Consider the following 56,418-nt stretch of genomic DNA (forward strand, 5'->3'; position numbering starts at 1 on the left):
AACATCGCGATCGGGCCGATCCTGCTCGGCGCGGCCAAGCCCGTGCACGTGCTGACCGAATCGGCGACGGTGCGCCGCATCGTCAACATGGCGGCGCTGCTCGTGGCGGATGTCAGCGCGGCATCGCGCTAAGCGCTAGCCAAAGGCACTCACGCACCGACGCACTAACGTTCGGCACACGGCGGGTGCCCGGCCCCATCATCAGAAGAAAAAACGGCGTGCCCATTGCGGGCACGCCGGGGGCGAAAAGAGAGGCTGCCGCCCCAAGTGCATGAAACGACGATTTCCGACTGCTCGAAGCGGCGGCGAGGAGGCAAAGACTCGCCGCATCGGGCACCGTCGAGACGAATCTTATCTTCTATGCGATAAATTTTATCTTATTGAGGATAAATAAGACGATCGGAAGTTTCGCGAAATGACGCTAAACCTTTCATTTTCCAGACAAAGATTGCGTCGGAGGGCCGTTAGCGATACCCTTACACTTTTCGTGGTTGTTCACTTTCGATCTAGCTCGACCTAGCAGCAGGAAATCTGGCCGATGACACGCGCGGGAACACGCGAACGAGCGGGTAAGTGGCTTCGTCACGGTGCGCTCGCCGCCTTTGTGGCCGCGGCCGGCTGGACGGGCATTGGCACGGCCGGCAGCCCGGTCGTATCCTCCGTGGCCTTGGCGCGGGAAGTGTCGCGTTCGCCCGCGGGCATCTCAGGAGCAATCGCGCCGGCACAGTTGCCGCCCGAGGCCGTGGCTACCTTGAACGCGATCGCAGCCGGCGGACCCTATCGGTACGCAAAGGACGGCGTCGTATTCGGCAATTTCGAGCGGCTGCTGCCGCCGCATCGGCGCGGTTACTACCATGAGTACACGGTCCCCACGCCGCGGGCGAGAAACCGCGGCGCGCGCCGCATCGTGTGTGGCGGTCCCCCGAGGCGGATCGACAACTGTTTTTACTCAGACGACCACTACAACAGTTTTAAACGCATAGTTGAATGATATTGGGATGAACGGCATGAGCGACAACGTCTACGCGCACGACACCGCAGTCGCGACGGATATGTTCGCGGCCGGCGACGGCAATCTTTTTCAGCGTGTCATGCAAATGCGCATGGCCGAGCGCGATCAGAGCCCGGAGGGTGCGGAGGGCGACGCGGCATCATCCCGGCATTCACCGAGCGAGGAGCCTATGAGCCTTTTCGCGACCGTGCGACCGAACATCGTCCAATCGATCCGGGCATTTCGCGTGCAGGACCTCGCCGACGAGGCCCAGCGGCTCGAGCAGCACTTTCTGTTCGCGTATTGCGGCCAGGCCGCGTCGAAGCAGGAAGTGCTGGAGACGATCGCCACGTCGTTCCTGTTTCCGAAGCACTTCGGCAAGAACTACGACGCGCTCTACGATTGCTTGACCGACCTCGTGCACAAGGCGGGCTCGCAGCCCGGCTTCGTAATCGTGCTCGAGGGGCTGCCGATCGCTCAGAAGTTCGACAAGGAAGGGCGCGAAACGCTGCTCGACGTGTTTCGCGAAGCGGCCGAATTCTGGGCCGAGCGCAAGGTCGCGTTCCGCGTCTTTTATTCGTTCGCCTGAGCCGCCTTCACCACCCGCCCCAACGTGCGGCAAGCGCGGCCAGCACCGCGATGCCGGCCGTCTCTGTGCGTAATACGCGCGGGCCCAGCGACAGCGGGGTGAACCCATGCGCGGCGGCGGCATCTTCCTCCTCGGGCGAAAGCCCACCCTCCGGCCCGATCAGCAGCGTGACGTCGCCGCTCGGCGGCGACTCCGGTAGCGATGCGAACCCGGTCACCGCGCGCGGCGAGAGCATGAGCCGCATTGCGCCGGCATCGCTGGCCGCTCCGGCCGCGGGCAGCGTCTCGAGCCATTTCGACAGGTCGAGGGCGGGATCGACGCCGGCCAAGCGGTTGCGCCCGCACTGTTCGCAGGCGGCGCGCACGATGCCTTGCCAGTGAGCCTGGCGGCGGCCGGCGCGCTCGGCAGAGAGTCGCACGACGCCGCGGGCCGTGACGAGCGGCGCGATGCGCGAGACGCCGAGTTCGATCGCCTTTTCGATGAGCCAATCCATTTTGTCGCCGCCCGCGATGCCCTGGGCCAGCGTGATCCGATAGGGCGTCTCGGCCTCGATGGGCGTGAATGCGCCGATCTCGGCGAGCGCGCTGCGGCGCCCGATTTCAACGAGCCGAGCGTCGTGCTGCCCGCCCCGGCCGTTGAACAGCGTCAGCGTGTCGCCGGCCGCGAGGCGCAGCACTTGGACGTGGCGGGCGACTTCTTCCGGCAGTGCGACGACGTCGCCGGGCGCGAAGTCGGAGTCGACGAAAAAGCGAGGCATAAAGCGGTATTCGAGGATCGTTCAGGGGTAAGCGGGACGCAATGACCGGTGTTCGGCGCCGGTGCCTGCCCGTCGCCTGCCGGCAGGCCCGTCAGCGCAGGCCGCCGCGGACGCCGCGCGGCAGCGCGAATAGGCCCGGGTGCAGTGCGGCGTCATAGTAGCGCAACGCGTCGATGCCGCGGGCCGCTAGCCGCTCCTCGATGTCGTGCTTGAACAGCGAAGCCGCGTCGAGTGTGTCGCTCGCGAGCGCCATGAGCCAAAGCGAGCCGTACAGCGGCACGAACGCGGACATCACGTCGACCATCGCGAAGCTCGCGCGCAGGCCGCGCACGAGCGCGGCTGCCCGTTCGAGGTGAAACTGCGCCGAGCCCAAATGCATGGACAGCATCGCGCGCGGCGTCAGTGCCGCCTTCAGGCGCGCATAGAAGGCCGAGGTATAGAGTTCGGCGGCGGGAGAGTCGGGCGGGGTCAGATCGAACACGACGAGATCGAACCGTTCGGTCGTCGTCGCGACGAAACGCGCGGCGTCGCCTATGACGAGTTGCACGCGCGCGTCGTCGAGCGCGCCTTGGTGCACGTCGGTCAAATGCTCCCGCGCCATGCTGACGACGGCCGCGTCGAGCTCGGCCACGACGATCCGCTCGATGCTCGGATGCGCGAGCAGTTGCCGGGCCGCGCCGCCGTCGCCGCCACCGAGCACGAGCGCCTTGAGCGGTGCCGGATGCGCGAGCGCCGCTGGGTGCACCATGCATTCGTGGTAGACGAACTCGTCTCCCACCGAGGTCATCGGGCGTGCGTCGAGCGTGAACAGCAGGCCGAGTTGCGGCGTGTCCCACACCTCGATGCGTTGATGCGGCGAATCGACGTGCGCGACCCGGCGCGCGCCGGGAAAGCCGTAAGCGGCGCCAGGCGTGGGATGAAAGAGCAGCGGTGGGTCGACGCGGGAGAACACTTCAGGGGAGCGATGGTCGCGACTCGGGTCGCCATGCGGCAATTATAGAACCGAGGCGCACGGAACCGCGGCGAGGAGCGGAGCGCCATCTGTTAGAATGGCATGCTTTGCAGCCTGTCCGTTTGCTCCTCCCGCCTCGTACCCCGGCGGTTGCCCCGCCCGCGCGGGCGGCGGTCGAACACGAGCAGCGGTCCGCCGCGCGCCACGCTTTCTCGACTCGTTCTCCGGACTCGACATGACGACCTCGTCTCCCGCTACCACCGCTCTCATGGCGAACGCCATCCGCGCGCTCGCGATGGATGCCGTGCAACAAGCGAACTCAGGCCACCCGGGCATGCCGATGGGCATGGCCGAAATCGCCGTCGCCCTTTGGTCGCGCCACCTGAAGCACAATCCGGCCGATCCGCACTGGGCCGACCGCGACCGCTTCGTGCTCTCGAACGGCCATGGCTCGATGCTGCTCTATTCGGTGCTGCATCTGACCGGCTACGACCTGCCGCTCGCCGAGCTGAAGAACTTCCGTCAGATGCATTCCAAAACGCCGGGGCACCCCGAATACGGCATCACGCCGGGCGTCGAGACGACGACGGGGCCGCTAGGCCAAGGTCTCGCGAATGCAGTCGGCATGGCGCTCGCCGAATCGCTGTTGGCGGCCGAATTCAACAAGGCCGATGCCAAGATCGTCGATCACCACACGTACGTGTTCCTCGGCGACGGCTGCCTGATGGAAGGCATTTCGCACGAGGCCTGCTCGTTCGCCGGCACGCTTAAGCTGAACAAGCTGATCGCGCTGTACGACGACAACGGCATCTCGATCGACGGCCACGTCGAGTACTGGTTCGCCGACGATACGCCGAAGCGTTTCGAGGCATACGGCTGGAACGTGATCCGCAATGTGGACGGCCATGACGTCGAAGCGCTCGACGCAGCGATCGCCGCGGCCAAGCGTGCGGACAAGCCCACGCTCATCTGCTGCAAGACCGTCATCGGCAAGGGTGCTCCCACGAAGGCGGGCGGCCATGACGCGCACGGCGCGCCGCTCGGCGCGCAGGAAATCGCCGCCACGCGCGAGGCGATCGGCTGGAAGTGGGAGCCGTTCGTGATCCCGCAAGAGGTCTATGCGGCGTGGGATGCGAAGGCAGCGGGCGCGCAGCGCGAAGCGCAATGGAACGACAGCTTCGCGCAGTATCGCGCGAAGTATCCGCAGGAAGCGGCCGAGTTCGAGCGCCGCGCGAGCGGCAAGCTGCCGGCCGATTGGGCCGCCAAGGCGCAAGCGATCATCGCCGGCGCGAACGAGCGGGCCGAGACGGTCGCTACGCGCAAAGCGTCGCAGCAGGCGATCGAAGGGCTCGCCGCCGTGCTGCCCGAGCTGCTTGGCGGCTCGGCCGACTTGACCGGCTCGAACCTCACGAACTGGAAGGCCAGCAAGCCGGTGCGCGCCGGCGAGCACGGCATCCAGTGGGGCAACCACATCAATTACGGTGTGCGCGAATTCGGCATGAGCGCTGCCCTCAACGGCCTCGCGCTGCACGGCGGCTACAAGGCGTTCGGCGGCACGTTCCTGACGTTCTCCGATTACAGCCGCAACGCGCTGCGTGTCGCCGCGCTGATGAAGTCGCCGTCGATTTTCGTGTTCACGCACGATTCGATCGGCCTTGGCGAAGACGGCCCGACGCACCAGTCGATCGAGCACGTCGCGAGCCTGCGTTTGATCCCGAACCTTCAAGTCTGGCGTCCGTCGGATACGGTGGAGACGGCTGTGGCGTGGACGCAGGCCGTCGAGCATCAAGGCCCTTCGTGCCTGATCTTCAGCCGCCAGAATCTGCCGTTCTCGACGCGCACCGATGCGCAAATCGCCAATATCGCGAAGGGCGGCTACGTCCTGCGCGATTGGAACGACGAGATCGTCGCGCGCAAGATCATTCTGATCGCGACGGGCTCGGAAATCGAACTCGCGCTGAATGCCGTCGAACCGCTCGCGCAGCAAGGGATCGCGGCGCGCGTCGTCTCGATGCCGGCGACGACCGTGTTCGACCGCCAAGACGCGGAATACCGTGAACGCGTGCTGCCCAAGGGCGTGCGCCGCGTCGCGATCGAAGCGGGCGTGACCGATTTCTGGCGCAAGTACGTCGGCCTGGAAGGCGGCGTGGTCGGCATCGATACGTTCGGCGAGTCGGCTCCGGCCGGCGTGCTGTTCAAGCATTTCGGCTTTACCGTGGAGCATGTCGTCGCAGCGGCCAAGGCGGCGCTCGAGTAACGATAGATCCGCGGGAAGACGCAATAAGGCTTCCCGTTGCATCGCGCGAGCGGCCCCGCCTCGCGATGCGCCGGGAAGCATGAGGTACGACGGTTTTTTTCAGCCCCAATATCAGGAGAACCATCATGACGGTACGCGTTGCAATCAACGGGTATGGCCGGATCGGCCGCAACACGCTGCGTGCGTTCTACGAGAGCGGCAAGAAGCACGATCTGCAGATCGTCGCGATCAACGATCTCGGCAACGCGCAGACGAACGCCCACCTGACGAAGTACGACACGGCGCACGGCCCGTTCCCCGGTGAAGTGTCGGTCGAGGGCGAGAACATGATCGTCAATGGCGACAAGATCCGCGTGCTGGCGAACCGCAACCCTGCCGAACTGCCCTGGGGCGAACTCGGCGTCGACGTCGTGATGGAGTGCACGGGCTTTTTCACGTCGAAGGAAAAGGCGAGCGCGCACTTGGCCGGCGGCGCGAAGAAAGTGCTGATCTCGGCGCCGGGCGGCAAGGACGTCGATGCAACGATCGTCTACGGCGTGAACCACAAGGAGCTGAAGGCCGCGCACACGGTGATCTCGAACGCCTCGTGCACGACGAACTGCCTCGCCCCGCTCGTCAAGCCGCTGAACGAGAAGATCGGCCTCGAAACGGGCCTCATGACGACGATCCACGCGTACACGAACGACCAGGTGCTCACGGACGTCTATCACGAAGACCTGCGCCGCGCGCGCTCGGCCACGCACAGCCAGATCCCGACGAAGACGGGCGCCGCTGCCGCGATCGGCCTCGTGCTGCCCGAGTTGGCCGGCAAGCTCGACGGCTATGCGATCCGCGTTCCGACGATCAACGTGTCGATCGTCGATCTCTCGTTCATCGCCAAGCGCGACACGACGGTCGAGGAAATCAACGCGATCATGAAGGACGCCGCAGAGGGCGAGCTCAAGGGCATCCTCGGCTACAACACGGCGCCGCTCGTCTCGATCGACTTCAACCACAACCCGGCGAGCTCGACGTTCGATGCGACGCTGACGAAGGTGGCCGGCCGTCTCGTGAAGGTGTCGAGCTGGTACGACAACGAGTGGGGCTTCTCGAACCGCATGCTCGATACGGCTGTCGCACTCGCAACGGCGAAGTAAAGCGGGCGTCAGCCCATCCCCGGTCGGTCAGACGGTGGGTGGGCGCCTAACCGCCAAACGAAAGAGCCGCCCCTATCAATGGGCGGCTCTTTTCATATCGAGCCCTCGGATTGTCCGTCGAACCACCGGGCCGTCGAACTATCGGGCGGTCCGGCTATCGGCTCGTCCGCGTCCTCGCGTCAGTGCTTGCGATGCGGACACGCTTCCTTCGTACAGACACCGTATAGTGCGAGCGCGTGTTCCTGCAGCTTGAACCCGCGCTCTTCCGCAATCTTCTGCTGGCGTTTTTCGATTTCCGGGTCGAAGAACTCCTCGACGCGCCCGCAGTCGATGCACACGAGGTGATCGTGATGCGAGCCCTCGTTCAGCTCGAACACGGCTTTGCCCGACTCGAAATTGCTGCGCGAGAGCAGGCCCGCCTGCTCGAACTGAGTCAGGACGCGGTAAACGGTGGCGAGACCGATGTCGAGTTCCTCGGTCAGCAGGTTACGGTAAACGTCTTCTGCGGTCAGATGCCGCACGGCGCTGCGCTGAAAAATTTCGAGAATTTTGAGGCGCGGTAGGGTCGCCTTGAGCCCGATGTTTTTGAGATCGGTCGGATTGGTCATGGCTAGGCATCCCTAGAGTACAATGCACGATTCGAATAGTAATGGGTTTTTACTGTTCCGGTCATCTTCGGTGAAACTCGCGCGGCCTGGCGCAGGGTAAAAAAGGGCCCGCACGGTGGGTGAAATGAGTCCAAATTTTCTTATGAAGCGCGGGGGGAGTCACGTGCGCAAGCTGTTGATCGCTGCCTCGACGGTTGCGCTAGTTACGGGATGTTCGACCTACGACAGCCTTACGCAGCGCGTCGCTCAGAGCATTACGCCGTATCGCATCACCATCGTGCAGGGCAACTTCGTTTCGAAGGAAGCCGCTGCGAAGATGCACGTGGGCATGACGCGCGACGAGGTCAAAACGACACTCGGCACGCCGTTGCTCACCGACATGTTCCATAACGAGCGCTGGGACTATGTCTTTTACTTCAAGCGCGGCTCCACGGCCGTCGTGCAGCAGCGCGACTTCGTCGTCAACTTCCAGGGCGACACCGTCGTGAGCTGGTCGGGCGGCGAGGATCTGCCGTCCAACCTCGAACTGCTCGCCGACATCGACGGCGACAAGCTCGGGAAGAAGGCGGCGAAGGAACGGGCAAAGGCCGCCGCGGCCGCCTCTGCCGCCGCCGCGAGTGCCGCCGCCGCGCAGCCGGCCAGCGGCACGGCGCAAGCGAGCGAGCAAGCGACGGAAGACGCGAACACGGCTGCCGCGCAAGCCGCGAACCGCGCGACGAACCAAGCGCCCGCCACGCCGGAGAAGCCGGCCGTGCGTTCGGGCACGCCGTCGAACGGGCTGCCGAACAACGTGTCGCCGCAAGTGACGCCGCAGTTCCAGTTCCATCGCCAGCCGCAGCCGTCGTCGCCCGATCAAAGCAACCCGGTCGGTCCGGCCGGTACGCAGTCGAGCACCGGCGGCACGAGCGGACAGACGGTCTCGTCGTCCCAGCAGGGCGCGTTGAGTTCGGGCGGCTGATCGTTCGTTCTTTCAAGGGCCGTTGGTGCAGCATCGAGCACGAACGGCCTTTCGGGCGGGCCGTGCGCGCGATGCGCGCCGCCCGCTTTTTGTTTTTCCCAGGCGCGAAGCGCGAGTGCCTGCGCACTGCGTGCGCCGCCGGCAGGTAAAGCCACGGCCGGCTCGTCATTGAAAAGGGGTATGCATGTTGCCGATGAAAATCGCCATCGCCGGCGCGTCGGGCCGGATGGGCCGGATGCTGATCGAAGCGGTTCTGAACGATCCCGACGCGACGCTCGCCGGTGCGCTGGATCGATCGGGCGCGCCGCAGCTCGGCGAGGATGCCGGGGCATTCCTCGGGCAGCGCACGGGCGTCGTGCTCAGCGACGATCTCGACGCCGTGCTCGCGCAATCCGATTGCCTCATCGATTTCACGCGTCCCGAAGGCACGATGGCGCATATCGAGGCGGCGCTGCGTCACGGTACGAAGCTCGTGATCGGCACGACCGGCATGACCGATGCCGAGCGCGACACGGTGCGCGCGGCGGGCGAGCGGATCGGCGTCGTCTTCGCCGCGAACATGAGCGTGGGCGTGAACGTCACGCTCAAGCTGCTCGAGTTCGCCGCCCGCCATTTCGCCACCGGCTACGACATCGAAATTGTCGAGGCGCATCATCGCCATAAGGTCGATGCCCCCTCCGGGACGGCGCTTGCCATGGGCGAGGCCATTGCCGGTGCGCTCGGCCGCGATTTGAAGGATTGCGCCGTCTACGGCCGCCACGGCGTGACCGGCGAGCGCGATCCCTCGACGATCGGCTTTTCCGCGATTCGCGGCGGCGACATCGTCGGCGATCACACGGTGCTGTTCGCCGGTACCGGCGAGCGCGTCGAAATCACGCACAAGTCGGCAAGCCGCGTCTCGTATGCGCAAGGCGCGCTTCGTGCCGCGCGCTTCCTCGCCGAGCGCGGCGCCGGTTTGTACGACATGCAGGACGTCCTCGGACTGCGCTAAGGGTAAGCGACGGCGCGGCCGGCGCGCGGCAGCGCTTTGGGATTCGGGATCGGAGTTCGCACTCGCATGCAAAACACGAGCATCGTTCACTATTTGCAATCGGGAGACGCGCTGACGCACGCCGTCGCCTATGTGCTCTTGGCCATGTCGATCGCAAGCTGGTGCTTTCTGATCGTCAAAGGCTGGATGCTCGGCCGCGCGAAGCGTCAGGGGCCGCGCGCCATTGCGCTGTTCTGGCAATCGGCAACGCTTTCCGATGGCGTGCTCGCGCTGCGCGGCGCGGATCGGGAGCGTGTCTTCACGCCGCTCGCCCAGGCCGCGCTGGCGGCATCCGAAGTTCACACGCCGTCCGCGATGCTCGCGCGCGTCGAGCGCAGCGAGCGCGTCCTGCGCGCGTTGCGCGAGGCGCTGCTCGCGTCTCAGCGCCGCATCGAGTTCGGGCAGGTGCTGCTCGCCTCGGTCGGCAGCACGGCGCCGTTCGTCGGCTTGCTCGGCACCGTGTGGGGCATCTATCACGCGCTCGGCAGTATTGCCGCGAGCGGGCAGGCGATGATCGAGAACGTCGCCGGGCCCGTCGGCGAGGCGCTCATCATGACGGCATTCGGCCTTGTCGTCGCGATTCCCGCCGTGCTCGCCTACAACGTGCTGGGCCGCATGCAGCGGCAGGTGTCCGAAGAGCTGGACGGCTTCGCGCACGATCTGCACGCGTACGTCTGCGCGCCTTCCTGATCATGGCATTCGGCGGATTCGACAAGGACCGCTCGGCCGCGCCGATGGCCGAGATCAACATGACGCCGCTGATCGATGTCATGCTCGTTCTGCTCGTCATCTTCATCATCACGGCACCGCTGTTCACTCACGCCATTCGACTCGACTTGCCGAAGGCGGTTTCCGCTCCGGCGCCGCAAACCCCGCAGACCATCACGCTGTCGATCGACGACGCGAGCCGGCTTTATTGGAACGGAAAAGCGCTCACGCTGGACGACTTGCGCGCGCGTCTCATCCAAGCGGGCAAGGCTGCGCAGCCGCCCGAGCTGCATCTGCGCGCATCGCGCGCCACGCGCTACGACGTCATCGCGCAGGTGATGAGCGCGGCGCAGCAGGCGGGGCTCGATCGAATCGGCTTCGTCACCGAGCCGCCGCGCACGGGCGGGCCGGGTGCGGCTTCCCCGCCGCCCGCGCCTTCCGCCGGTCGATAACGGCCGAAGGGGCCGCAAAAACGGTCGAAAATGGCCACGAACGGCTACAAGCGGCTATAAACGGCGCGCCGCGCATGCGGCTCGCGCGCTCGTGGGCGGTATAATCGCCGTTTTCCCCATTCGCGGGGGAAAGTGCATTTCGACGTATCGCCGCGCCCGCTTCGCAAGGCGCCACGACAGCCAAGCCCGAACCACCGCCATGCAAGAAAAATACTTACCCGCCGACATCGAAGCCGCCGCCCAGGCAGATTGGCGTGCGTCCAACGCTTACCGCACGGCGGAAGTCGCCGGCAAGCCGAAGTTCTATTGCGTCTCGATGCTGCCGTATCCGTCGGGCAAGCTGCACATGGGGCACGTGCGCAACTACACGATCAACGACGTCATGTACCGTTATCTGCGGATGAACGGCTACAACACGTTGATGCCGATGGGCTGGGACGCTTTCGGCATGCCGGCCGAAAACGCGGCGATGGCCAACGGCGTGCCGCCCGCGAAGTGGACTTACGAAAACATCGCCTACATGAAGCGGCAAATGCAGTCGATGGGGCTTGCAATCGATTGGTCGCGCGAGGTCGCCACGTGCGATCCGAAGTACTACAAGTGGAACCAGTGGTTTTTCTTGAAGATGCTCGAGAAGGGCATCGTGTACAAGAAGACGGGCACGGTTAACTGGGATCCGATCGACCAGACGGTGCTCGCGAACGAACAAGTCATCGACGGGCGCGGCTGGCGCTCGGGCGCGCTCGTCGAAAAGCGCGAAATCCCGATGTACTACATGCGCATCACGCAGTACGCCGACGAGCTGCTGAACGACCTCGACGGTCTCGGCTGGCCCGAGCGCGTGAAGGTGATGCAGCAGAACTGGATCGGCAAGAGCTTCGGCGTGAACTTCGGCTTCCCGTACGAGCTCGACGGCGAATCCAAACTGCTGCGCGTGTTCACGACGCGCGCCGACACGATCATGGGCGTCACGTTCTGCGCGATCGCGGCGGAGCATCCGCTGGCCGCGCGCTTGGCGCAGGGCAAGCCCGAACTGCAGGCGTTCATCGACGAGTGCCGGCAAGGCGGCGTGGCCGAGGCCGAGATCGCGACGATGGAAAAGAAGGGCATGCCGACGGGCTTTTACGTCACGCACCCGCTCACGCAGGCGAAGGTCGAGGTGTGGGTCGGCAACTACGTGCTGATGAGCTACGGCGAAGGCGCCGTGATGGGCGTGCCCGCGCACGACGAACGCGATTTCGCGTTCGCGAAGAAATACGGCTTGCCGATCAAGCAGGTCATTGCCAAAGCCGGCTGCGAGTATTCGCTCGATGCGTGGCAAGCGTGGTACGGCGAGAAGGACGGCATCGCCTGCGTCGACAGCGGGCGCTACGACGGCATGGGCTACGAGGAGGCCGTCGATGCGGTCTCGGCCGATTTGAAGGCGCTCGGCGTCGGCGACAAGCAAGTCACCTGGCGGTTGCGCGATTGGGGCATCTCGCGCCAGCGCTACTGGGGCACCCCGATTCCGCTGATTCACTGCGCCGCCTGCGGCGACGTGCCGGTGCCCGAAAAGGATCTGCCGGTCGTGCTGCCCGAGGATCTCGTGCCGGACGGCACGGGCAACCCGCTCGCGAAGTCCGCCGCGTTCGTGAACTGCACGTGTCCGACATGCGGCGCGCCCGCCAAACGCGAGACGGACACGATGGATACGTTCGTCGATTCCTCGTGGTACTTCTCGCGCTACACGTGCCCCGACGCCGAGACGATGGTCGACGCGCGCACCGATTACTGGATGCCGATGGATCAATACATCGGCGGCATCGAGCACGCGATCCTGCACTTGCTCTATTCGCGCTTCTGGACGAAGGTGATGCGCGACATGGGACTCGTGAAATTTGGCGAACCGGCCAAGAACCTGCTCACGCAGGGGATGGTGCTCAACGAAACGTTCTATCGCGAGGACGCTTCGGGCAAGAAGACGTGGTACAACCCGGCCGACGTCTCCGTGGAGCACGACGACAAGGGGCGCCCCGTCGGCGCGACGCTCAATACCGATGGGCAGCCGGTCGTGCTCGGCGGCATCGAGAAGATGTCGAAGTCGAAGAACAACGGCGTCGATCCGCAACTGTTGATCGATCAACACGGCGCCGATACGGCGCGGCTGTTTACGATGTTCGCGGCGCCGCCCGAGCAGCAGCTCGAATGGTCGGGTTCGGGGGTCGAGGGCGCGAGCCGCTTCTTGCGCCGCGTCTGGGCGTTCGGGCATGCCAATCAAGCCGAGCTCGTCGCGCGCGACACGTTCGACCCGGCGCAGCTCGCGCAAATGGACAAGACGCTCCGCCGTGAAATCTACAGCGTGCTGAAGCAGGCCGATTTCGACTACCAGCGCTTGCAGTACAACACGGTCGTCTCGGCCTCGATGAAGATGCTCAATGCGCTGGAAGATGCCAAGCTCGCGCGCCCGAGCGTGCTGCGCGAGTGCTACGGCGTTTTGCTGCGCGTGCTGTATCCGGTGGTGCCGCATGTGACGCACGCGCTGTGGCAAACGCTGGGTTTCGTCGACGAATTCGGGTCGCTGCTCGACGCGCCGTGGCCCAAGGTCGACGAAAAAGCGCTCGAGCAAGCCGAGATCGAATTGGTGCTGCAAGTGAACGGCAAGGTGCGCGGCGCGCTGACGGTCGCCAAGGATGCGCCGCGCGAAGCGATCGAAGCGGCGGCGCTTGCGCACGAGATGTTCGCGCGCTTCAGCGAGGGCAGGAGTCCGAAGAAGATCGTCGTCGTGCCGGGTCGGCTCGTGAACGTCGTCGTTTGAAGGCGCAGCGCGCGCCGCGATTCAACCAAGGAGCCAATGTGATTCGCCGATCGTTTCTAGCGCTCGTGTGCGGCACGGCCATGCTCGCCGCGTGCGGCTTTCAATTGCGTGGACAGGAAAACTACGCGTTCAAGCGGCTCGCGATCGTAGGCGCGCCGCCGGTCGTGGCCGCCCGTCTGACGCGGATGATCGAAGGCGGCAGCGACACGGTCGTGGTCGCCTCGCCCACGAACGCCGATGCCATTCTGACGCTGAACGAAGGGCGTGGGCAGCGCCAGTTGACGCTGAGCCTAGCCGGCGCGATCGAGGAATACGAACTCGACTATTCGCTCGGCTACACGCTCACGGGTACCGACGGCACGCTGCTGATTGCGCCCAGCGCGATCGAGCTGAATCGGGCCTTGTCCTACAACACCCAATACGCTACAGCGAAGGCAACGGAGGCCGATCTGCTCTATGCGGATATGCAGAACGACGCGGTCGACCAGCTGACGCGCCGGCTCGCGACCGTGCACTCGCTGCATCCGGCGCCGGGGCACCAGACGCCGGGTGTCGCGCCGCGTGCGCCGCTGCCGCCGCCGCCGCTCTGATCTGCGGTTTTCGCCCAGCACGATCCGACGCTCATGCAACTGCGACTCGACGCGCTCGACGCGCATCTGACGAAAGGCCTTGCCGGTTTGTACGTCGTCTACGGCGACGAGCATCTGCTCGCGCAGGAGGCCTGCGACCGTATCCGTGCCGCCGCCCGCGCGGCCGGCTTCACCGAGCGCAACGTCTTCACGGTCGAACGCGGCTTCGACTGGAGTTCGCTGCTCGGTGCAACCCAATCGATGTCGCTGTTCGGCGAGCGCCAATTGATCGAATTGCGGATTCCGTCGGGCAAGCCGGGCAAAGAAGGTGCCGATGCGCTCAAGATGCTCGCGGCCGCCGACAACCCCGACGTACTGACGCTGGTCACGCTGCCGCGGCTCGACGCAGCGACGCAGAAATCGGCGTGGTTCACGGCGTTGGCCGAGCGCGGTGTTTCGCTGCGGATCGATCCCGTCGAGCGCGCGCAGTTGCCCAATTGGGTGTCGCAGCGGCTCTCGCTGCAGGGACAGCGTGTCGCGCCGGGCGAGGAAGGCCGGCGCGCGCTGCAGTTCGTGGCGGAGCGCGTCGAAGGCAATCTGCTCGCCGCGCACCAAGAGATACAGAAGCTCGGGCTCCTTTATCCGCAGGGTGTCCTGACGTTCGAGCAGGTGCACGATGCCGTGCTCAACGTCGCCCGCTACGATGTTTTCAAGCTCAACGAGGCGATGCTCGCGGGCGATGTCGGCCGGCTCTCGCGGATGATCGAGGGGCTCAAGGGCGAGGGCGAAGCCGCCGTGCTAGTGCTGTGGGCGTTGACCGAGGAGTTGCGGACGCTGCTGAAGATCAAGCGCGGCGCGGCGGCCGGCAAACCGCTGGCGATGCTGTTGCGCGAGAACCGAGTCTGGGGGCCGCGCGAGCGGCTTGTCGGGCCAGCGCTCTCGCGCGTGACGGAGCCGCTGCTCGAGGAGGGGCTCGCGCTCGCCGCGGCGCTCGATCGGCAGGTGAAGGGGCTCGCCGGCACCGCCCCGGGCAGCCGTCGGCGCACCGCGTTGCCGCCGGACCCCTGGGATGGCTTGTTCGAACTCGCCGCCCTCGTCGCATCGCCTGGCAAGCGCGGTGCCGCACGTCCTGGCGGCGCCTGACCGCTTACAATCGACACGACGGGCTTGCCGCGATCGCCGGCACCCCGCGGTACATACCAGCGCCGAGTGCGCCACGAACGAGAATCATGATGGATATCGACGATTACATGACCGCCATCGGCCGCCGCGCGCGCGTCGCTTCGCGCGCGATGGCGCGTGCCGCCACCTCGGCCAAGAACGAGGCGCTGCATGCCATTGCACGCGCGATCGAGCGCGAGCAGGCCGCGTTGAAGGAGGCGAACGCGCGCGACGTGGCCAAGGCACGCGAGAAGGGCATGGACGCCGCGTTCGTCGATCGCTTGACGCTCTCGGACAAGGCGCTTGCGACGATGATCGAGGGGCTGCGCCAAGTCGCCGCGCTGCCCGATCCGATCGGCGAGATCGACAACCTCAAATATCGGCCGAGCGGGATCCAAGTCGGCCAAATGCGCGTGCCGCTCGGCGTGATCGGCATCATCTACGAATCGCGGCCGAACGTGACGATCGATGCCGCCGCGCTGTGCCTGAAGTCCGGCAATGCGACGATTTTGCGCGGCGGCTCGGAAGCGTTGGCGTCGAACACGGCGCTGGCCGCGCTGATCGGCGAAGGGCTCGCGCAAGCGGGCTTGCCGCGCGAGGCGGTGCAAGTGGTCGAGACCGCCGATCGCGCCGCCGTCGGCAAGCTCATCACGATGACCGAATACGTCGACGTGATCGTGCCGCGCGGCGGCAAGAGCCTCATCGCGCGGCTCATCGAAGAGGCGCGCGTGCCGATGATCAAGCACCTCGACGGGATTTGCCACGTGTACGTCGACGATCGCGCCGATTTGTGCAAGGCGCTGGCCGTCTGCGACAACGCGAAGACGCATCGCTACGGCACCTGCAACACGATGGAGACGCTGCTCGTCGCGCGGGGCGTGGCCGGCGTCGTGCTGCCCCCGCTGGCGCGCGTCTATCGCGACAAAGGCGTGGAGCTGCGAGTCGACGCGCAGGCGCGCGCGGTGCTCGAAGCGGCGCCTTGGGCGAGCGACGCGCCCGCGCTCGGGCTCGTGGATGCGACCGAACAAGATTGGCACACGGAGTATCTCGCGCCGGTGCTCGCGATCAAGGTCGTCGACGGTATCGAAGCTGCGATCGAGCACATCAACACCTATGGCTCGGCGCACACCGATGCGATCATCACGGAAGATCACGACCGTGCGATGCGCTTCTTGCGCGAAGTCGATTCGGCGAGCGTGATGGTGAATGCCTCGACGCGCTTCGCCGATGGCTTCGAATACGGGCTCGGCGCGGAGATCGGCATCTCGAACGACAAGCTGCATGCACGAGGCCCCGTGGGGCTCGAAGGGCTCACGTCGCTCAAGTACGTCGTGCTCGGGCACGGCGAGGTCCGGCAGTAACCCGACGCTCACCCTACCGCCCCAACGATCCAATCGATGCTCTGGCTCAAAACCTTTCACATCGTTTTCGTCGCTTCTTGGTTTGCCGGCTTGTTCTATCTGCCGCGAATTTTCGTCAACCTCGCCATGGAGAAGGAGCCGGCCGCCGTGGCCCGGCTGCTGACGATGGCGCGCAAGCTCTACCGCTTCATGACGGTGATTGCCGGGGTGGCGCTCGCTTGCGGCTTGGGGCTATGGCTCGGCTACGGCATTGGGCAAGGGCAGGGCTGGCTCCACGCGAAGCTGGGCGTCGTCGTGCTGCTCATCGCCTATCACGCCTACTGCGGCCGCCTGCTGGCGGCGTTCGAGCGCGGCGAGAACCGCCGCTCGGATCGCTGGTATCGGTTTTTCAACGAACTGCCCGTGCTCGGCCTGATCGCCGCCGTGGCGCTCGTTGTCGTCAAACCGTTCTAATCCGCTTCTTCGTCTTCTTCCCGTTGATCCCGTTGAGGCGCCGACGATTCGATCCGGCGCCGCGTGATCGCTTTCTTGGCGCGCGCGAGCTTATCGACGAGTTCGGGCCCGCGCGAGAGCGCCACGCCCACGGCTAGGATGTCGCCGATCGCCAGATGCGAGACGCGCGAGGTCATCGGCGAAAAAATGTCGGTTTCCTCGGCGACGTTCGCAAACAAGCTGACCGTCGCGACTTGCGCCAGCGGCGAGCTGCTGTTCGTGATCGCGATCACTTTCGCGCCGCACGCGAGCGCCGAGCGGGCCGCTTCGACGATGTCGCGCGTGCGGCCCGTATTCGAAATCGTCACGACGACGTCCCCCTCGCCGAGCAGCGCCGCCGACATCGTGTACGTATGCGGATCCGCATAGGCAACACTCGGGATGCCGAGCCGGAAGAACTTGTGCTGAATGTCCTGCGCCGCGATGCCGGAGCCGCCCGCGCCGTAAAACTCGATCCGCGACGCGTGCGAGAGCAAGTCGATCGCCTTGGCGACGCTGTGCGCCGACAAGCTGTTGCGCACTTCGATCAGCGCGCCGATGGTCCGGTCGAATACCTTGGCGACGACGCCCGGGGCCGGCTCGTCGGGCCGGACGTCGCGATAGACGGAGGGCACGCCGGGCGCGATGCTTTGGGCGAGCCGGATCTTGAATTCGCGAAATCCACCGCAGCCCAAGGCCTGGCAGAACCGCGCGATCGTCGGCTGGCTCACGCCGACCCGCTGCGCCAGGTCGGTCATCGCCAGATCGAGCACTGCGCGCGGAGCGTCGAGTACGTAGTCGGCCAGTTTGCGTTCGGACGGGCGCAATTGCGCGCGCATCGATTCGATTCGGGCAAGCATCTCTGAAACCCGCGCCGAGCGGGTGTATCGTGTTCTATCGATGGCGGTAGTATGACCGGTTGCTTGTAGAAAATCTACACGTATTTGCTACCGATGCACTGCGACGCGCCTTCGTCGTTTCTTCGTGTTAGGTAGCGCTTACAACGGTCAATGCGGAAGATGAGATCGATCCGCATTGCTGTTATGTAGTTTTTCTACTAAACTCTGCTCCGCCTAAATCGCGCCGAGCGTGTGTTGCCCGTTCGGTGTCCGTGCGCCGTCTTTCAGGAGGAGCGTTTGCCCATGGTTTCGCCGCATCCCACGCTTATCGAAGTTACGCGCCGCATCGTCGAGCGCAGCCGCCCCACGCGTTCGGCCTATCTCGCGCGCATCGACGCCGCGCAAGGGAAGTTCCCGGCCCGCGGCGTGCTCTCGTGCGCAAATCTCGCCCACGGCTTCGCGGGCCTCGAAGGCAACGACAAACTCGCGATCAAGGCGATGCGCGAACCGAACATCGGCATCGTCTCGTCGTACAACGAGATGTTGTCGGCCCATGCGCCTTACAAGGACTTTCCCGACATCATCAAGCGTGCCGCCCGTGAAAACGGCGGTGTCGCGCAGTTCGCGGGCGGCGTGCCCGCGATGTGCGACGGCATCACGCAAGGCAACGCCGGGATGGAGTTGTCGCTCTTTTCGCGCGAAGTCATCGCGATGGGCACGGCCGTCGCGCTCACGCACAACATGTTCGATGCGGCCTTGTGCCTAGGCGTGTGCGACAAGATCGTGCCGGGCTTGCTGATCGGCGCGCTTCAGTTCGGCCATCTGCCGATGATCTTCGTGCCGGCCGGGCCGATGACGAGCGGGCTTTCGAACGACGAGAAAGCCAAGATCCGGCAGCAGTTCGCGACGGGCCAAGTCGGGCGCGACGCGCTGCTCGAATCCGAATCGGCCGCCTACCATGGGCACGGCACGTGCACGTTCTACGGCACCGCGAACAGCAACCAAATGCTTATGGAAGTCATGGGGCTGCATTTGCCGGGTTCCGCATTCGTCCATCCGCATACGCCGCTGCGCGATGCGCTGACGGCGGCGGCCGCCCGCCGCGTGCTCGATCTGACCGTCGAGCGCGGCCAGTACACGCCGATCGGCCATGTCGTCGACGAAAAGGCTGTCGTCAACGGGATCGCCGCGCTGCTGGCGACGGGCGGGTCGACCAATCACACGCTGCACCTCGTGGCCATTGCGCGCGCGGCGGGCATCATCATCGACTGGGACGACTTCGACGCGCTGTCGCAGGCCGTGCCGCTGCTCGCCAAGATCTACCCGAACGGCAAGGCCGACGTGAACCACTATCACGCGGCCGGCGGCATGTCGTACCTGATCCGCAACTTGCTCGAGGGCGGCCTGCTGCACGAGGACGTGACGACGGTGATGGGCAAAGGGCTCAGCCGCTATGCGGAAGAACCCAAGCTCGTCGACGGAAAGCTCGCCTGGGTGCCCGGGCCCGAGCAAAGCGGCGACGCCAAGGTGCTGCGGCCGATCGGCGATCCGTTTCAGCCCGACGGCGGCTTGCGGCTCATGCAGGGCAAGCTCGGCCGCGGCGTCATCAAGATCTCGGCCGTCGCGCCCGAGCACCGTGCGGTGCGCGCGCCCGCGGTCGTCTTCGATTCGCAGGAAGCGGTGCAGGAAGCCTTCGACAAGGGCGAACTCAAGCGCGATTTCGTGGCCGTCGTGCGCTTCCAGGGCGCGCGGGCGAACGGCATGCCCGAACTGCATCGGTTGACGCCGCTGCTCGGCGTGCTGCAAGACCAAGGCTTTCACGTGGCGCTCGTCACCGACGGACGCATGTCCGGCGCATCGGGCAAGGTGCCCGCAGTGATCCACGTTTCACCCGAAGCGCTCCTCGCCGGCCCGCTCGGCAAAGTGCGCGACGGCGACACGATCGTCATCGACGCCGAACGCGGCATTCTCGATGTCGAAATCGACGCGGGCGAATGGAACGCACGCGCCGTCGCAGCACCCAAGCATCAAGCGGAAAACGAAGTCGGCTTCGGCCGCGAATTGTTCGGTGTCTTTCGAGCGGCGGCCGCGCCGGCCGAAATGGGCGCCTCGGTGTTCGGGCCGCTCGTTGGCGAGGGCGCCGAGCAGCCGATCCACGCAGCAAAATCCTAAAGGAGTCCGGCATGAAAAAGGTTGAAGACATCGTCCGCCTCGGTCCCGTCATCCCGGTGCTGGCCTTCGATACGGTCGAACAAGGCGAACACGTTTCGCGTGCGCTCCATGCGGGCGGCGTCAAGGTCCTGGAAATCACGTTGCGCACGCCGGCCGGCATCGGCGCGATCGAACGGGCTGCTCAGCTTTCGTCCGACATCGTCGTCGGCGTCGGCACGATCACCAAGCCCGAGCACTGTGCTCAAGCGAAGAAGGCCGGCGCGCAGTTCGGCGTATCGCCCGGGCTCACGAAGGATATTCACCAAGCCGCGCAGGACGCCGGCCTGCCGCTGCTGCCCGGCGTGGCGACGCCGAGCGACATCCTGCTCGCGCTCGATCTCGGCTACGAGACGGTCAAGTTCTTCCCGGCGCAGCAAGCCGGCGGCATTCCGATGCTGCAAGCGCTTTACGGGCCGTTCCCGAATCTGAAGTTCTGTCCGACGGGCGGCATCACCACCGAAACGGCGCCGAGCTTCCTCGCGCTGCCGAACGTCGTCTGCGTCGGCGGTTCTTGGCTCACGCCCAAGGCTGCGCTGGCCGCGCAGAACTGGGACGAGGTCACGCGTCTCGCGCGTGCCGCGTCCGAACTCGCCGCACACCAGCATTAACGTGTCGTGCCGCGGCGCCGGGCAATGCCCGGCGCCGCGGCGGCGCATGCCACGCCTTCGCCGCTTCACCTGCCCCGAACTCGTCATCGCGCGACCGCGAGCCTCCGGCTTCCCGCGCGAGGGATGAGGGTTTCTGTTGATGGAACCGGTTCTATCGACAAATTCCGCCGCCGTCTAAAATGCAGCGACTGTGTGTCGGCGACGAGGCTCGCAACGCCGGTGCATGGGTCCACCTCTCTCGTTTGAAGTCGTTTCAAAACAAGTAAAGGAGACAGTTCATGGGATCGGCTCACGGCGGCCTCTTGCTGCTTTACGCGTTGATTGCGATCGCGGCGCTCATCTTGCTGATCGCGCGGTACAAGGTCTATCCGTTTCTGGTCCTGATCGTCGTCTCGCTGCTGCTCGGGCTCGCCGCGGGCATGCCCGCGGGCCAGATCGTGAAGTCGTTCGAAGCGGGCAACGGCGGCACGCTCGGTCACATTGCCGTGGTGGTGGGTCTCGGCACGATGCTCGGCAAGATGATGGCCGAATCGGGCGGAGCCGAGCAGATCGCGACGACGCTGATCCGCTGGTTCGGCGAAAAGCACATTCATTGGGCGATGATGTTCGTCGCCATCATCGTCGGCTTGCCCGTCTTCTTCGAAGTCGGTTTCGTGCTGTTGATCCCGATCGCGTTCAACGTGGCCAAGCGCACGGGCAAATCGCTGCTGCTGATCGGCCTGCCGATGGTCGCGGGCCTTTCGGTCGTGCACGGCCTGATCCCGCCGCATCCGGCCGCGATGCTGGCCGTGCAGGCCTATGGCGCCGACATCGGCAAGACGATTGCCTACGGGCTGATCGTCGGCATTCCGACCGCGATCGTCGCGGGGCCGCTGTTCGCGCTGCTCGTGCATCGGCAAGTCAAGCTGCCCGAAAACAATCCGCTGGCCGCTCAGTTCGTCGAATCCGCGGAACACGCGGCCGCGCATCGCCGCGAGCTGCCGGGCTTCGGCATCACGCTCTTCACGATTTTGCTGCCGGTGATTCTGATGCTGGTCGGCAGCTGGGCCGATCTGGTCTTCGCGCCGAAGTCGGTGCCGAACGACCTGTTGCGTTTCGTCGGCAATTCGGACGTTGCGCTGCTCATCGCCGTGCTCGTCAGCTTCTGGACGTTCGGCGCGCAGCGCGGCTTCACGCGGGAGCAGATCCAAAAGTTCTGCGGCGACTGCCTCGCGCCGATCGCCGGGATTACGCTGATCGTCGGCGCGGGCGGCGGTTTCGGCGGCGTGCTGCGCGACAGCGGCGTTTCGCAGCAAATCGTCGCTGTCGCCACCCAATCGCACCTGTCCCCGCTACTGTTCGGCTGGTTCGTCGCCGCGCTGATTCGCTTGGCGACGGGGTCGGCCACGGTCGCGATGACGACGGCCTGCGGCATCGTCGCGCCGATCGCGAAGGCAGGCGCGATTCATGTTCAGCCTGAATTGCTCGTGCTCGCGACGGGCTCGGGCTCGCTGATCTTCTCGCATGTGAACGACGGCGGCTTTTGGCTGATCAAAGAGTATTTCGGCATGACGGTCGGGCAGACCTTCAAGACCTGGTCGCTCTGTGAGACGATCATTTCACTGCTCGGCCTCGGGCTGACCTTTGCGCTGGCGGCGGTCTTCTAGGCCCGAGCAGGTCGAATGGGCCCTAACTGGAACGGCAAATGATTCTGATCGTGATGGGCGTCTCGGGCGCCGGCAAGACGCGGATCGGCGAGCTGATCGCCGAACGCCTCGGTTGCAGCTTTGTCGACGGCGACGAGTTTCACAGCGCCGCCAACAAGGAAAAGATGGCGCAAGGCGTCGCGCTCACCGACGACGATCGCTGGCCGTGGCTGGCTGCCATTCGCGCGGCGATCGAAGAGAAGGTGAGGGCGGGGCAATCGCTGATCGTCGGCTGCTCGTCGCTCAAACGCGCCTACCGCGACGTGCTGCGCGGCGGCGCGCAGGGCGACGGGACCGTGCACTTCGTCTATCTGAAGGGCTCGTTCGAGTTGTTGCACGAACGCTTGGCGACGCGCGGCCGTCACTTCTTCAATCCGGCGCTGCTGCAAAGCCAGCTCGACACGCTCGAGGAGCCGGGCGAGGACGAGGCGGCGATCACGGTCGGCATCGAGCTGACGCCGGACGAGATCGTCGACCAGGTGGTGGCGAAGCTGAAGTGACCTGAGGTGAAAAAAAAGCGCGCCGTCGATCGACGGCGCGCTTTGTATCCGGGCGGGGAGCGAGACGCGGCCCGCGATCGGTTACGCGATCCGCTTGGCCAATTCCACGGCCTTGCCCGTGTACGACGCGGGCGTCATCGCCATCAACAGCGCCTTCGCATCGTCGGGAATCGCAAGCGTGCCGATGAACTGCTGCAGCGCTTCGCGCGTGATGCCCTTGCCGCGCGTCAACTCCTTGAGCTGCTCGTACGGGTTTTCGATGCCGAAGCGGCGCATGACCGTCTGCACGGGCTCGGCCAGCACTTCCCAGCATCCGTCGAGATCTTCGTTCAAGCGGGCCGGATTGACTTCGAGCTTGTCCAGGCCGCGGATCAGCGCGTCATAGGCCAGCAACGAGTAACCGAGCGCGACGCCCATATTGCGCAGGACCGTCGAGTCGGTCAGGTCGCGCTGCCAGCGCGAAACGGGCAGCTTGTCGGCCAGATGGCGCAGCGTCGCGTTCGCGAGGCCGAGGTTGCCTTCCGAGTTCTCGAAGTCGATCGGGTTGACCTTGTGCGGCATCGTCGACGAGCCGATTTCGCCGGCCTTCGTCTTTTGCTTGAAGTAGCCGACCGAGATGTAGCCCCAGACGTCGCGGTCCAGATCGAGCAGGATCGTATTGGCGCGCGCGACGGCATCGAACAGCTCGGCCATGTAGTCGTGCGGTTCGATCTGAATCGTGTACGGATTGAACGTCAGCTTCAGGCGCTGTTCGATGACGTTGCGCGAGAACGTCTCCCAATCGAAGCTCGGATACGCCGACAGGTGCGCGTTGTAGTTGCCCACCGCGCCGTTCATCTTGCCGAGGATTTCGACCTTGGCAATGCGGTCGATCGCACGTGCCAAGCGCGCGGCGACGTTCGCGATTTCCTTGCCGAGCGTCGTCGGGCTGGCCGGCTGGCCGTGCGTGCGCGAGAGCATCGGCTGCTCCGCGTGTGTATGCGCGAGCGCCACGAGGCGGCCGTGAACCGAGCGCAGCGCGGGCAGGATCACGTGCTCGCGCGCACCGGCCAGCATCAGGCCGTGCGAGGTGTTGTTGATGTCTTCCGAGGTGCAGGCGAAGTGGATGAATTCGCTCGCGCGCTCGAGTTCCGCTTGGCCCTTGACCGATTCCTTGAGCCAGTACTCCACGGCCTTGACGTCGTGGTTCGTCACGCGCTCAATTTCCTTGATGCGCGCGGCATCGTGCGCCGAGAAACGCGCGACGAGTTCGAGCAGGAATTTTTCGGCGGCTTCCGAGAAGCGCGGCACTTCGGCGAAGCCGGCTTGCGAGAGCGCGATGAGCCAATGGACTTCGACCGTCACGCGATGGCGCATGAACGCGGCTTCGGAGAGCCAGTCGCGCAGCGCTTCGGTCTTGGCGGCATAGCGGCCGTCGAGCGGCGAGAGGGCGGTAAGGGCAAACAGCGTATCGGCGCGGGTATCGGACATGATCGGGCGTCGCGCTCGAAGGCGCGGATTTCGGGTGCGGAAGGGAGAACCCGCGATTTTACCACCGCCGGGCAAGGACTTAAGCCAGGCCGAGTCCGGGCGCCTCGAACGGCCCGGCTTAACCGGGCTTAGCGCGGCCTAGCGCGGTTCATCGCGGCTCAACGTCGCTCAACGTGGCTTTCGCGCCCGTTGGTCGACCCGCCCGCTATTCGCCGGCCGCGGCCGCTTGTCCGACGCGCGCCGCCGTGCCCGCTTGCGCGGCCTCGAGCACGGTGACGCCCGGGGTGGCCCAGACGAGCCATTGCGAGCGCAGCGCGAGGATCGCGAGGCACGTGCAGGCCGCGAGCGCGCCGAAGGTGGCGAAGCCCAGCTGATAGCTGCCCGTGCTTTCCTTGGCGATGCCCATGACGACGGGCAGATAGAAGCCGCCGATGCCGCCGGCCGCGCCGATCATGCCCGAGAGCAGGCCGGTTTTGCTCTTCCAGCGGTGCGGCACGAGTTGGAACGTCGCGCCGTTGCCGATGCCGAACGCGAGATACAAGCAGACGAGGATCGCGATGCCGCCCGCGAGCGGCGGCATCCAGGCGGCGAAGGCGAAATCGGCGAGCGAGATCGCGGCGAGCACGCCCGTGAGCGCGCGCACGCCGGTGACGCGGTCGGCCAGCGAGCCGCCCATCGGCCGCACGATCGCGCCGAGGGCCGCGAGCACGGACATGAACGAGCCCGCTTCGAGCTTCGGCATTTGATAGAGCGTCGTGAGCAGCAGCGTCACGTACGAGGACATGCCGACGAAGCCGCCGAACGTGATGCTGTAGACGAGCATCATGACCCAGGTGTCGCGCTCGGCGAGCACGGTGCGATAGCGCGCCGGCAGCAGCGCGATCGCGCCGGCCGCACCGAGCACCGGCAACAGCAAGACGCCCGTTTTGCCCGGGCCGAACACGCCCGCATGCACGGCGAGCACGAGCGCGACGAGACCGGCAAGGATCGTCACGAAGCCGGCGAGCGCACGCGCGCCGCCTCCGGCTTTTTCGCCTCGATCGTCACCCCAGGCGAACATCGCGAGCGCGGCGATCGCGAGCAGCGGCAGGGCGGCCGCGGTCGCGTATTGCCAGCCGTAGGCGTTGGCCAGGCGCGGGAACAGGAAGCCGTTGAGCACGGCGCCGATGTTGCCGGCCGCGGCCAGGCCAAGGACCAGGCCCTGCACCTTCGGCGGGTAGCTGCTGCCGGCCATCGGCAGGGCCACCGCGAAGCTTGCGCCGCCCACGCCGAGAAACACCCCGAGCACGAGCAGCGCCGTGTAGGACGGCGTGCCCGGCAGCAGTGGCAGCACGATCGCGGGCAGCGCCGAAATCGCGATGCCCATCAGCGCCACGCGCCGCCCGTTGACCGACTGATAGAGGTTGCCGAGCGCGACGCGCAGAATCGCCGCCGACAGCACGGGCACGGCCACCAGGAAGCCCTGCTGCGCGGCTGTCATCGCGATGCTCTTGCCGATGAACGGAGCGAGCGGTCCATACACGATCCAGATCGTGAAGCCCGTGTCGAAATAAAGAAAGCAAGCGAGGAGCGAGCGCCAATTGCCGCTCCTTAGCGCGTGTTGCAGGGTCTTCATGATCGTCCTCGCGATGGATAAGAAATGTCGGATGCCGAATATCGAATGTCGGATGAATCGCTTCGGGGCGATGAGCGCCGCGGCGCCGGCCGGCGTCGTGGGACGGTTCGCCAATGCAAGCCCTATGCCATTCGCGTTTTCGCACCGCCGCTTAAGGCCTGCATCCTCAAGCGGCGCGGGCGATTGCGGCGTTTGCGAGGACCCTCCGAGCAGAGGGACGGGCGGCAACGCCGGTTGCGGGCCACCCCTTTGCAACGCACCCCCATCGCGCGAGGCGGCACGTTCGATGTGCCCCGCGCGCGCCGATGGTGCGCTGCATCAACGTTGCCCGGGAGGGTCCTGAAGGGGGCACCAGTGCGCCTCCCAGCCAAGCGAGAAGGCGGCGGCTTGCGCCCCGGTACAATGCGAGCGTCGCTTTTCGTCCGGCTCCCACGCCGTCAGCCCCGCATGGAACTCAAGTGGCTCGAAGATTTCGTTTCGCTCGCTGAGACGCGCAGCTTCAGCCGTTCGGCCGAGTTGCGGCATGTGACGCAGCCCGCTTTTTCGCGCCGCATCCAAGCGCTCGAAGCATGGCTCGGCACCGAACTCATCGACCGCTCGGTCTATCCGACGCGCCTGACGCAGGCGGGCGAGGTATTCCGCGAACAGGCGCTCGCGATGCTCTCGCACATGCACGAATCGCGCATCTTGCTCAGAGGGCACGTAGGGGCGCCGGCCGCCACGATCGAATTCGCGGTGCCGCATACGCTCTCGCTCACCTACTTTCCGGAGTGGCTGCAGCGAATCGAAGCGCAGATGGGGCCCATCCATACGCGGCTGCGCGCGTTGAACGTCCACGATGCCGTGCTCTCGCTCGTCGAAGGGGGATGCGATCTGGTGATGGGCTATCACCATCCGAGCCATCCGGTCGCGCTCGATCCGGGACGCTACGACATGCTGACGCTGGGCTTCGAGCCGATCAGTCCGTTCTCGGCCCCGGGCCGCGCCGGCCGCGCGCGCTATCTGCTGCCGGGCACACCCGATGCGCCGGTTCCGTATCTGTCGTACACGCCGAACGCGTACCTCGGACGCATGACTGAAGTCATCGTGGCGAACGCGCCGGAGCGGCTTTGTCTGGATCGGCTCTACGAAACCGATATGGCCGAGGCGCTCAAGGCGATGACGCTGGCCGGACACGGTGTCGCCTTCTTGCCGCACAGCGCCGTTCAAGACGCTGTGGCCGACGGTGCGCTGATCCGTCTCGACCGCACGGCTTCGCGCGGATTGAGCGCCGATCGCTTCACGTTGACGATGGAAATCCGCTTGTATCGCGACAAACTCGCAAGCAACGCAGACGATCCGCGCCAACAGCTCGTGCGCCGCTTATGGCAGGTCGTCGCGGACGAGCTTGGCGTAAAGCAAGCGTAAGACCGGGCGAGGGCCCGGCGGCAAGTCCGCGTGGAGCATGGCGAAGGACGGCGGCGGGTTCCGGTCTCGGTATCGACGTTATGCAAGAAATGCATAACGGGATGACCAAACGGCATTGGATTTCAAAATGCCGTTTTTTCACAATGGCGCACATTCTGTGACCGTTGGAGTGCCCATGTCCTCGCAGCAAATGCAGTCCACCACGCCTGCACAATCGATCCCCTCGTACCTTCATGCCGACGATCTCGGCCCCTGGGGAAACTATCTGCGTCAAGTCGATCGCGTCGCGCCGTACCTCGGTTCGTCGTCGCGCTGGCTCGAAACACTCAAGCGCCCGAAGCGCATCTTGATCGTCGACGTGCCCATCGAACTCGATAACGGCACCGTGGCGCACTTCGAAGGCTATCGCGTTCAGCACAACGTCTCGCGCGGTCCCGGCAAGGGCGGCGTGCGTTACCACCAGGACGTGACGCTCTCCGAAGTGATGGCGCTTTCCGCCTGGATGTCGGTGAAGAACGCGGCCGTGAACGTGCCGTACGGCGGCGCGAAGGGCGGTATCCGCGTCGATCCGCGCAAGCTTTCGCGCGGCGAGCTCGAGCGCGTCACGCGCCGCTACACGAGCGAGATCGGCATCATCATCGGACCGAACACCGACATTCCCGCGCCTGACGTCAACACGAACGAGCAGATCATGGCGTGGATGATGGACACGTACTCGATGAACCAGGGCCAAACGGCCACGGGCGTCGTGACGGGCAAGCCGATCACGCTGGGCGGCTCGCTGGGCCGCCGCGAAGCGACGGGCCGCGGCGTGTTCGTCGTCGGCACCGAAGCGGCGCGCCGCACGGGCCTCGACATTCAAGGCGCGCGCATCGCCGTGCAAGGCTTCGGCAACGTGGGCGGCATCGCGGCTCGCCTGTTCGAAGAAGCGGGCGCGAAGGTCGTCGCCGTGCAGGATCACACGGGCGCGATCTGCAAGTCGAGCGGCATCGACACGGTTGCGCTGCTCGAACACGTCGGCAATACGGGCGGTGTCGGCGGCTTCAAGGGTGCCGATCCGGTCTCGAACGATGAGTTCTGGACGATCGAGAGCGACATCCTGATCCCGGCCGCGCTCGAAAACCAGATCACCGAGAAGAACGCCGCGAAGATCAAGACGAAGATCATCGTCGAAGGGGCGAACGGCCCGACCACGACGGCGGCCGACGACATCCTGCACGACAAGGGCGTGCTGATCATCCCCGACGTCGTGGCCAACGCGGGTGGCGTGACCGTGTCGTACTTCGAATGGGTGCAGGACTTCTCGAGCTTCTTCTGGACCGAGGACGAGATCAACCAGCGCCTCGAGCGCGTCATGCGCGAAGCATTCAGCGCCGTGTGGCAAGTGGCGAGCGACAACAGCGTGTCGATGCGTACGGCGGCATTCATCGTCGCGTGTAAGCGGATTTTGATGGCGCGCGAAATGCGCGGCCTGTATCCCTGATTCCCTATTCGCCACAAGCGAAATGGGTTTGACTTGCCGGCGGCGCCTCTCACGGCGCATCCGGCTTCCCCTGGACGGGCGGCATCGAAAGGATGTCGCCCGTTTTTCGTTTGGGGTGCTCGACGCTAGGCATCCTTGCGAGCGACGCGGGCCCGTTCGATGTTCGCCGGGACGCAGAGCCGTTGTCGGTGAATGAAAGCGGACCTACTGCGCGCTGCTCGGCAGGTCGGTGCTGAACACGGCGGTGCGCGGCTCGAAGAAGTAGCGGACGAAGATCGCCGCGCCGAATTGCTTGTCGCGGCCCGGGGTCACGTTTGCATCGACGTGCGCACCGATTTGGACGCGCGACGAGAGTTTGACCACTGCTGCGACTTCAGTGCTGGCGTAGGGGCCCTTATCGTGGCTGCCGGCGCAGATGAGTACGGCGGTACCGGGTGAACCGCACAGTTCGCCATGCTGGAGCGTATCGTTCACCCCGCCCTCCACGCTGCCTCGAACCTGCCAGTTCCGCCCTTCCGTCGTCAGCCACTGAAGTGCAACGCCCGCGCTGACGGAGGACTGAGGGCTGTAGTACCCGCCTTGTCCGAAGCTATAGAAATTCTCGTTGCGTCGATATGACAGATAGTGCACGGCTGGTCCGACGCTGAAGTAGTCGAAGCCGTGGAAGGGGGCGTCATAACCCGCGGACAAATCGACCGACATGCCTTCGTTGCCCGGCACGTTCGTGCCCGTCAGCCATTTGGTTTCGGCTCCGGCGGAGAGGTTCCAGCGCGGTGCCACTTGCCAGCGCAACTGTCCTCCGCCCGATGCGCTGTTGACCGCCCCCCAGTGCTCAATTCCAATGCCACCGGGACCGGTGGTGGATATGCCGCGCCACGACAGTAGCGAGTCCCGCACGGGTTGCCAACCGCCGTTTAGCGACCACATGCCCCACGCGGTTTGCTGGCGTACGCTGCCGAAGAAATTCGGCTCGAATCCCGACGGGGGCCCCTGCGTGCCGCCGAAGGACAAGCGCCAGTCCATCTTGGGTAAGGCGCCGATATGTGTCGACGTCGCCATTGTCGCTTGCAGCTCCTCGGCAAGCGTCAAGCCGCCGATTGCGGTCTGATCGAGCGATGCCGTCCCCGCATTGATAAACAACAGCCGATGTTGCAGCAAGAACTTCGCAGTGCCGTGGAACCACTCACCTTGCACTTCGGGCCCGATCGTATCGAGCCGGCCTTGCCCCGCCGCACCGATGTGATCGGACCATGTGAGGCCGCCCGTCAGCGAAGGTGCATCGATACCCGTCAAATCGGCGGGTACGTAGCGAGCGATGCGCTGCGGATCGACGGAGCCCGTTAGGGCATCGCGCAGTGCCGTGTGCGATGCGACGAATTGCTTGCGGTAGTACAGCGTCTGCGCATCGATGGCATCGAGGTAGGCGTCGATGCGTCCGTCGCCCGTGGGACGTTTCACGCCGTGCTCGCACATTGCGTGGATCGACAACGCGAGCCCTTCGGCGGTGTCGTCGTCATGACGGGCGTCGTAGGCGACCCGGAATGCCGCAGCCGCTTGCTCGTACCGGCCGATCGCATACAGCCTCCAACCGCGCAGTCCCGCCGTGGCCGTTGCCGGCATTCCCTCTTGCTCGGCTACGTCTAGCCATTTCAATGTTTCGTTGTAGCGGCGTGCCTTGTAAGCGTCGTTCGCGCGCGCGAGTGCGATCTGTGCGCTTCCTTGCCGCGCGCGTGGATCGTCGCGCAGCGCCGGTGCGTCGAGCAGCGACTGCGCCCCATCGTAGTCATGCGTTTCGATCCGAACTTGGGCGAGCCCGAGCGTGGCATCGAGATTGTTTGGCGAGAATGTCAGGGCGCTTTCGAACCAGTTTTGCGCCCCGCTTCGATCATGCTGCGCGTGAGCGATCCACCCGGCAAGCGCCGCGGCCGGACCATCACGATAGGCGCGAATCGACGGCGCCACGCGCGCGAGTTGCGAAGCCGTTTCCGGCGAGGCGGGCGACAGCTTGCCGAGCGCCGCAATCGCGTGCGCGTAGCGCAGACGTTCGAATGCGATCTCGCCCTGAGCGTCGCGATGCCCTTGCGAAGCTTCGAGTGCGATCAACGTGTCGGCCTGATCGCGCGACAACTGGTGTTCGGCGCGATACAGCGTCGCGATGCGATTTGCCTCCGGCGCGCAAGCCGGGATGACCGTTCGATAGAGCGCGTCGACTTCGTCGAGGTGCCCGGTTTGGGCGAAGACGTCGGCGGCTTGCCACACGCGATCGATATGCTCGCAGCTGAATGCGTCGGGCACGCGGGCGATCGCCAAGCGTATCGCTGCCGCATCGTAGCTTTGCAGGGCGGCGGCGACTTCGGATGCTTGCTGCTGCCGCGCGCGTTCCGCCACGAGCGCCGGCGAAGGGCGCCACGAAGGTGCCTCGTGCTCGATCCGTGCCAACTGCCGATCGTAGTCGGCGAGGCGGTGATCGTGCAGCGCACGCCATAGCGGGCGTTCGTCAGGCACGGGAAGCGAGGCGTTCGGCGCTGCCGCCATGCTCGCCGCCGCTGCGTTCGCCGTATTCGCCGTGGCCGACGCGGCAATATCGGCCGGCGCCCCTTCCATCGGCGTTGTCGGCGCCATCGCTCCCGCTTCCGTGTCGACGAAATTGCGTTGTTCCGTGCGCACGATGCGCGAAGCGCCTGGCGTCTGCGTTGACCGGTTCACCTCGCCTTGAGCGTGCCGCCGGACGATTTCGGTTTCGCCCGCTCCCGTTTCGCCGGCGGGTGCCGCGTCGCGCCGCTCGATTGTGAGCACGTTGTTCTGAGCGGCGCGCGCTGCTTGGGCGGGGCAATACGCGATCGGCGCAGCGAAGCAGCAGCCGAGCACCCAGAGGGTACCTCGATGCGCCTGCGCCTTACTCCTCGGTGCCACGATGCCGCTTCCGGTGATAGCGTTTCAACAGCAGCGCGGATGACCCCGCGAATATCGACAGCAGCAAGACGAGCGCGACATAGCCAAGCCAAGGATGGGCCGAGAGCGTAAATCCGAGCCAAGCGAGCGGGCCGAGCGTGCCTTCCTCATAGGTGCCGCCGACTCGCCCCGTCCACAAATCGGGACGATCGAACGTCAGCAGCGAGATGTCGCCGCGCAGCTCGCTCCAGTAATTCGGCTCGACTAGCCGTCCGATTCCGTCGGCCAATTCGCCGGCGTCGGCCGCCGTGAGCACGGTCATCGCGCCGCCTCGTTCGCCGCGGTATTGCATGACGAGCAGTTGATGCGAGAGCGGCACGTCGCCGCGCAGCGTGACGTCGGCCAGCGCCGCGCGAGCCTGCGAGCCGAGCAGGTGCCCCAAGCCCAAGGGGAGCGCGCCGCCGCCTTGCGGATCGGCGGGAACCGTCGCGTCGTCGGCAATGCGGATGCTCGCGCCCGGCGACCATGGCGCGTGTTTCAACAGCGGCCTCGGCAGCGCCGATGCGGCACCGATCAAAATCACATCGTGGCGGGCCGTTGCAGGAGCGTCGAACGTCAGCTGGGCCGCGGTAAGCGGCGCGGCCTGGCTCTGCGCGAGCCGGCCCATCAAGGTCCACGCCGCCGCGATGGTCTTGTCGTCGTGCGCGGCCAGCCGCAGCGCGAGATCGCTGCCGTCCGGCCGGACCGTATAGGGAAAGCCGCTGTCCGCGAAGCGTTCGAGGTTTGGGAGCGTCGTGAAATGCGAAGCGGCAGGCAATGTTACCGTCGAGTCGTCGAACAGCGTGACCTCGAGATTCTGCGTGTTGCGCAATGCGCAGCGATCGGTGACGAGCGGCACGAGTAGTGCCCGCAGCGACAGCGTGTTGAGTCCCGCTCGAAAATCGCGCAGCGGAATGCTGATTCGATAGTGGCGCATGACGGCGCCTTGCTGCTGATCGAGCGCGACCACCTGCTCGAAGCGGCCGTTGAGCAGGATGTTGAGGATCGAGTCCTCGCGCATCTTCGCGCCTTCTGTGAAGTTCAGGTCCAGCGTCACCTTCGCGTCCTCGGGCGCGTAGATGTCCGCCGGCAGCCGCACGTCGAGGTCGGCGGCGTCACCGGAGTGCAGCGTCCGGCTCGAGAAGCCGAGATCGCGGAACCGATGCGGGGCCGTGCCCGTAAGCGTCTTGTCCGTCGACCAAGGCGGAAGCGTCGTCTCGTCGAAGGAGCCGATGACGAGCGCGCTGCTGCGCGGCAGCGGCACTTCGCTATGCGCGAAGGCGCGCGCCGCGCGTTCGACTTCCGCGTCATTGCGGCCGCTCACGACGAGCACGAAACGACGTGCGTCGTCCGGCTTCGGATAAATGCCGAGGAAAGCCCCGTCGATCTGGGCCACTGTCTTGTCGTCGAGGTAGCCGCGCAGCGCGTCGCGTGAGCCGATCAGCACGACATCCGTATCCGCCAAAGGGGCGAGCGCGAGGCCCGGCAACATGCCGGCGCCGCTGCCATGCTCGGCATCCAGCACGCGCGGCACCTCGCTCAGGTATCGCAGCCGCAGTGCGATCCCTTGCGCGACGAGGCTGCCGTCGGCCAGTTGCGACTCGCCGTTCGGATGCGAAGCGTTGACGATCGTCAGTGCGCGCGCGCTCCATTGCTTCGGGTCGATGAGATTCGACAAATCGGCCAGCGTCGGCGTGAGCGGCGCGAGAGCGGTCTGCATCTGCAGCGTCGATGCGCTCGTGTCGATTTCGGTCCAAAGCTCCGGCGCGTTGGGGTCTTCGCAGTTTTCGGTCGAATGCTGCGCGACCGCGAACGTGAGCGTGTTGTATCCGGGCCGCAGCAGCTCGGACGGCACGCGGATGTCGGCCGTCGCTTCCGGTTGCCGCGAAGACAACTGCAGTTGTGCGATCGTGCGGTCGTTCACGCGCACGGCGAGCTCCGAGCGATCCGTCAGCAGGGAAATCGAATTCGATACGACGAGGTGAAGCACGGCGTCGCGCACGCGCTCGCGAGCCGACAGCGGGATGCTGATGCTTCGGGACGCCGACGCACCGGCGAGCCGCAGCGCGCCGTTCAAATTGCCGAGCGCCGCGAGAGAGACGGTTTCGCCGGCGCTTGCCGCGGCCTGCGTCGCGACGGAGGCTACGTTCGCCGCGGCCGAGATCTGTTCCGCCGTGGCCTTTGGCGCGGGTTTCGCATGTCCGCCGGCGAACGCCGCGGTGCTGGCGATCAAGGCAACGATGCAACAGACCGTTCGGGCCGTTGCACGGGAAAGGGACGATACCTTCATTGATGTTGCTTTGGATGGCGAGAGCGTCGAGCCGCCGCGGAGCGTGAGGCGGCTCGCAGCGGATGGGAGGCATAGCGCAGCATGCCGGTGGCGAACACGCGGTAGTGGCCGAATGCATGAATCAGCCCAAGCCTGAAGACGATGCCAAGACTCGGAAGCACGCCGATGCGGCGGTTACGGCTCTCGCGGAAATCGCGCCAACGGCCGCTGTCGCCGAATACGAGCGAGACGCGTTCCGAGAGACCGGCCACGCTGTCGTCGATGAACTGCGCGCCGATCGCGAGTTCGCCGTCGCGCGTCGAAAACGCGTTGCGTATCGTCAAGGGGATGCGGCTCGTGTGCCCGCGCGCCGCATTGAAGATTTCGAGCGTGGCGTCCCCTTGGCGTGGTGCATGCGACGCATCGCCGGCCGCGACGACGGCCTTGAGTCCGCCGGCCGAAAGATCGACGATGCGGCAGGCCGTCTTCGGACTAGCGTCCTCGGCGTCGTCGTCGGCCGATCCGGCATAGAGGACGGCTTCGAGATTCGTGGGCACACGCGGCACGGCGCGGCGCTGCTTGCGTTCGTAGAGCACGCCGATGCAGGCGTTGAGCAGGACGAGGTTCAGGCCGCACCAGCTGACCGCCGAGACGATGACGTCGCGGTGCGGATAGCCATGCACGAGTTTCCATACGCCGGCCGCGACGCCCAGCAGCACGAGCACGTAGACGACGTAGAACGGCCCCGCCAGTTCGGAGATCGAGTCTTCCTCGATCTTTTCTCCCTTGGGCGTGACCTTGAAGCCGGGCGCGCGAGGACGCAACATCACCGAAACGACGGCTCGCAGCGAGAACATCGATTGCAGCAGCTCGTAGACTTCGGAGATCAACGTCCAGCGATAACGGCCGAACAGGTAGTCGGAGGCCAGAATGGCCCCGATCATCTGCGGCAAGCCGTAGGCGAAGAATTGCGGAATCGTTGCGTTGTAGAACTGTAGCCCGAACAGCAGATACATGATGGGCGCGAACAGGAAGACGACGCGTGCGTAGCAGAAGAACCAGAAGAACGCATTGGAGAAGTAGCAGAGCCGCTGCGCGAGCGTGAGCCCTTTCAATCGCAGCGGGTTGCTCAGCAGGAACAGCTGGATCATGCCTTGCGCCCAGCGCACGCGCTGCACGATGAAGCTCGCGAACGTCTCGGGCTGCAGGCCCGAGATCAAGGCTTCGTCCACGTAGCGGCTGTGATAGCCGCGCGCATGAAGCGTGAGCGCGGTTTCTGCGTCTTCCGTAATCGAGTTGCCCGCGATGCCGCCGATCTCCTCGAGGCAGCGGCGCTTGAGCAACGCGGCTGATCCGCAGAAAAACGACGCGTTCCAGAAGTCGAGCCCGTGCTGGACGACCGAGTAGAACATTTCGCTTTCGGGCGGCATTCGGCCGAACATGCCGAGGTTCTTTTCGAGCGGGTCCGGATTGATGAAGAAATGCGGCGTCTGGACGAGATAGACCCGATCGTCGCGTTGGAAATGGCCGACCGTCTTCTCCAGAAAGTCGGCCGTGGGCACGTGGTCGGCGTCGAAGATCGCGATCAGATCGCCGCGCGTATGCTCGAGCGCGGCGTTGATGTTGCCCGCCTTCGCATGGACGTTGCGTTCGCGCGTCAGATAGATGCCGCCGTGACGCTCGGCCATCTGCTTGAGCGCCAGCGATCGCTCGAGGGCTTCGGCCGCCTTGGCCGGGTCCGCCTGCGTGAGCTTCTGAAGCGTGCCGCCGTCGTCGAGCAGATAGACATTGAACAGCGCGCGCGGATAGCGCATGTCGAGCGCCGCGCGCAGCGTTACCTGCAGCAGCTCGGGCGGCTCGTTGTAGGTCGGGATGAACACGTCGATGCTCGGCAGTGCGCCCGGCGTCATGATCAGCGGCGCCGGCGCGCGCTGCAAAGGGCGGCTGTTGACGAACAGGCCGAGCATGGCGACGACGATGCCGTATAGCTCGGCCCCGTAGAGCAGCAGCATGAAGACAAAGTCGGCGAAGCCGTTGTAGCCCAGCGTCGACGTGGTGCGCCAGTATAGATAGCGAAACGTCAGGAATCCCGAGCAAAGCAGGAAGAAGAGCCGTGTATGGCGCTGGTCGCCGGTGCGGCGCAGCACCAGCATGGCCGCGACGACTGAAAACGAGAGCCGGTACTGCGCGCTGAGGTCGAGCTTGACGACCGCCAGTACGCCGAGCGCGGCCAACGAGGCGGCCCAGAGCGCCACCACGCCCCACTCGGGCAGCGTCGCGAGCGCTCGCGCATCCCGGCACGATTTGCGTGCGGACGCGAGCCGGGCGCCGGCCGTGATGGGGCGCCTCGCTTGATCGACGGTAATCGTTTCGGTCGCCTCGGACATATTCGAGCTGTTTCGCTGTCGGCCTGACGCGAGCCCCCGGCGGCGGGGCTGCGGAGTTCTCGGATATTGGAATTGCGGAACGGGACCCCCGGTTTATCGGCTGATGCGGGTCAGTACTGAACGCTGGCTTCGCTTAGATTTGCGTAGGTGAAGCCGTATTACCGCGTAAGGATTTCCTGAGCGATCCGCGTATTGGCTCTTTTTGCATCCGGCGCTGGCCGCGTATCATGCGAGGGCTTCTCGCCGGACTGTGATGGCCGGTGCGTTTTTGCCAAGGATCACCGGATGATTTCGATCAAGCACGTTTCAAAGTGGTACGGCACGTTTCAGGTGCTCACCGATTGCACCACCGAAGTCGCGAAGGGCGAGGTGGTCGTCGTGTGCGGGCCGTCGGGCTCGGGCAAGTCGACGTTGATCAAGACCGTGAACGGCCTCGAGCCGTTTCAGGAAGGCGAGATCGCCGTCGACGGACAATCGCTGCGCGACAAACAGACGAATCTGTCCAAACTGCGCGCGAAGGTCGGCATGGTGTTCCAGCACTTCGAGCTGTTCCCGCATCTGTCGATCATGGAGAACCTCACGCTCGCGCAGATCAAGGTGCTCGGCCGTTCGAAAGACGAAGCCGCCGCCAAGGGCGTGGCGCTCCTCGATCGTGTTGGGCTAAAGGGACACGCCGACAAATTCCCGGGACAGCTTTCGGGCGGCCAGCAGCAGCGCGTGGCGATTGCGCGGGCGCTGTCGATGGATCCCGTCGCGATGCTGTTCGACGAGCCCACTTCGGCGCTCGATCCCGAGATGATCAACGAAGTGCTCGACGTGATGGTCGAGCTCGCGCGGGAAGGGATGACGATGATGTGCGTGACGCACGAGATGGGGTTCGCGAAGAAGGTCGCCCACCGCGTCATCTTCATGGACCGCGGAGCGATCGTGGAAGACGATCGCAAGGACGCTTTCTTCGAGAATCCGAAGTCGGATCGCGCGAAGGAATTTCTCGCGAAGATCCTGCACTGAGCGTCGCGGCGAATTACGATTCGAACGCCGCGATATCGTCGGCTTCGAGCGTCGCGGGGCGCGGGCCCATCGAGGCCGATGCGCTCGGATCGCAGGCCGGATTGCGTGCCTTTTCCAGCACCGCGAGCGGCACCGGGATGTGCGCGCGTGCCGCCACCTCGCCGTCTTGGAACATCAGCAGATCGCCGGGCGCGAAGGCGGTCCAGATTTCGTCGTCGGTCAGCGGCTGCGTGGCGATCACGGCGACGCGATCCTCGGGCGTCGTGTACTGCGCGAAGTCGATCGACATGTCGGCGTCGATCAGGTGCGCCGTCGAAAACGGCCAACGCCGCACGATGTAGTGCAGATGCGTGGAGCAGTGCGCGAACAGCGCCTGCCCGTTCGACATCAGGAAATTGAATACGCCGTAGTCCGTGATCTCGCGCGTGAGCGCGGCCAGCGTATCGAACAACTCTTGCAACGGCGGCTGCGCGCCGGGAAATGCGCGGCGCAAACCTTGCAGCAGTGCGCAAAAGGCCAGTTCGCTGTCGGTCGTCCCGACGGGCTGGTAGACGCCCGTGATCTCAGGCTGATAGGCCTGCAGATCGCCGTTGTGCGCGAAGATCCAATGCCGGCCCCACAGTTCGCGCATGAACGGATGGCAGTTTTCGAGCAGGATGTGGCCTTGCGTCGCCTTGCGGATATGCGCGATCGTGTTCTTCGACTTGATCGGGTAGCGCTTGACCATCTCGGCGATCGGCGAGGTGGCCGACGATTGATGGTCGATGAACAGACGGCAGGCCTTGTCTTCGAAGAAGGCGATACCCCAGCCGTCGGCGTGGTGGTCGGTGATGCCGCCGCGCGCTGCGAAGCCCGTGAAGGAGAACGTGACGTCCGTCGGCGCGGCGCAGTTCATTCCGAGGAGTTGGCACATGTTACGACTGGCGGAGCGGGTGAACGGGCGGGCCCGCCCTGCGAACCCGCTACAATATGTTGTTTCGAAGCATATACCGAGCCGTCGGCCGAAAAAAGCGAAATCCGTGGGCACCGTAGCGTGCCCGTTGCTGTTTTTCCACGACCGGGCCGGCTCGGCTTGGCTTCTGAGTGTCCACTTCTCATCGCCGCGCGGCTTCCCGCGGGCTTTCTTGCCAGATCGTCGCCATGACCGTTTCCGATTCGTCCCCGACCGCCGCGCACTCGAGCGGCACGTTGTCCTCGCTCACGTTGGCCCGTCCCGACGATTGGCACCTGCATCTGCGTGACGGCGAGATGCTCGGCGCCGTGCTGCCGCATACCGTGCGCCAGTTCGGACGCGCGATCGTCATGCCGAACCTGAAGCCGCCCGTCACGACGGTCGAAGCCGCGCGCGCGTATCGCGAGCGCATTCTGGCCGCGCTGCCGATCGGGGCGACGTTCGAACCCTTGATGACGCTTTACCTGACCGACAACACCCCGCCCGACGAGATCCGCCGCGCGCGCGAAAGCGGGTTCGTGCACGGCGTGAAGCTTTATCCGGCCGGGGCCACGACCAATTCCGATTTCGGCGTGACCGATCTGTCGAAATGCGCGAAGACGCTCGAGGCAATGCAGGAAACCGGCATGCCGCTGCTCGTGCATGGGGAGGTGACGGATTCGTCGATCGACCTGTTCGATCGCGAGAAGGTCTTCATCGATCGCGTGATGATGCCGCTGCGCCGCGACTTCCCGGCGCTCAAAGTCGTGTTCGAGCACATCACGACGAAGGATGCGGCGCAATACGTCCGCGACGACGATGCGCCGGCCGGCCTGCTCGGCGCGACGATCACGGCGCACCATCTGCTTTACAACCGCAACGCGATTTTCCAGGGCGGCATTCGCCCGCATTACTACTGTCTGCCCGTGCTCAAGCGAGAAACGCACCGGGTCGCGCTTGTCGAGGCGGCGACCTCGGGCAGCCCCCGCTTCTTCCTCGGTACCGACAGCGCGCCGCATCCGAAGGGCTTGAAGGAACATGCATGCGGCTGCGCCGGATGCTATACGGCGCTGCACGCGCTCGAACTCTATGCGGAAGCGTTCGACAACGCCGGAGCGCTCGACAAGCTGGAGGGGTTCGCGAGCTTCTTCGGCCCCGACTTCTACCGTCTGCCGCGCAGCAGCGAGCGCGTGACGCTCGTTCGGGAGAACTGGACGCTGCCAGCCGAAATTTTCGCGGGCGAGGCGACGGTCGTGCCGCTGCGTGCCGGCGAGACGATCGGCTGGCGTCTGGCCTGAACGCCGAGCGCAGATTGACATTTTGACATTCGACCGAGGCGCGATGACCCGGTACGAAACCTTTGATGCCGGCGCGCTCGAGGATGATGCATTGCCCATTTTGGGCCTCGATCGGATCGACTGGGACGCGCCTTGGCTTGCCCCTTACGCCGAGCGCGGTATGCAATGGCAGCGCTCGGCGCAGGCTGATCCCTCCGGTTTCGTCTCTATGCTCGCGCATCAAGCGCGCGAGGCAGGGCAGGTGACGGGCAACGGCCGGCCGCTCTCGTTCATCGAGCAGGATGATTTGCCCGCCGGTGCGGCCTACGAAGCCCATATCGCCGAAACGGGCGCCGTGCCCACACGCCGCAACCTGCATGACTTCTTCAATGCGCTCGTGTGGTTCACGCATCCGCGCGTGAAGGCGACGCTGAACGCACACCAATCGCGGGCGATCGAGCGGGACGGCATCAAAGGCGCGCGCGGCGCCGAACGCGATTTTCTCACTTTGTTCGACGAGAACGCCGTGTTGTTCGTCTGTGCCGATCCGAACTTGAGCGCCGCGCTGACCGCCTTCGATTGGAAGCGGCTCTTCATCGACGAACGCGCTGCCTGGGGCCAGCGTTGCGAGGCTCGCATATTCGGCCACGCGCTGCTCGAAAAGCTGATTGCGCCCTATAAGGCCTGCACGGGGCATGCTTGGATCGTCGGCGCGTCCGCCGACTACTTCGGATGGTCTCGGGATCGGCGGGATGCGTGGCTCGATGAAGCCGTAGCCGAATCGCTCACGGCGGGCGTCCTAGACAACCGGCGCTACGCTCCGCTGCCGGTCTTGGGCGTGCCCGGTTTTTGGGCGACCAATGCGGATGCGGCTTTCTATGACGACGCCGGCGTTTTTCGCCCGGGACGACGGGCTAGCCGCTCGGTCGGCTGAACGCGCGGCCGACGCGATCCCCGTCGGGTTTTTGCGGTGTTGCCTCACGGCGTCCACGGCGCCCGTGGGCAAACGCGGCTCGGTGGTACACTCCCGCCTTGCAAAGTAGGCCAGGCAGTCGCGGCTTTCCCGGTTTGCGCCGGGAGGGGCGAGGAAAGTCCGGACTCCATAGGGCAGGGTGATGGCTAACGGCCATCCGTGGCGACACGCGGAACAGGGCAACAGAGAACAGACCGCCGATGGCCCGGCGCAAGCCGGGATCAGGTAAGGGTGAAACGGTGCGGTAAGAGCGCACCGCGGCTGCGGCGACGCAGACGGCACGGCAACCTCCACCCGGAGCAATTCCAAATAGGCAGGCACGCATCTTCGGATGCAAGGCGGGGCCCCCGTCTCGCCTGCGGGTAGGAAGCTCGAGCGCGTCAGCAATGGCGCGCCTAGAGGAATGGCTGCCACGTGCGCGGTGTCGCAAGGCGCCGTGAGCGCACAGAATCCGGCTTACCGGCCTGCTTTGCCGCTTGAATGCAAAAAAGCCGACGTCGCTCGACGTCGGCTTTTTTATCGGTGCGTACCCCGCCGTGGGCGGGTACGCATCCGGCTCAGATTTCGACGATGTCGAACGAATGCGTCAATTCGGCCGTCTTGGCCAGCATGATCGACGCCGAGCAGTATTTGTCGTGCGACAGGTTGATCGCGCGCTCGACGGTGGCCGGGTTCAGGTTCTTGCCCGTCACCGTGAAGTGAAAGTGAATCTTCGTGAAAATCTTCGGATCCTCGCTCGCGCGCTCGGCCTTGAGCGTGACCGAGCAATCGGATATCTCCTGCCGGCTCTTCTTCAGGATCATGACGACGTCGTAAGCCGTGCAGCCGCCCGTGCCGAGCAGCACCATCTCCATCGGCCGCGGTGCCAGATTGCGTCCGCCGCCCTCCGGCGCGCCGTCCATCATCGCCAGATGGCCGCTGCCGGTCTCGGCCGCGAACGCCATGCCGTCGGGTCCCATCCAGCTCACTTTGCATTCCATAGCGCAACTCCCGCAGTGCTTGCGTTGATATTCGATCGGATAGGCATTGTAGCCGCCGAAAGAGCCCCGGGTCGGGCAAGGGCTATCCGTTCACGGTGCTTTGCATATTCCACATTGTGGGTTGCGTTTTCGCAATGCAAATTTTCTTGCCTAGAAGCCGTCTGCTCTGTACAATGCGCCTCATTGGTTGTCGTTTTCGACAATCTCCGCATGTCTCCTCCACCCTCCTCCTTAGGTGGATTAAGCCCGAGCCGAACGTTCGGGCTTTTTTTTGGCCCGAGCTAGCCCGCCGCTGTGGCCTTGGCCCGGCGGGCGCGCTGCTGCCGTCACGGCCGCGGCGGGCGCTTGAAGGCTGACCGGCAAGCGTCGTTTTCACGCCGGGGGCCGTCACAGCCGGCACACCTTTGACGCGCACTCTCAAATTCCTTTATAATTCAGGACTTTTCCGCATTCATGCCCGCGGAAGAAGAACAGGGAGAGCCTGCACGGTGCCTCGATGCGCCACATCCAAGCAGGAAAAATACGTAGAAGGGCAATCAAGCAGGTCAATTTTTTGGATCGATCATGAAGACGTTTTCCGCCAAAGCCGAAGAGGTGACGCGCGAATGGTACGTGATTGACGCGACGGATAAGGTTCTCGGCCGTGTCGCCAGCGAAGTGGCACGCCGTCTTCGCGGCAAGCATAAGCCTGAGTTCACTCCGCACGTCGACACCGGTGATTTCATCATCGTCATCAACGCCGGCAAGCTGAAGGTCACGGGCAACAAGACCACGGACAAGAAGTACTACCGTCACTCGGGCTACCCGGGCGGCATCTATGAAACGACGTTCGGCAAGATGCAAGAACGCTTCCCGGGCCGCGCGCTCGAGAAGGCGGTCAAGGGCATGCTGCCGAAGGGCCCGCTCGGCTACGCGATGATCAAGAAGCTGAAGGTCTACGCAGAAGCCACGCATCCGCATTCGGCGCAACAGCCGAAGGCGCTCGAGATCTAAGGGGAGCCCACATGATCGGTAATTGGAACTACGGTACGGGCCGCCGCAAGAGCGCCGTCGCTCGTGTCTTCATCAAGGCCGGCAAGGGCGACATCGTCGTCAACGGCAAGCCCATCGCGGATTACTTCTCGCGTGAAACGTCGCTGATGATCGTGCGCCAACCGCTCGAACTCACGAACCACGGCACCACGTTCGACATCAAGGTCAACGTGACGGGCGGCGGCGAAACGGGTCAAGCGGGTGCCGTTCGCCACGGCATCACGCGCGCGCTGATGGACTACGACGCGACGCTGAAGTCGGCTCTGTCGAACGCCGGCTTCGTGACGCGTGACGCTCGTGAAGTCGAACGTAAGAAGGTCGGCTTCCACAAGGCACGCCGCAGGAAGCAATTCTCGAAGCGTTAATCGCTTCGAAGCGCTCCGCCTTGCGGTGGGGTGCTGCCGAAAAAGCCGCCGCTGCGTTTCGCACGGCGGCTTTTTCGTTTGTATGCCCTTGGTTTTGCTCGCTTTGCCTCCAAGTGGCGTTGTATCTGTCGTGTATTTCCCACGTTTTCGCCTGGGCAGCCGGGATCAGAACCCATTGCATTCATAGGGTTACCGAAACACGGCTCAGCAAGAGTTGGCGAAGGGCCATACAATAGCGCGTGTAAGCAATTGCGCTTGGAAGCTTTTTTGGAGAGTTCGAATGAACGCCGTCACCGATACCCCCGTGACCGAAATGCCGAGCCCCTTCGTCTTCACGGACGCGGCGGCCGATAAAGTGAAACAACTGATCGACGAGGAAGGCAATCCCGACCTCAAGCTGCGCGTGTTCGTCCAGGGCGGCGGCTGCTCCGGCTTTCAGTACGGTTTCACGTTCGACGAAGCAGTCAACGAAGACGACACCGTCATGAACAAGGGCGGCGTGCAGCTGCTGATCGATTCGATGAGCTACCAATATCTGGTCGGCGCCGAAATCGACTACAAGGACGATATCAACGGCGCGCAGTTCGTCATCAAGAACCCGAACGCTTCGACGACCTGCGGCTGCGGTTCGTCGTTCTCGGTTTAATAAGACGCATCGGACGCATCGCCGGATGATCGGCTAGGCGGTCCGATCCGCCTGCATCGGAAAAACGGGGCTTTGGCCCCGTTTTTCATTGGTGCGGCGCTTAGTGACGACATACGGGCAGACGACGGACGGCTCCTTGCCGTGCGATCACCCTCAACGAGGGTAAATCGCCCCGAGCACCCGTTCGCCGGCCGCGCCCGTCACCGCCGGCAAATTGCCGGCCGCGCGCTCGACGCAGCGCATCGCGAGCCAGGCGAATGCCAGCGATTCGACGTGATGCGGAGGCACACCGAGCACGTCGGTCGTCATCACGGGCACGCCGCTGACGCCGCTTCGATCCAGCGCGTGCTCCAGCGCCTTCAGCAACTCGGGGTTGCGTGCGCCGCCGCCGCAGACGTACACCGCGCGACAGCCCGGCGCGTGCCGCTCGATTTCGCGTGCGACGCTCACCGCGGTCAGTGCGGCTAACGTCGCTTGCACGTCGGCGGGGGCGAGCGCTTCGAAGCCGGCGAGCCTGGCGTCGAGCCACTGGGCGTTGAACAGATCGCGCCCCGTGCTCTTGGGCGGAGCCTGTTCGAAGAACGGCTCGTCGAGCAGCACGTTCAGCAACGATTGATCGACGGTACCGCTTGCGGCGAATCGTCCCCCTTCGTCGTAGGGGGTGCCGAGGTGGCGCTGCGCCCATTCGTCGAGCAGCACGTTCGCGGGGCCGCAATCGAAACCTCGGATCGCCTGGCAGTCGGCCGCACCGCCGTCCGTGCGTTCGTCCGCTCGTTTTTCACGGCGCTCCGCCTGCGCCCGCGCGGGCGGCAAGATGGTGATGTTGCTGATGCCGCCGAGATTGCAGACGACGCGGGTTTCGTCCTGCGCCCCGAACACCTGTGCGTGAAAGGCCGGAACGAGCGGTGCGCCCTGGCCGCCGGCCGCGACGTCGCGGCTGCGAAAATCGGCGACGACGTCGATATGCGTCATTTCCGCGAGCAGCGCGGGATTGTTGATCTGCCGCGTGTACCCCTTTTCTGGGCGGTGGCGCACGGTTTGGCCGTGCACGCCGATCGCGCGCACGCGCGTGGGGGCGATGTTCGCGCCGCGCAGCAGCTCGTGGCAGCACACGGCATAGCGGGCGGCCAGCGCGGAAGCGGCCAGCGCCTCGCGCTCGATTTCGTTCTCGCCGGGCTGCTGCAGCGCGAACAGCGCCGCGCGCAGGCCGTCGGCGAAACCGACGAAGGCATCGGCCAAGACGCGCGGGGCCTCGCCCGCGCGGAACTCGACCGCGATGCCGTCGACGCCGTCCATGCTCGTACCCGACATCAGCCCGAAATACACACCGTCGGCACCGGTTTGAGTCGCACTTGCGGCCAATTCTTGCTCCTCGTCGTCATTTCATGATGGGCCTGGGGAAATGCCCTGAAGAAAGCGCCCGTGCACTTGCTCGCGGGACCGATTATCCGCGAGAACCGCTGCCCTTGCTAACGGCCGCACGATCGCCTCAATCAGGTCCTTCGTGCCGATCCACACGCTAAATATGGGAGAATTAAGGCTTTTGCACCGTCCGCCAGCCGGATCAACCGAATTCCAAAGATGAGCACCGAGTCCACTTCCAAGCCTGCCTCGCCGTTTCCGATCACGGACGAGGTGCGCCATGCGCTTGCCGTCGCGAAGCGCGGCGCCGATGAACTGCTGATCGAAGAGGAATTCGCGCAGAAGCTCGCCCGCAGCGCGGCCACGGGCACGCCGCTGCGGATCAAACTGGGTCTCGACCCGACCGCCCCCGACATTCACATCGGGCACACGGTCGTGCTGAACAAGATGCGCCAGCTGCAGGACCTCGGGCATACGGTCATTTTTCTCATCGGCGATTTCACCTCGCTGATCGGCGATCCGTCCGGGCGCAATGCAACGCGTCCACCGCTCACGCGCGAGCAAATCGAATCGAACGCCAAGACGTACTTCGAGCAAGCAGCCCTCGTGCTCGACCGTGAAAAAACCGAAATTCGCTACAACAGCGAGTGGTCGATGCCGCTCGGTGCCGACGGCATGATCAAGCTCGCCTCGCGCTACACGGTGGCGCGCATCCTCGAGCGCGAGGATTTCACGAAGCGCTTCCAAGGCGGCGTGCCGATTTCGATCCATGAATTCCTGTATCCGCTGATGCAAGGGTACGACTCGGTCGCATTGAACGCCGATCTCGAACTCGGCGGAACGGATCAAAAATTCAACTTGCTGGTCGGCCGCGAATTGCAAAAGCAATACGGGCAGGAACAGCAGTGCATCTTGACGATGCCGTTGCTCGAGGGCCTCGACGGCGTCGACAAAATGTCGAAGTCGAAGAACAACTACGTCGGCATCAGCGAAAGGCCGAACGACATGTTCGGCAAGCTCATGAGCATCTCTGACGTCCTGATGTGGCGTTACTTCGAGCTGCTGTCGTTCCGCGGCCTCGACGAAATCGCGGGTTTCCGGCGCGAGGCGGAAGCGGGACGCAATCCGCGCGATTTCAAGGTGCTGCTCGCGCAGGAGATCGTCGCGCGATTCCATTCGCCGGCCGATGCCGAACGTGCGCTCGAGGATTTCAACCACCGCGCCAAGGGCGGTGTGCCCGACGATATTCCCTCGGTCACGCTCGGCGGCGCGCCGCTTGCGATCGGCCAGTTGCTGAAGCAGGCGGGGCTCGCTTCGTCCACCAGCGATGCGCTTCGCAACGTCGAACAGAACGGCGTGCGGATCGACGGCACGGTGATTTCGGACAAGGCCCTCAAGGTCGAGGCCGGCGAATACATCGTGCAGGTGGGCAAGCGCCGCTTCGCGCGCGTGACGCTCACGGCGTAAGGGGCGGCTCGTGTCGTTCACTTGCCGAGAGACGGCGCTGGCCCGCGGGTACGGCAACGGAGCTTGCCGATGATCGCGCTGATCCAGCGAGTGACGCAGGCTAGCGTGCGCGTGGGCGAGCGCATCACGGGCGAGATCGGGCCGGGGCTGCTCGCGCTCGTGTGCGCCGAACGCGGCGATACCGAGGCGAGTGCCGACAAGCTGCTCACGAAGATGCTCAGTTATCGCGTCTTCAGCGATGCGGCTGGCAAGATGAACCTGCCCGTGACGAACATCGACGGGGCGGGGCGCGCGGGCGGCCTGCTGCTCGTCTCCCAATTCACGCTCGCCGCGGATACGGCGAGCGGCCTGCGTCCGAGCTTTACGCCCGCGGCGGCGCCCGAAGACGGCAAGCGGTTGTTCGACCGCTTCGTCGCGGCGGCCCGCAAGAGCCATCCGATCGTGGAAACGGGCGAGTTCGGCGCGATGATGCAGGTGTCGCTCGTCAACGACGGGCCCGTGACGTTCTGGCTGCAGACGCGTCCCTGAACTTTTTTCGATTTCACGCAGATGCCGATGCCCACGCGAGTTCTTTTCATCCGACATGGCGAGACGTCCTGGAATCGCGTGAAGCGCATCCAAGGGCACATCGACATTCCGCTTGCAGAGACCGGTGCCTTGCAGGCGCAGCGTCTCGCCGAGCGATTGGCCCGCGAAGCGCGCGACGGTTTGCGGCTTGACGCGATCTACTCGAGCGATCTGCAGCGAGCGCAGCAAACGGCGCAACCTACGGCTTCCGCACTCGGGATTGTCCCGAATCTCGTCGAGGGTTTGCGCGAGCGTTCCTATGGGATTTTCCAGGGCCACGACAGCGAAGAAATCGCGCAGCGCTATCCCGACGAATACGCGCATTGGCAAACCCGGGATCCCGGCTTCGCGCCGGCGGGCGGGGAATCGGTGCGCGGGTTTTATCATCGGGTCGTGCACGCCGTGGCCGCGATCGTGGCGAAGCATCCGGGCGGCCGTATCGCCTGCGTCACGCACGGCGGCGTGCTCGATTGCGTGTACCGTCATGCAAACGGCTTGGCGCTCGATGCGCCGCGCGATTATCCGTTGCTCAACACGAGCATCAACACCGTCGAGTTCGACGGCGGCGGAGCGGCGAAGGTGCTCGATTGGGCCGATGTGACCCATCTTGGCAGCGCGAGCGATGATGACGGATTAGCGAAGGGTGGCGCTCGCAAATGATGCGAATGCGCTAATTTGCAGTAGGCCTCACCGCCCGATTGAAAAATTGGATGTTCCGGGCCGTGGGTTACCGGCCTTGGGCCGCGGCAATCGACTCGAAAGCGGAGAAGGGATGGACAAGCAAGGTTTCACCACAGGCATCGTTCACGGCGACCGAGCCGTGGGCAACGAGCACGGCGGCGTGCACCAGCCGATTCATACCTCCGTGCAATACGGCTTCGAGCGCGTCGAGGATCTGATCGGCGTGTTTCAAGGTACGAAGAAGGGCGGCTTCAATTACGCGCGGCAAGGCACCCCCACGACGGCGGCGCTCGAGCGCAAGATCACGAGCCTGGAAGAGGGCGTCGGCACGATCTGCTTCAGCACCGGCATGGCCGCGATCACGGCGACGTTTCTCACGCTCTTGCGCGCCGGCGATCATCTGATATCGAGCCGTTACGTGTTCGGCAACACGAATAGCTTGTTCGGCACGTTGCGTACGCTGGGTGTCGAAGTCACGACAGTCGATGCGGGCGCCGCCGAGAACGTGAAGAATGCGATTCGGCCGAATACGCGCATGGTATTCGTCGAAACGATCGCCAATCCCGGCACGCAGATTCCGGACTTGAGCAGAATCGGCGACGTCTGCCGCGAGCATGGCATCGCGTATGTGGTCGACAACACGATTACGTCGCCTGCCTTGTTCAAGCCGAAGGCGGTCGGCGCGAGCCTTGTCATCAACTCGCTGACCAAGACGATCGCAGGCCACGGCACGGCGCTTGGCGGAGCCGTGACGGATACGGGGTTGTTCGACTGGAGCGCGTATCCGAACATTGCCGACGAGTATCGGCGTGCGCCGGCGAAGGAGCAGGGGCTGTTGCAGATCCGCAAGAAAGGCCTGCGCGACATGGGCGCGACGTTGTCGTCGGAACAGGCCCATACCATTGCCGTGGGTGCCGAAACGCTCGCCTTGCGCGTGAAGCAAAGCAGCGAGAACGCGTTTGCGCTTGCGCAGTTCCTGGAAGGGCACTCGGCCGTCGGCAAGGTGCTCTATCCGGGCCTAAAGAGCCATCCGCAATACGAGATCGCTCAAGCGCTATTCAAGGGCGCATCGTGGCTGCTTTCGTTCGAATTGCTCAACGCGGCGCGCATGATCGAAGTCGTCAATGCGCTCAAGTTGCCGATCAAGGCAACGGGCCTTGCCGACACGCGCACGCTCATCATTCCCGTGGCACCGACGATTTTTTACGAAGCCGGCGCGGAAACGCGTAAGGCGATGGGTATTTCCGACGGAATGCTGCGGCTGTCGGTGGGCATCGAGGATATCGACGATCTGATTGCCGATTTTTCGCAAGCGTTGGCATTGGCGGCATAACATCCGGATCGCCGGATCGGAGGGGGCGTTCTTGTTGTCCCCCTTTCCAATCTCGCAGCGGCCTCCCGTCCTGATCTTGGCCACCGTGCATTGGCATGGCCATGCACGCTAAGCACGGCTAAACATCCGGCGCGGCCGCCGCCCGTTGCCTCGCCCGTTTCGACACCGCATTCACGTGCGCCCAGCGAATGAACGGCCCCACAAGCCGTACGCCGGGCCGCGCGAGTCCCGCCCGCATGCGCGCGAGCGGCGTGAGGCCGAGCATTTCCTGCGCCCAATCGGGCAACAGATCGACGCCTGCGTTCAGCATCAATCGCACCGCCGGTTTCATGAGCGGGCGATCGGGCGGCGCCGCATCGCGCAAAATGCGCACGACTTCGTGCGTGCGCGGCCCCGCTTCGAGTTCCGGACGCATCGACGACAAATACTCGGCCACTTGCGCCCGTGTTTCCGGCACATCGGTCGCGCCGAGCATCTTGGCGATCAGTGCGACCTCGGTGTAATAGCGATCCTGTTCGGCCGTTGACAGCAAGGGATTCACGTAGCGCAGATGCGCGGCCAGAAAGCTCGACACTTCCGCCACGTGCACCCACGTCAGCAACGCGGGGTCGCTCGCGCGATAGGGGCGGCCGTCGGGCGCAACGCCCGTGACGGAAAGATGGATACGCTTGACGCGCTCGATCAGCGCATGGGCATCGGCGCGCGCGCCGTAGGTCGTGCCCGCGATGAACGTGGCCGTGCGCCGCAGGCGTCCGCGCATGTCGGTGCGGAACGTCGAATGGTCCCAGACCCCGGCCAATGCCAGCGGATGCAACGTCTGCAGCATCAACGCGCTGATGCCGCCGATCATCATCGACGTGAAATCGGCATGCACTTGCCAGCAGACGGCGTCGGGGCCGAATAGCCCCGGATCGCCGGGAGGATGGGTGTAATCGAGCGAGGGGCCGCTTCCACTCGTCACGCTAAGTACGCCTTGCGAGATTCGCTGGCGCAAACGCATGACAAACGCGGGATCCGAGGTGTCTTGCCCGCTGCCGTGATGAGTACCCGGTTCGGACATCGCTACCTCGCCTCTAAGCTCATGGATCGGCGTGGGGCGCTCACGCGCCGTTCGCGTCGTCCCACAGATTGCGCACGGTGCTTTGAGCGTCGGGCGCGGCAAGGCCGAAGTGGCGGTAAGCCGCGAGCGTCGCGACGCGTCCGCGCGGCGTGCGCTGCAAGAAGCCTTGCTGGATCAAATAGGGTTCGAGGACGTCTTCGATCGTATCGCGCTCCTCGCCGATGGCGGCGGCGAGATTGTCGACGCCGACGGGGCCGCCGTCGAACTTGTGCAGGATCGCCTCGAGCAGCTTGCGGTCCATCAAATCGAAGCCGACCGGATCGACGTCGAGCATGGCCAGCGCCGCATCGGCGACGCGCGCGGTGATCTCACCGTCGGCCTTGACTTCGGCGTAGTCGCGCACGCGCCGCAGCAGGCGGTTCGCGATCCGCGGCGTGCCGCGCGAGCGTTTGGCGATTTCGAATGCGCCGTCCGGGTGGATTTGCGCGCCCAGCAGCGCCGCCGAACGGCGCACGATGCGCGAGAGCTGCTCCGCATCGTAGAACTCGAGGCGGGCGACGATGCCGAAGCGGTCGCGCAGCGGGTTGGTCAGCATGCCCGCGCGCGTGGTTGCACCGACGAGCGTAAACGGCTGCAGATCGAGCTTCACGCTGCGCGCGGCCGGCCCTTCGCCGATCATGATGTCGATCTGGTAATCCTCGAGCGCCGGATACAGGATTTCCTCGACGACGGGCGAGAGCCGGTGGATTTCGTCGATGAACAGGACATCGTTCGCTTCGAGGTTCGTCAGCAGTGCGGCGAGGTCGCCCGCGCGTTCGAGCACCGGGCCGGAAGTCTGGCGCAGGTTCACGCCCATTTCGCGCGCGATGATGTGCGCGAGGGTGGTCTTGCCGAGCCCTGGGGGACCGAACAGCAGCACGTGGTCGAGCGCTTCCGAACGGCGTTTCGCGGCTTCGATGAAGATTTCGAGCTGGCCGCGCACCTTTTCCTGCCCGACGTATTCGTCGAGCTGGCGCGGACGCAGCGCTCGCTCGAAGGCTTCTTCGTGCGAGGACGCGGGCGTGGCGGCAATGATGCGCTCGCTGGCGAGCTTGTCGGTTTCGATCATGCGTGCCATTGTACCGCGCGCGCCCGGCGCTCAGGCCCGGCGATGCCTGCGGCGTTCGGCCCGCGGTTACGCCTTCGACAGTGCCTTGAGGGCGAGCTTGATCCCTTCGGAGACCCCGGTGCCGGCGGGCACGTTCTTGATTGCCGCGAGCGCTTCCTTTTCGGAGTAGCCGAGCGCGAGCAGGGCGTTGAGGATGTCGGACGCGTGATCCGACGGCGAGGCGGCGGCCGCGGCGGCGCCGATATCGGCCCCGAGCTTGCCTTTCAGTTCGAGCATCAACCGTTCGGCCGTTTTCTTGCCGATGCCGGGCACGCGCGTGAGACGCACGGCATCCTGCAGCGTGACGGCCTGCGCGAGTTCCTGCACGCTCATGCCGGACAGCACGGCCAGCGCCATGCGCGCGCCGATGCCGCTGATCTTGAGCAGTTCCCGGAACGTGGCGCGTTCCTGCGCGGTGCCGAAGCCGTAGAGCAGGTGCGCGTCTTCACGCACGATGAGCTGCGTGAGCAGGGCGACTTTTTCGCCGGTGGGCGGCAGGTTGTAGAAGGTGCTCATCGGCACGTCGACTTCATAGCCGACGCCGTTGCAATCGACGAGCAGGTGAGGCGGATTCTTTTCGAGCAGGATGCCGGCGATGCGACCGATCATGGCGGAGTGGGCGTGAACCGAAAGCGCGAGTGTAGCGCACCGGGGCGCCTGGCCGGAACGCCGCCGCGACGATTGCGCTGCCCGCCGCTATCCCACGAGCCGCCCGCGCCGCACGCGCAGCCCCTTCTTGGCCAATGACGGCGCGAGACCGCCCAGCGTCTCAAGCGTATTGCCGCCGTGGGCGTGGCAAATCGCCATGCCTAGCGCATCGGCTGCGTCGGTGCCCGGCACGCCCGATAGGCTCAGCAAACGCACGACCATCTGCTGCATTTGCTCCTTCGTCGCGCGACCATAGCCGACCACCGCCTGTTTGAGCTGCAGCGCCGTGTACTCGGCCACCGGCACGCCGCCGGCAACGAGCCCGCAGATCGCGGCGCCGCGCGCTTGGCCAAGCAGCAGCGTCGATTGCGGATTGACGTTGACGAACACTTTTTCGATCGCCGACTGATCGGGCGCGTGTTGACGAATCAGCGCCGACACGCCGTCGAAAATCGTGCCGAGGCGGGAAGGCAAATCGCCGTCTTTGGTGCGGATGACGCCGCTCGTCACATAGGTGAGCCGATGGCCCGTCTGCTCGATGACGCCGAAGCCCGTGACGCGCAAGCCTGGGTCGATGCCGAGAATTCTCATGAACTAAAACCGGACTAAGTGCCCGAGATATTACAACGGACGGTAACGGCCGCCTATCGTGCGGGGCGCCTAGCCCGGGGCACCCAGTTCGGCGCGCATGGCAGCGTGCGGGTGGTGGCTTGGGCCGCACAGTGCAAAAAACCGACCGATGGAGATGAAGAAAATGCGACATCGATAGGCATGAAAAAACCCGGCCTCGGCCGGGTTCTTGTGCGGCGAAACGAGACGCCGCGCATGCGTTTCGACGCGCTATCAATGACGGAAATGCCGCACGCTCGTCACGACCATCGCGATGTTGTGCTCGTCGGCCGCCGCGATGACTTCGTCGTCGCGCACCGAACCGCCCGGCTGGATCACGCACGTCGCACCTGCCGCGACAACGACGTCGAGGCCGTCGCGGAACGGGAAAAACGCATCCGACGCCACGGTCGAACCTTGCAGCGAAAGACCGGCGTTTTGCGCCTTGATGCTCGCGATGCGCGCCGAATCCACCCGGCTCATTTGGCCCGCGCCGACGCCGAGCGTCATGCCCTTGCCGCAAAACACGATTGCGTTCGATTTCACGAATTTCGCCACGCGCCAAGCGAACATCAGATCGTCCATTTCCTGCGGCGTCGGATAACGCTTCGTCACGACGCGCAGATCGCGCGACAGCACGTTCTTCGCATCGGGCGACTGCACGAGCAGGCCGCCGCCGACACGCTTGAAGTCGAATGCGTTCTGACCCGCGCCCAGCGCGATTTCGAGCACGCGCACGTTCTGCTTCGCAGCGAGCACTTGCTTCGCGCCGTCCGTCAGCGACGGGGCGATCAGCACTTCGACGAACTGCTTGCTGACGGCCTGAGCCGCCGCTTCGTCCACTTCGCGGTTGAACGCGATGATGCCGCCGAAGGCCGACGTCGGATCGGTCTGGAACGCTTTCGCGTAGGCTTCGGCCGGGCTCTCCGCGATGGCCACGCCGCACGGATTCGCATGCTTGATGATGACGCAGGCGGGGACTTCGAACGTCTTCACGCATTCCCAAGCTGCGTCGGCATCGGCGATGTTGTTGTACGACAGTTCCTTGCCCTGCAGCTGGCGATAGCCCGCGAGCGCGCCGGCCGGCACTGCGATGTCGCGATAGAACGCGGCGCTTTGGTGCGGGTTCTCGCCGTAGCGCAGGTCCTGCACCTTTTCGAAGGCCAGGTTCAGCGTGTCCGGATACGTATTGCGCGACGAGTGCTGCAGCGTTTCGGTGAGGCTCGTCAGATAGTTCGTGATCGCGCCGTCGTATTGCGCCGTATGCGCGTACACCTTCGTCGCCAGCCGGAAGTTCGTCTTGTAGCCGACCGTGTTGCCGTTCGCGCGCATTTCATCGAGCACCGTGGCGTAATCGGCCGGATCGACGATGACGGTGACGTCGCGATGATTCTTGGCCGCCGAGCGCAGCATCGTCGGGCCGCCGATATCGATGTTCTCGATCGCGTCCTCGAGCGTGCAATCTTCCTTCGCGACGGTGGCGACGAACGGGTACAGATTCACGACGAGCAGATCGATCGTCGGAATGTCGTGCGCTTCGAGCGCGGCCATGTGCTCGGGCAGATCGCGGCGGGCGAGGATGCCGCCGTGCACTTTCGGATGCAGCGTCTTCACGCGTCCGTCGAGCATCTCGGGAAAGCCGGTGTAGTCGGCCACTTCGGTGACCGGAAGGCCGGAATCGGCGAGCAGTTTCGCGGTGCCGCCCGTCGACAGGATCTTGACGCCGAGGTCCGACAGAGAACGAGCGAATTCGACGATGCCTGACTTGTCGGAGACGGAGATGAGCGCTTGCTTGATCATGATGGGAACGATGGCCGAAAGGGAAACGAGGGTGGCGCGTTACAGCAGGCCGTGCTGCTGCAGCTTCTTGCGCAACGTATTGCGGTTGATGCCGAGATATTCGGCGGCCAGCGACTGATTGCCGCCGGCCCGCTCGAGCACCACCTCGAGCATCGGTTTCTCGACGCACGACATCACCATGTCATAGACGTCGTGCGGGTTGGCGCCGTCGAGGTCCTGGAAATAGTTGCCCAGGCTGTCGCGGACGCATTGTTCGATATTGTGCTTGCTCATGCTGCTAAAGGTTCGTTGCGGTTCGGCTCGCCGTGCGCGGCCGTGTCTTCGTCGACATAGACGAGCCGGTCCGACAGCGCTTCCTGCTCGTCGAAAAACGCGTTGACGGCGACGAGCTGCTCGCGTGTGGTATCGAGCGTGTTCATCCGGTGCCGGAACATATTGGCGCCGGAAAGGCCGCGAGTGTACCAGCCGATGTGCTTGCGTGCCGTGCGCACGCCCGTATATTCGCCGTAAAACGCGTAGTGATCCTCGAGGTGCTCGTTCATCACCTGCCGAATTTCGGCGATGCGCGGCGGCGGCAGCAGCTCGCCCGTTGCGAGGAAATGCTCGATTTCGCGGAACAGCCACGGCCGCCCTTGCGCTGCCCGTCCGATCATGATCGCGTCGGCACCCGTTGCCGCGAGCACGGCGCGCGCCTTGGCGGGAGTGTCGATGTCGCCGTTGGCCACCACGGGGATGCGGACCGCAGCCTTCACGGCCGCGATCGTGTCGTACTCGGCCTCGCCGTGATAAAGATCGGCGCGTGTGCGCCCGTGAACGGTCAGCATCGAAATGCCGGCCGCCTCCGCAAGGCGCGCGATGTGCACCGCGTTGCGATTTTCGCGATTCCAGCCCGTGCGGATCTTCAGGGTGACCGGTACCGCATCGGGCCCCGTGCCGACGGCCCCGACCACGGCCTCGACGATTCGTACGACGAGCGGCTCGTTCTGCAGCAGTGCCGAGCCGGCCGCGACGTTGCACACCTTCTTGGCCGGACAGCCCATGTTGATGTCGATGATCTGCGCGCCGTTCTGGACGTTGTAGCGGGCCGCTTCGGCCATCATCGCCGGGTCGGCGCCCGCGATCTGCACGGCGATCGGCTCGACTTCGCCGGCATGATTCGCGCGCCGCATCGTTTTCTCGCTTTTCCAGAGCTGGGCGTTCGACGCGACCATCTCGGACACGGCGTAGCCCGCGCCGAGCCGCTTGCAGAGCTGGCGGAACGGCCGATCCGTCACGCCGGCCATCGGGGCGACGAACAGGTTGTTGCGCAGAATGTGCGGGCCGAGCGTTGGCATATGAAAAAGGAGCGGCTACCCGCGCCGACAGGGCACGGGCGCGGGAAGGCGACCAGGGAAACGCGCATTTTACCGTTAACCGCCGGCCGGGAGCGCAAGCGCCCGGTGCTCGCGTGTCAGCGGCGCTGGCCGAACATCATTTGCCGCGCGAGTGCCGTTTTGGCCGGCGGCACGCATTCGAGGGCCGTCAGCGCGAGGCCCCGCAGCATGGCCAGCGGGCCGAAATCGATCGTGAACAGGCGCGCGAGCGTGTCGGTGGCGCCGATCGTCATGCGGCGATCGAATGCGCGCCGGCGAGCGAATTGCGCGAGCGCCTCGGGCGTCGCACCCGCGCCGGCGAGGGCATCGGCCAGCGCGTGCGCGTCGCGCAGCCCGAGATTCAATCCTTGTCCGGCGACGGGGTGCAGCGTTTGGGCCGCGTTGCCGATCGACGCGATGCGGCCTTCGACGAGCGCCTGCGCGGCGACGAGCCCGAGCGGGAATGCCGCGCGGCCCTTGATCGATTCGAAGCGGCCCATGCGCTCGCCGAACGCGATGCCGAGCTCGGCGAGCAGCGCCGCGTCGGATAGCGCGCCGCGGCGTGCGGCCTGGGCGGGCTGCATGCACCAGACGAGCGCGTAGTCGGCCCCGCGCACGCCGCCCATCGGCAGCAGCGCGATCGGGCCTTCATCCGTGAAGCGCTCCCACGCGACATGCGGCTGCGCTGCCGATACGGTGACGATGCCGACGATGGCCGTTTGGCCGTAATCGCGCGTCTCGCGCTTGGCGCGCTCGCGGGCGGGTGCGGGTGCGGATGTGGCATCGGCGTCCGCCGTGTTCGCCGGGGAGGCCGCCCTCGCCGCCATTTGCGGTTGGCCGTGGTCGCCGGTATCGGTATCGGTATCGGCCACCGCCGGGTGGGACCGCTTGGCATGCGTCTCGCCGTAGAGGCCGCCCTCCGCGTTGATGAGCACGCGTGCGCGGAGCGTGCGCTGCACGTGTGCGCTTTCGATCGGC

At 65.1% G+C, this 56,418-nt stretch carries 50 protein-coding genes and 1 other RNA gene (1 of these 51 only partly in view); 31 read left to right on the forward strand and 20 right to left on the reverse strand.

Annotation, left to right across the window (positions count from 1 at the left end):
• The 3 genes from DWV00_RS32015 to DWV00_RS32025 form a co-directional block, all read left to right on the forward strand.
• The coding region (locus DWV00_RS32015) for a phosphate acyltransferase (protein WP_281272701.1) at nucleotides 1-132 on the forward strand (132 nt) is incomplete at its 5' end.
• 406 nt (nucleotides 133-538) lie between these two features.
• Nucleotides 539-991 (forward strand): ribonuclease, encoded by a 453-nt coding sequence (locus tag DWV00_RS32020; protein WP_115537639.1) that lies wholly within the window; start codon nucleotides 539-541, stop codon nucleotides 989-991.
• Between the two features lie 16 nt (nucleotides 992-1,007).
• Nucleotides 1,008-1,580, forward strand: a complete 573-nt coding sequence (locus DWV00_RS32025) for a barstar family protein (RefSeq protein ID WP_115537685.1) — start codon at nucleotides 1,008-1,010, stop codon at nucleotides 1,578-1,580.
• A gap of 7 nt (nucleotides 1,581-1,587) precedes the next feature.
• On the opposite strand, the gene DWV00_RS32030 is transcribed toward DWV00_RS32025, so the two are convergent.
• Nucleotides 1,588-2,337, reverse strand: a complete 750-nt coding sequence (locus tag DWV00_RS32030; RefSeq protein WP_115537640.1) for a 16S rRNA (uracil(1498)-N(3))-methyltransferase — start codon at nucleotides 2,335-2,337, stop codon at nucleotides 1,588-1,590.
• Nucleotides 2,338-2,428: 91 nt separating this feature from the next.
• Complete coding sequence (speE, locus tag DWV00_RS32035; protein ID WP_115537641.1) at nucleotides 2,429-3,289, reverse strand: polyamine aminopropyltransferase; 861 nt, start codon at nucleotides 3,287-3,289, stop codon at nucleotides 2,429-2,431.
• Nucleotides 3,290-3,524: 235 nt separating this feature from the next.
• Between speE and tkt the strand changes: the two genes are divergently transcribed.
• Complete coding sequence (gene tkt, locus DWV00_RS32040; protein WP_115537642.1) at nucleotides 3,525-5,546, forward strand: transketolase; 2,022 nt, start codon at nucleotides 3,525-3,527, stop codon at nucleotides 5,544-5,546.
• A 125-nt stretch (nucleotides 5,547-5,671) separates the two neighbouring features.
• On the forward strand, nucleotides 5,672-6,682 hold the full coding sequence (gap, locus tag DWV00_RS32045; protein ID WP_115537643.1) for a type I glyceraldehyde-3-phosphate dehydrogenase: 1,011 nt from the start codon (nucleotides 5,672-5,674) through the stop codon (nucleotides 6,680-6,682).
• A gap of 179 nt (nucleotides 6,683-6,861) precedes the next feature.
• On the opposite strand, the gene fur is transcribed toward gap, so the two are convergent.
• Nucleotides 6,862-7,290, reverse strand: a complete 429-nt coding sequence (gene fur, locus DWV00_RS32050; RefSeq protein ID WP_115537644.1) for a ferric iron uptake transcriptional regulator — start codon at nucleotides 7,288-7,290, stop codon at nucleotides 6,862-6,864.
• Nucleotides 7,291-7,414: 124 nt separating this feature from the next.
• On the opposite strand from fur, the gene DWV00_RS32055 reads away from it, so the two are divergent.
• The 9 genes from DWV00_RS32055 to DWV00_RS32095 all read left to right on the forward strand — a co-directional run bounded on the left by DWV00_RS32055 (nucleotide 7,415) and on the right by DWV00_RS32095 (nucleotide 16,776).
• Complete coding sequence (locus DWV00_RS32055) at nucleotides 7,415-8,248, forward strand: outer membrane protein assembly factor BamE (RefSeq protein ID WP_115537645.1); 834 nt, start codon at nucleotides 7,415-7,417, stop codon at nucleotides 8,246-8,248.
• Nucleotides 8,249-8,441: 193 nt separating this feature from the next.
• Nucleotides 8,442-9,239: a 4-hydroxy-tetrahydrodipicolinate reductase gene (dapB, locus tag DWV00_RS32060; protein ID WP_181885654.1), complete on the forward strand. Its 798-nt coding sequence runs from the start codon at nucleotides 8,442-8,444 to the stop codon at nucleotides 9,237-9,239.
• Between the two features lie 66 nt (nucleotides 9,240-9,305).
• Nucleotides 9,306-9,968 carry a MotA/TolQ/ExbB proton channel family protein gene (locus DWV00_RS32065; RefSeq protein WP_115537647.1) on the forward strand — a complete coding sequence of 221 codons (663 nt, stop codon included), beginning with the start codon at nucleotides 9,306-9,308 and terminating at the stop codon, nucleotides 9,966-9,968.
• Nucleotides 9,969-9,970: 2 nt separating this feature from the next.
• Nucleotides 9,971-10,438: an ExbD/TolR family protein gene (locus tag DWV00_RS32070; protein WP_115537648.1), complete on the forward strand. Its 468-nt coding sequence runs from the start codon at nucleotides 9,971-9,973 to the stop codon at nucleotides 10,436-10,438.
• Nucleotides 10,439-10,637: 199 nt separating this feature from the next.
• Nucleotides 10,638-13,232: a leucine--tRNA ligase gene (gene leuS / locus DWV00_RS32075; RefSeq protein WP_115537649.1), complete on the forward strand. Its 2,595-nt coding sequence runs from the start codon at nucleotides 10,638-10,640 to the stop codon at nucleotides 13,230-13,232.
• A 38-nt stretch (nucleotides 13,233-13,270) separates the two neighbouring features.
• Nucleotides 13,271-13,822, forward strand: coding sequence for an LPS-assembly lipoprotein LptE (locus DWV00_RS32080; protein WP_115537686.1), 552 nt, complete (start codon nucleotides 13,271-13,273; stop codon nucleotides 13,820-13,822).
• A gap of 33 nt (nucleotides 13,823-13,855) precedes the next feature.
• On the forward strand, nucleotides 13,856-14,944 hold the full coding sequence (gene holA / locus DWV00_RS32085; RefSeq protein WP_115537650.1) for a DNA polymerase III subunit delta: 1,089 nt from the start codon (nucleotides 13,856-13,858) through the stop codon (nucleotides 14,942-14,944).
• 89 nt (nucleotides 14,945-15,033) lie between these two features.
• Nucleotides 15,034-16,323 carry a glutamate-5-semialdehyde dehydrogenase gene (locus DWV00_RS32090; protein WP_115537651.1) on the forward strand — a complete coding sequence of 430 codons (1,290 nt, stop codon included), beginning with the start codon at nucleotides 15,034-15,036 and terminating at the stop codon, nucleotides 16,321-16,323.
• 36 nt (nucleotides 16,324-16,359) lie between these two features.
• Entirely contained in the window at nucleotides 16,360-16,776 is a 417-nt protein-coding gene (locus DWV00_RS32095; RefSeq protein ID WP_115537652.1) for a CopD family protein, read from the forward strand.
• On the opposite strand, the gene DWV00_RS32100 is transcribed toward DWV00_RS32095, so the two are convergent.
• Nucleotides 16,773-17,654 carry a MurR/RpiR family transcriptional regulator gene (locus DWV00_RS32100; protein ID WP_115537653.1) on the reverse strand — a complete coding sequence of 294 codons (882 nt, stop codon included), beginning with the start codon at nucleotides 17,652-17,654 and terminating at the stop codon, nucleotides 16,773-16,775. The genes DWV00_RS32095 and DWV00_RS32100 overlap by 4 nt on opposite strands.
• Before the next feature lie 282 nt (nucleotides 17,655-17,936).
• On the opposite strand from DWV00_RS32100, the gene edd reads away from it, so the two are divergent.
• The 4 genes from edd (at nucleotide 17,937) to DWV00_RS32120 (ending at nucleotide 22,637) form a co-directional block, all read left to right on the forward strand.
• Nucleotides 17,937-19,805: a phosphogluconate dehydratase gene (gene edd / locus DWV00_RS32105; protein ID WP_115537654.1), complete on the forward strand. Its 1,869-nt coding sequence runs from the start codon at nucleotides 17,937-17,939 to the stop codon at nucleotides 19,803-19,805.
• An 11-nt stretch (nucleotides 19,806-19,816) separates the two neighbouring features.
• Nucleotides 19,817-20,452 (forward strand): bifunctional 4-hydroxy-2-oxoglutarate aldolase/2-dehydro-3-deoxy-phosphogluconate aldolase, encoded by a 636-nt coding sequence (locus DWV00_RS32110; RefSeq protein ID WP_115537655.1) that lies wholly within the window; start codon nucleotides 19,817-19,819, stop codon nucleotides 20,450-20,452.
• A 278-nt stretch (nucleotides 20,453-20,730) separates the two neighbouring features.
• Nucleotides 20,731-22,098 carry a GntT/GntP/DsdX family permease gene (locus DWV00_RS32115; protein ID WP_115537656.1) on the forward strand — a complete coding sequence of 456 codons (1,368 nt, stop codon included), beginning with the start codon at nucleotides 20,731-20,733 and terminating at the stop codon, nucleotides 22,096-22,098.
• Between the two features lie 38 nt (nucleotides 22,099-22,136).
• Nucleotides 22,137-22,637, forward strand: coding sequence for a gluconokinase (locus DWV00_RS32120; protein WP_115537657.1), 501 nt, complete (start codon nucleotides 22,137-22,139; stop codon nucleotides 22,635-22,637).
• Between the two features lie 81 nt (nucleotides 22,638-22,718).
• Here DWV00_RS32120 and purB read toward each other — a convergent pair whose 3' ends face one another.
• Both purB and DWV00_RS32130 read right to left on the reverse strand, forming a co-directional pair.
• Entirely contained in the window at nucleotides 22,719-24,107 is a 1,389-nt protein-coding gene (gene purB / locus DWV00_RS32125; protein WP_115537658.1) for an adenylosuccinate lyase, read from the reverse strand.
• 205 nt (nucleotides 24,108-24,312) lie between these two features.
• The gene (locus DWV00_RS32130) at nucleotides 24,313-25,722 is read right to left on the reverse strand and encodes an MFS transporter (RefSeq protein ID WP_115537687.1); all 1,410 of its coding nucleotides are present in this window, start codon (nucleotides 25,720-25,722) and stop codon (nucleotides 24,313-24,315) included.
• A gap of 447 nt (nucleotides 25,723-26,169) precedes the next feature.
• On the opposite strand from DWV00_RS32130, the gene DWV00_RS32135 reads away from it, so the two are divergent.
• Both DWV00_RS32135 and DWV00_RS32140 read left to right on the forward strand, forming a co-directional pair.
• Nucleotides 26,170-27,129: a LysR family transcriptional regulator gene (locus tag DWV00_RS32135; protein ID WP_115537659.1), complete on the forward strand. Its 960-nt coding sequence runs from the start codon at nucleotides 26,170-26,172 to the stop codon at nucleotides 27,127-27,129.
• Between the two features lie 175 nt (nucleotides 27,130-27,304).
• On the forward strand, nucleotides 27,305-28,612 hold the full coding sequence (locus tag DWV00_RS32140) for a Glu/Leu/Phe/Val family dehydrogenase (protein ID WP_115537660.1): 1,308 nt from the start codon (nucleotides 27,305-27,307) through the stop codon (nucleotides 28,610-28,612).
• A 204-nt stretch (nucleotides 28,613-28,816) separates the two neighbouring features.
• Here the strand turns inward: DWV00_RS32140 and DWV00_RS32145 are convergent, their stop codons facing one another.
• From DWV00_RS32145 to bcsA, 3 genes are read right to left on the reverse strand one after another with little or no spacing between them, the layout of a single operon-like run.
• Entirely contained in the window at nucleotides 28,817-31,525 is a 2,709-nt protein-coding gene (locus tag DWV00_RS32145) for a cellulose synthase subunit BcsC-related outer membrane protein (RefSeq protein WP_245965123.1), read from the reverse strand.
• Nucleotides 31,509-33,833 carry a cellulose biosynthesis cyclic di-GMP-binding regulatory protein BcsB gene (locus DWV00_RS32150; RefSeq protein WP_115537662.1) on the reverse strand — a complete coding sequence of 775 codons (2,325 nt, stop codon included), beginning with the start codon at nucleotides 33,831-33,833 and terminating at the stop codon, nucleotides 31,509-31,511. The genes DWV00_RS32145 and DWV00_RS32150 overlap by 17 nt, the downstream gene beginning before the upstream one ends.
• A complete protein-coding gene (gene bcsA / locus DWV00_RS32155) occupies nucleotides 33,830-36,199 on the reverse strand; it encodes a UDP-forming cellulose synthase catalytic subunit (RefSeq protein ID WP_115537663.1) in 2,370 nt (789 codons plus the stop codon). Before bcsA ends, DWV00_RS32150 begins: the two co-directional genes overlap by 4 nt.
• 285 nt (nucleotides 36,200-36,484) lie before the next feature.
• On the opposite strand from bcsA, the gene DWV00_RS32160 reads away from it, so the two are divergent.
• Nucleotides 36,485-37,210, forward strand: coding sequence for an amino acid ABC transporter ATP-binding protein (locus DWV00_RS32160; RefSeq protein ID WP_115537664.1), 726 nt, complete (start codon nucleotides 36,485-36,487; stop codon nucleotides 37,208-37,210).
• A 13-nt stretch (nucleotides 37,211-37,223) separates the two neighbouring features.
• Here the strand turns inward: DWV00_RS32160 and DWV00_RS32165 are convergent, their stop codons facing one another.
• On the reverse strand, nucleotides 37,224-38,123 hold the full coding sequence (locus tag DWV00_RS32165; RefSeq protein WP_115537665.1) for a class II glutamine amidotransferase: 900 nt from the start codon (nucleotides 38,121-38,123) through the stop codon (nucleotides 37,224-37,226).
• Between the two features lie 227 nt (nucleotides 38,124-38,350).
• Here DWV00_RS32165 and pyrC point away from each other — a divergent pair, with 227 nt between their 5' ends.
• The 3 genes from pyrC to rnpB all read left to right on the forward strand — a co-directional run bounded on the left by pyrC (nucleotide 38,351) and on the right by rnpB (nucleotide 40,866).
• Entirely contained in the window at nucleotides 38,351-39,439 is a 1,089-nt protein-coding gene (pyrC, locus tag DWV00_RS32170; RefSeq protein WP_115537666.1) for a dihydroorotase, read from the forward strand.
• A gap of 43 nt (nucleotides 39,440-39,482) precedes the next feature.
• Entirely contained in the window at nucleotides 39,483-40,352 is an 870-nt protein-coding gene (locus tag DWV00_RS32175) for a DUF3025 domain-containing protein (protein ID WP_115537667.1), read from the forward strand.
• Nucleotides 40,353-40,454: 102 nt separating this feature from the next.
• An RNA gene (gene rnpB, locus DWV00_RS32180) (RNase P RNA component class A) lies at nucleotides 40,455-40,866 on the forward strand.
• An 82-nt stretch (nucleotides 40,867-40,948) separates the two neighbouring features.
• Here rnpB and DWV00_RS32185 read toward each other — a convergent pair.
• A complete protein-coding gene (locus tag DWV00_RS32185) occupies nucleotides 40,949-41,371 on the reverse strand; it encodes an OsmC family protein (protein WP_115537668.1) in 423 nt (140 codons plus the stop codon).
• A gap of 564 nt (nucleotides 41,372-41,935) precedes the next feature.
• On the opposite strand from DWV00_RS32185, the gene rplM reads away from it, so the two are divergent.
• The 3 genes from rplM to erpA all read left to right on the forward strand — a co-directional run bounded on the left by rplM (nucleotide 41,936) and on the right by erpA (nucleotide 43,414).
• The gene (gene rplM, locus DWV00_RS32190) at nucleotides 41,936-42,364 is read left to right on the forward strand and encodes a 50S ribosomal protein L13 (RefSeq protein WP_102609495.1); all 429 of its coding nucleotides are present in this window, start codon (nucleotides 41,936-41,938) and stop codon (nucleotides 42,362-42,364) included.
• An 11-nt stretch (nucleotides 42,365-42,375) separates the two neighbouring features.
• Nucleotides 42,376-42,768 carry a 30S ribosomal protein S9 gene (gene rpsI / locus DWV00_RS32195; protein WP_115537669.1) on the forward strand — a complete coding sequence of 131 codons (393 nt, stop codon included), beginning with the start codon at nucleotides 42,376-42,378 and terminating at the stop codon, nucleotides 42,766-42,768.
• A 280-nt stretch (nucleotides 42,769-43,048) separates the two neighbouring features.
• Nucleotides 43,049-43,414 (forward strand): iron-sulfur cluster insertion protein ErpA, encoded by a 366-nt coding sequence (erpA, locus tag DWV00_RS32200; protein ID WP_115537670.1) that lies wholly within the window; start codon nucleotides 43,049-43,051, stop codon nucleotides 43,412-43,414.
• Nucleotides 43,415-43,567: 153 nt separating this feature from the next.
• Here the strand turns inward: erpA and DWV00_RS32205 are convergent, their stop codons facing one another.
• Nucleotides 43,568-44,725 carry an anhydro-N-acetylmuramic acid kinase gene (locus DWV00_RS32205; RefSeq protein WP_115537688.1) on the reverse strand — a complete coding sequence of 386 codons (1,158 nt, stop codon included), beginning with the start codon at nucleotides 44,723-44,725 and terminating at the stop codon, nucleotides 43,568-43,570.
• A 270-nt stretch (nucleotides 44,726-44,995) separates the two neighbouring features.
• On the opposite strand from DWV00_RS32205, the gene tyrS reads away from it, so the two are divergent.
• The 4 genes from tyrS (at nucleotide 44,996) to DWV00_RS32225 (ending at nucleotide 48,824) form a co-directional block, all read left to right on the forward strand.
• On the forward strand, nucleotides 44,996-46,243 hold the full coding sequence (gene tyrS, locus DWV00_RS32210; RefSeq protein WP_115537671.1) for a tyrosine--tRNA ligase: 1,248 nt from the start codon (nucleotides 44,996-44,998) through the stop codon (nucleotides 46,241-46,243).
• A gap of 69 nt (nucleotides 46,244-46,312) precedes the next feature.
• A complete protein-coding gene (dtd, locus tag DWV00_RS32215) occupies nucleotides 46,313-46,771 on the forward strand; it encodes a D-aminoacyl-tRNA deacylase (protein WP_115537672.1) in 459 nt (152 codons plus the stop codon).
• Nucleotides 46,772-46,798: 27 nt separating this feature from the next.
• On the forward strand, nucleotides 46,799-47,470 hold the full coding sequence (locus tag DWV00_RS32220) for a histidine phosphatase family protein (RefSeq protein WP_115537689.1): 672 nt from the start codon (nucleotides 46,799-46,801) through the stop codon (nucleotides 47,468-47,470).
• Nucleotides 47,471-47,582: 112 nt separating this feature from the next.
• Nucleotides 47,583-48,824 carry a cystathionine gamma-synthase family protein gene (locus DWV00_RS32225; protein ID WP_115537673.1) on the forward strand — a complete coding sequence of 414 codons (1,242 nt, stop codon included), beginning with the start codon at nucleotides 47,583-47,585 and terminating at the stop codon, nucleotides 48,822-48,824.
• A gap of 118 nt (nucleotides 48,825-48,942) precedes the next feature.
• On the opposite strand, the gene DWV00_RS32230 is transcribed toward DWV00_RS32225, so the two are convergent.
• From DWV00_RS32230 to DWV00_RS32265, 8 genes are all read right to left on the reverse strand, one after another.
• Nucleotides 48,943-49,884 (reverse strand): oxygenase MpaB family protein, encoded by a 942-nt coding sequence (locus tag DWV00_RS32230; protein WP_115537674.1) that lies wholly within the window; start codon nucleotides 49,882-49,884, stop codon nucleotides 48,943-48,945.
• A 40-nt stretch (nucleotides 49,885-49,924) separates the two neighbouring features.
• Entirely contained in the window at nucleotides 49,925-50,992 is a 1,068-nt protein-coding gene (gene ruvB, locus DWV00_RS32235) for a Holliday junction branch migration DNA helicase RuvB (RefSeq protein WP_115537690.1), read from the reverse strand.
• A 66-nt stretch (nucleotides 50,993-51,058) separates the two neighbouring features.
• Complete coding sequence (gene ruvA / locus DWV00_RS32240; RefSeq protein WP_115537675.1) at nucleotides 51,059-51,640, reverse strand: Holliday junction branch migration protein RuvA; 582 nt, start codon at nucleotides 51,638-51,640, stop codon at nucleotides 51,059-51,061.
• Nucleotides 51,641-51,727: 87 nt separating this feature from the next.
• On the reverse strand, nucleotides 51,728-52,270 hold the full coding sequence (ruvC, locus tag DWV00_RS32245) for a crossover junction endodeoxyribonuclease RuvC (RefSeq protein ID WP_115537676.1): 543 nt from the start codon (nucleotides 52,268-52,270) through the stop codon (nucleotides 51,728-51,730).
• A gap of 252 nt (nucleotides 52,271-52,522) precedes the next feature.
• A complete protein-coding gene (gene purH / locus DWV00_RS32250; RefSeq protein WP_115537677.1) occupies nucleotides 52,523-54,088 on the reverse strand; it encodes a bifunctional phosphoribosylaminoimidazolecarboxamide formyltransferase/IMP cyclohydrolase in 1,566 nt (521 codons plus the stop codon).
• Between the two features lie 39 nt (nucleotides 54,089-54,127).
• A complete protein-coding gene (locus DWV00_RS32255; protein ID WP_115537678.1) occupies nucleotides 54,128-54,361 on the reverse strand; it encodes a Fis family transcriptional regulator in 234 nt (77 codons plus the stop codon).
• A complete protein-coding gene (dusB, locus tag DWV00_RS32260; RefSeq protein ID WP_115537679.1) occupies nucleotides 54,358-55,422 on the reverse strand; it encodes a tRNA dihydrouridine synthase DusB in 1,065 nt (354 codons plus the stop codon). Before dusB ends, DWV00_RS32255 begins: the two co-directional genes overlap by 4 nt.
• 116 nt (nucleotides 55,423-55,538) lie before the next feature.
• Nucleotides 55,539-56,418, reverse strand: partial view of a UbiH/UbiF/VisC/COQ6 family ubiquinone biosynthesis hydroxylase gene (locus DWV00_RS32265; RefSeq protein WP_115537680.1) — the 3' portion only. 458 nt of this gene lie beyond the right edge of the window; the window shows 880 of its 1,338 coding nt (coding positions 459-1,338); the start codon falls outside the window, past its right edge; it ends in the stop codon at nucleotides 55,539-55,541.

It is taken from the genome of Trinickia dinghuensis, assembly GCF_003367175.1.
Taxonomy (GTDB): domain Bacteria; phylum Pseudomonadota; class Gammaproteobacteria; order Burkholderiales; family Burkholderiaceae; genus Trinickia; species Trinickia dinghuensis.

Bases quoted from the DNA above. Each gene is read 5' to 3' on its own strand.
- DWV00_RS32255 (WP_115537678.1), bottom strand. From the start codon at position 54,361: ATGAGCAAGCACAATATCGAACAATGCGTCCGCGACAGCCTGGGCAAC.
- erpA (WP_115537670.1), top strand. From the start codon at position 43,049: ATGAACGCCGTCACCGATACCCCCGTGACCGAAATGCCGAGCCCCTTC.
- DWV00_RS32130 (WP_115537687.1), bottom strand. From the start codon at position 25,722: ATGAAGACCCTGCAACACGCGCTAAGGAGCGGCAATTGGCGCTCGCTC.
- DWV00_RS32095 (WP_115537652.1), top strand. From the start codon at position 16,360: ATGCTCTGGCTCAAAACCTTTCACATCGTTTTCGTCGCTTCTTGGTTT.
- DWV00_RS32135 (WP_115537659.1), top strand. From the start codon at position 26,170: ATGGAACTCAAGTGGCTCGAAGATTTCGTTTCGCTCGCTGAGACGCGC.
- DWV00_RS32165 (WP_115537665.1), bottom strand. From the start codon at position 38,123: ATGTGCCAACTCCTCGGAATGAACTGCGCCGCGCCGACGGACGTCACG.
- DWV00_RS32120 (WP_115537657.1), top strand. From the start codon at position 22,137: ATGATTCTGATCGTGATGGGCGTCTCGGGCGCCGGCAAGACGCGGATC.
- DWV00_RS32070 (WP_115537648.1), top strand. From the start codon at position 9,971: ATGGCATTCGGCGGATTCGACAAGGACCGCTCGGCCGCGCCGATGGCC.
- DWV00_RS32110 (WP_115537655.1), top strand. From the start codon at position 19,817: ATGAAAAAGGTTGAAGACATCGTCCGCCTCGGTCCCGTCATCCCGGTG.
- fur (WP_115537644.1), bottom strand. From the start codon at position 7,290: ATGACCAATCCGACCGATCTCAAAAACATCGGGCTCAAGGCGACCCTA.
- DWV00_RS32230 (WP_115537674.1), bottom strand. From the start codon at position 49,884: ATGTCCGAACCGGGTACTCATCACGGCAGCGGGCAAGACACCTCGGAT.
- pyrC (WP_115537666.1), top strand. From the start codon at position 38,351: ATGACCGTTTCCGATTCGTCCCCGACCGCCGCGCACTCGAGCGGCACG.
- dapB (WP_181885654.1), top strand. From the start codon at position 8,442: ATGAAAATCGCCATCGCCGGCGCGTCGGGCCGGATGGGCCGGATGCTG.
- tkt (WP_115537642.1), top strand. From the start codon at position 3,525: ATGACGACCTCGTCTCCCGCTACCACCGCTCTCATGGCGAACGCCATC.
- DWV00_RS32220 (WP_115537689.1), top strand. From the start codon at position 46,799: ATGCCCACGCGAGTTCTTTTCATCCGACATGGCGAGACGTCCTGGAAT.
- DWV00_RS32090 (WP_115537651.1), top strand. From the start codon at position 15,034: ATGGATATCGACGATTACATGACCGCCATCGGCCGCCGCGCGCGCGTC.
- edd (WP_115537654.1), top strand. From the start codon at position 17,937: ATGGTTTCGCCGCATCCCACGCTTATCGAAGTTACGCGCCGCATCGTC.
- DWV00_RS32115 (WP_115537656.1), top strand. From the start codon at position 20,731: ATGGGATCGGCTCACGGCGGCCTCTTGCTGCTTTACGCGTTGATTGCG.
- DWV00_RS32100 (WP_115537653.1), bottom strand. From the start codon at position 17,654: ATGCTTGCCCGAATCGAATCGATGCGCGCGCAATTGCGCCCGTCCGAA.
- dusB (WP_115537679.1), bottom strand. From the start codon at position 55,422: ATGCCAACGCTCGGCCCGCACATTCTGCGCAACAACCTGTTCGTCGCC.
- DWV00_RS32055 (WP_115537645.1), top strand. From the start codon at position 7,415: ATGAGTCCAAATTTTCTTATGAAGCGCGGGGGGAGTCACGTGCGCAAG.
- DWV00_RS32175 (WP_115537667.1), top strand. From the start codon at position 39,483: ATGACCCGGTACGAAACCTTTGATGCCGGCGCGCTCGAGGATGATGCA.
- purH (WP_115537677.1), bottom strand. From the start codon at position 54,088: ATGATCAAGCAAGCGCTCATCTCCGTCTCCGACAAGTCAGGCATCGTC.
- ruvA (WP_115537675.1), bottom strand. From the start codon at position 51,640: ATGATCGGTCGCATCGCCGGCATCCTGCTCGAAAAGAATCCGCCTCAC.
- ruvB (WP_115537690.1), bottom strand. From the start codon at position 50,992: ATGATCGAAACCGACAAGCTCGCCAGCGAGCGCATCATTGCCGCCACG.
- bcsA (WP_115537663.1), bottom strand. From the start codon at position 36,199: ATGTCCGAGGCGACCGAAACGATTACCGTCGATCAAGCGAGGCGCCCC.
- dtd (WP_115537672.1), top strand. From the start codon at position 46,313: ATGATCGCGCTGATCCAGCGAGTGACGCAGGCTAGCGTGCGCGTGGGC.
- tyrS (WP_115537671.1), top strand. From the start codon at position 44,996: ATGAGCACCGAGTCCACTTCCAAGCCTGCCTCGCCGTTTCCGATCACG.
- holA (WP_115537650.1), top strand. From the start codon at position 13,856: ATGCAACTGCGACTCGACGCGCTCGACGCGCATCTGACGAAAGGCCTT.
- DWV00_RS32025 (WP_115537685.1), top strand. From the start codon at position 1,008: ATGAGCGACAACGTCTACGCGCACGACACCGCAGTCGCGACGGATATG.
- DWV00_RS32205 (WP_115537688.1), bottom strand. From the start codon at position 44,725: ATGTCGGGTACGAGCATGGACGGCGTCGACGGCATCGCGGTCGAGTTC.
- DWV00_RS32185 (WP_115537668.1), bottom strand. From the start codon at position 41,371: ATGGAATGCAAAGTGAGCTGGATGGGACCCGACGGCATGGCGTTCGCG.
- DWV00_RS32020 (WP_115537639.1), top strand. From the start codon at position 539: ATGACACGCGCGGGAACACGCGAACGAGCGGGTAAGTGGCTTCGTCAC.
- ruvC (WP_115537676.1), bottom strand. From the start codon at position 52,270: ATGAGAATTCTCGGCATCGACCCAGGCTTGCGCGTCACGGGCTTCGGC.
- DWV00_RS32140 (WP_115537660.1), top strand. From the start codon at position 27,305: ATGTCCTCGCAGCAAATGCAGTCCACCACGCCTGCACAATCGATCCCC.
- DWV00_RS32065 (WP_115537647.1), top strand. From the start codon at position 9,306: ATGCAAAACACGAGCATCGTTCACTATTTGCAATCGGGAGACGCGCTG.
- DWV00_RS32225 (WP_115537673.1), top strand. From the start codon at position 47,583: ATGGACAAGCAAGGTTTCACCACAGGCATCGTTCACGGCGACCGAGCC.
- rplM (WP_102609495.1), top strand. From the start codon at position 41,936: ATGAAGACGTTTTCCGCCAAAGCCGAAGAGGTGACGCGCGAATGGTAC.
- DWV00_RS32160 (WP_115537664.1), top strand. From the start codon at position 36,485: ATGATTTCGATCAAGCACGTTTCAAAGTGGTACGGCACGTTTCAGGTG.
- rpsI (WP_115537669.1), top strand. From the start codon at position 42,376: ATGATCGGTAATTGGAACTACGGTACGGGCCGCCGCAAGAGCGCCGTC.
- DWV00_RS32150 (WP_115537662.1), bottom strand. From the start codon at position 33,833: ATGAAGGTATCGTCCCTTTCCCGTGCAACGGCCCGAACGGTCTGTTGC.
- DWV00_RS32030 (WP_115537640.1), bottom strand. From the start codon at position 2,337: ATGCCTCGCTTTTTCGTCGACTCCGACTTCGCGCCCGGCGACGTCGTC.
- gap (WP_115537643.1), top strand. From the start codon at position 5,672: ATGACGGTACGCGTTGCAATCAACGGGTATGGCCGGATCGGCCGCAAC.
- leuS (WP_115537649.1), top strand. From the start codon at position 10,638: ATGCAAGAAAAATACTTACCCGCCGACATCGAAGCCGCCGCCCAGGCA.
- purB (WP_115537658.1), bottom strand. From the start codon at position 24,107: ATGTCCGATACCCGCGCCGATACGCTGTTTGCCCTTACCGCCCTCTCG.